A 49,000-nucleotide genomic window follows, 5' to 3' on the forward strand; every position below is an offset into this window, starting at 1 on the left:
ACGACGAAGGCAAGCCAAGCTGCATTTCGCGCTTGACGGTGGCCGTCGTACCGCATGGCAAAGAGCCTCCAGTCAATTGAGTGTTTTCAGCTATTAAGGGCGCGTTCTCAGGTCCGGTTTGGCCGTTGTGAGAGGGTCTCTTTTCTCTTAGTGTCTGAATGTTCCCTGGAGGGAACATTCATTCTCAGGAGGATTGATGATGACTGAAGAAAAGCCAGCCTCACCCGGGGAGAGCCCTGCGCCTGAACACACGGTTGCGTCTGAAACGCCTGCTCTGCCGGACAGTCCACCGTCCTTTGTCGGGGTGCTTACCGGTCAACCGATATCTGCTGCAACTCCGCCTGCAGCGAAGGCTCCACCGCAACACGGTGAATTGAATCTGGAAAAGCGCTTGAAGGCGGTCTATGCGGATAATCTGATGACCTCGGCCGAATTCATGGCCTTGCGTGATGATGCCGACATGCTGTTCGACAAGTTGAAGGTCCAGTTTCCCGACAATGGCGCCCTCGCGCTATTCCAGCCGTTGTCGGATGTCGCGGTACAAGCCATGCAGTTAGCCATCCTGGATTTCAGAAAAGCCAAGCCCTCTGCTGAGGCCAAGGCCCTTGCCAAACAGTCTTTTGGTTTTCAGGTCGCCTACATAAAGGCTTGCCTGGACCGGTTCACCCAGGCTTTATAAGCCTTCACGCCGCTCCGACTGCCGTATCGGGTAATCCTGATGGCCGGAGTGACACCTGCGATGGCGGTTCCAGTCATTGCCGATCCGCGGAGCAACTTGGCACAATCGTGACTCGCCCGCCCATGGAAGTATTGGCATGTCGCAACCCGTGTTCTTTGCTCACGCCAATGGCTTCCCTTCGGCGACGTACAGCAAGCTGTTTTGCGCATTGGCACCGGAATTTTCGGTGGCCCATCTTGAGCAACACGCCCATGATCCGCGTTTTCCGGTGGATGACAATTGGCTGAATCTGGTGGATGAGTTGCTTCACCATCTGCGTGAGCAGCCGGGCCCGGTGTGGGGGGTAGGGCACTCGCTCGGTGGCGTGTTGCATCTGCATGCCGCATTGCGCTGCCCGGAACTCTACCGGGGCGTGGTGATGCTCGACTCACCGGTGCTGGGGCTGGCTGACCAGTTGTTCATACGCGCCGCCAAGCGTCTGGGCTTTATCGACCGCATCACGCCAGCGGGTCGCACCCTGGGCCGTCGTGAGGCGTTTGACGATCTGCCGTCGGCACGCGCCTATTTCTCGGGCAAGACCCTGTTCAGCCGCTTCGATCCCGACTGCCTGACCGCATACCTGCAACATGGTCTGCGTGAGGACGGCGGGCAGTGGCGGCTGCGTTTCGACCCGGCCATCGAGATCAGCATATACCGCAGCATCCCGCACACCAGCCCCGTGCCGTCCCGGCAACTCAAGGTGCCTCTGGCCATGGTGCGCGGCAAACACAGCCGGGTGATCATGCCTCATCATGGCTATCTGGCCCGACGCGTGCGCGAAGGCGAATACCTGTCCATGCCCGGAGGGCACATGTTTCCCCTTGAACGACCGGATGAAACCGCATTGCTGCTCAAGACGCTGCTGGCTCGCTGGGACGCGCGCAGCGCCTCAAGGGCGACGGCGTGACGTTTGCTGTGGAGGAGGTCCGTTTCGATCTGGGGCATATCGAACTGGCGGCTCATCTTTACGGCCCCGAAGACGGCCGGCCGATGATTGCCGTGCATGGCTGGCTCGACAACGCCAACAGCTTTGCCCGCCTGGCACCGCGACTGGAGGGCCTGCGCATCGTAGCGCTCGATCTGGCCGGGCATGGTCATTCAGAGCATCGGCCTGCCGGGGCGTGCTATGCGCTGGCCGACTACGTGTTCGACGTGCTGCAGGTCGCCGAGCAATTGGGCTGGCAGCGCTTCGCACTGATGGGCCATTCGCTGGGCGCGATCATTTCGGTATTGCTGGCCGGGTCATTGCCGGAGCGGGTCACGCGGCTGGCCCTGATCGATGGTTTGATTCCCTTGACCTGCGACCCTGAATCCGCCGCCGAGCGGATGGGCTCCGCCCTGCAGGCGCAGCTCAGGCTGTCGGGCAAGAAAAAGCCGGTTTACGAGGATCAGCAACGTGCTGTCAAGGCGCGTATGAAGGGCGTCGGGCCTGTCAGTCGCGAGGCTGCCGAATTACTCGCCCAGCGCGGCCTGATGCCGGTACCCGGTGGCTATACCTGGCGCAGCGACAGCCGCCTGACATTGCCGTCTGCGATTCGTCTTACACATCAGCAGGCGATGTCTTTCGTAAACGCTATCCGTTGCCCGACGCAACTGCTGGTCGCTACAGGCGGCATGCTGGCGAAAAACCAGCTCGTGCTGTCCGGGCTGCCTTTCGACGTCGTGCAGCTTGAAGGCGGTCATCATCTGCACCTGGACGACGAGCAGGGTGCGAGCGCTGTTGCACACTGTATCAATCGCTTCTTCGCTGCTTCTTGACTTGAGCCCTGCAACTGCCGACGCTGGACGGGTTGAAACAGGAGTCAACCGTGATGGATCAATCCGCAGCCTCTGGTGACCGCCTCGCTGGCGATCTTTTATATTTTCGTTCCCCGCTTGCCTGCCAATGAGAGCACTCATGCGTTTATCAAGTGTTCCCGTTGTCGCCTTGTGCCTGTCGATGTTCAGCGCTGTGCTCTGCGCCGCCGACGTAACAGGCAGCAGCGATCTGCAGATTCTGCCGCGTCTGGCCGACACGGAAATCGTCGATTATCGTCCGGCTGCCGAGCTCGAGCGGGTCTACCCCATGGGCTCGATCCGCAAGATCAGCGGCCAGTTGCGTTTCGACGGCCAGGTCAGTGCGCGTGGCAATCTGACGTCGGTCACCTATCAATTACCTGCCGAGCGGACTTCCGACGACGCTTTCACCGCGGCTCGCGAGGCCTTGCAGCAGCAGGGCGCCGAGCTGCTGTTCTGGTGCCAGGCGCGCGACTGCGGAGAAAGCAGCCTGTGGGCCAACGAAGTGTTCGGCAACGCCAAGCTGTATGGCGCGGATGACCGCCAGGCTTACCTGCTGCTGCGTCTGGCAGAACCGCGCAGTGACACCCTGGTAGCGCTTTACAGCATCACCCGTGGCAACCGTCGGGCCTACCTGCACGTCGAGCAGTTTGAATCTTCCGCGCCACTGGGCGAACTGCTGCCGACCTCGGCCACCTTGCTGCGCCAACTGCGCAGCACCGGCAAGCTGGAATTGCCCCGCCTGAGCGGCGACCCACAGGATGCCTGGGTCACCCTTGTTTCTCGCGCCCTGAACCTGGACAGCAGCCTGCGCGCCACGGTGTCCGGACCCAGTGCCGGCGCCTGGCTTGACGCCCTGATCGCCAAAGGCGTTCGCGCGGCCCGGCTAGAGGCGGGCGTCACTGAAGGCAAGGGGCTCAAGATCGAGGTTATCCGCTAGAACAGCGATGGCGGACAGGCAGGTTCGCCATTATGCTCGCTCCCTCCGATCCTTTTTAGTGGATAGCGCATGTTCAACAATGACCGTCTGTTGGTGCAGATTCTGCTGCTGGCGCTGTTTGGTGCCTGTCTCTGGGTGATGGCGCCGTTCTGGTCGGCGCTGGTCTGGGGCGCGGTACTGGCCTTTGCCAGCTGGCCGCTGATGCGTTTGCTGACCCGCTGGTTCAAGGGCCGTGAGTCGCTGGCTGCGCTGGTGATGTGCCTGTGCTGGATGCTGCTGGTCGCGGCGCCGTTGGTGTGGCTGGGCTTCAATCTTGCCGACCATGTGCGTGACGCTACGGGTTTGATCAAGGACATTCAGGTCGACGGCTTGCCCGACCCACCGCAATGGCTGGCGGGTATTCCGCTGGTGGGCGAACGACTGGTAGCGCTGTGGACCACCATCGATCAGCAAGGCGCGGCTTTCATGGCGACGCTGAAACCGCATCTGGGGCAAGTGGGTAACTGGATTCTGGCACGCAGTGCGCAGATCGGCAGCGGAATTCTGGAACTGACCCTGAGCATCGTCTTCGCCTTCTTCTTCTACAGGGACGGTCCGCGCCTGGCCGCCTTCGTGCTCAGCCTGCTGGAGCGCCTGATCGGGGAGCGGGCCCAGTATTATCTGGATCTGGTCGCCGGCACTGTGCAACGCGTGGTCAACGGGGTCATCGGTACGGCAGCGGCCCAGGCGGTACTGGCGCTGATCGGCTTCCTGATCGCGGGCATTCCCGGCGCGTTGGTGCTGGGTATTCTGACTTTTCTGTTCAGTCTGATCCCGATGGGCCCGCCCTTGGTCTGGCTGCCTGCCACTGCCTGGCTGGTCTGGCAGGGCGAGTACGGCATGGCGATATTTCTGGGCATCTGGGGGATGTTCGTCATCAGTGGCGTGGACAACGTGCTCAAGCCATACCTGATCAGCAGGGGCGGCAATCTGCCGCTGGTGATTGTCTTGTTGGGCGTGTTCGGCGGATTGCTGGCGTTCGGTTTTATCGGCCTGTTCATCGGCCCGACGCTGCTGGCAGTCGCTTACAGCCTGTTGACCGACTGGGTCGGCAGCGAGCGTGCCCGCAGTCGTTGACGGCGAAAGTTTCCGCCGCGCCATGACGGGCGGCGGAGCCTCGCGTTACGCCGCGGTGTCCAGGTACTTGCCGACTGGCTTGCTGCTCTGGGTGTCATATTTTTCGCTGAGTGCGGCGATCATCTTGTTCAAGGCCTGAGTGGCGATCTGATTGGTATTGCCCTGATCGATGGTGGTGTCACTCTGCTTCAATGCGGCAGACAACTCGGAAGCGCTGATACTGTCGTCGCTGTCGCTGTCCAGTGTACTGAACAGGCTGGCGCTGTCAGTGCTGCCGGAGGTGCTCACCTGCGCAGGCGACATACCGGCAGGAGGCTGTTGCGGTTGCATGCCGGCGACCAGCTCTTCAAGGCTGACTGTGCCGTCTTCGTCAGTATCCAGTGCATCGAACACCTGGTTGCTGTTCGCCGTGCTGCCCGCATTGCTCAGACCGGTGGTCAGCTCGTCGCTGCTGATCGCGCCGTCGCCATCGCTGTCCAGCGAGCCGAGCAGGTCTTCTGCCTGCTCATCGACCGACTGCATGGGCGGCGGCGGAGGTGGTGTCATCGCGGCCAGCTCGTCGGCATCCAGGCTGTCATCGTCGTTGCTGTCCAGATCGCTGAATGCCTTGCTCAGGCTCACAGTGATGCCATCCTTGCTGTTCGACGACAGGGCCGAGCTCAGCTCGTTCTTGCCGATGCTGCCGTCGCCATCGCTATCCAGTTTGGCCAACAGCTCTTCCTGAAACTTCTTGTTGCTGGTGCTGGAGGTTGCACTGCTCGAACTGGTGTAGCTGGAGAAACTGCTGTTTATCCCACTGATCATTGGTCTCACTCCCCTGAGATGAATGTGCCCGGTAACGGTGTACCGGCTTTTGCAGCCTCGGGGCGTCAGTTGTCGAGGGGATGTAGGCTTTGTACGCGGTGTGTTACAGATTGCGTCAGAGACGTGGCAGGTCAAGTATCGCCGTCAGGCCGCCGCCAGGCGTTTGCGTGAGCGACAGCTCGCCGCCGATGCGTCGCGCCGCTTCCCGCGCAATGCTCATGCCCATGCCGATACCGCCGGAGTTGCGGTTGCGAGAACCTTCCAGGCGATAGAACGGCTCGAACACGGCTTCGTGAAATTCAGGTGCAATGCCGGGCCCGTGATCGACCACAGAGATGCGCACACGCTCGCTGCTGTCCTCGATCACGATATGTACGCTGCCGGCATAACGCAGAGCGTTGTCGACCAGATTCTGCAGGCACGAGCGCAGTGCCATCGGCTGCGTCTTGAGCGGTTTGCACTGGCCTTCGTACTGTACGTCGTCGCCATTGTCCTGAGCATTCTCGGCCTGCGACTCGATCAGTGCCTGCAGATCGAACTGCTGCAGGCCTTCGCTGCGTCGGTGCTCATTGAGGTAGGCGAGCGTGGCGTCGAGCATGCTGATCATGTCATTGAGGTCCTGAGTCATCTGGCCATGCAGCCTGGGCTCTTCGATCTGTTCGACGCGCAGCTTGAGCCGCGAAAGGGGGGTGCGCAGGTCGTGGGATACCGCAGCCAGCATGCGCCCGCGCTGCTGCATCTGTTCGCGCACTTTGCTTTGCATCAGGTTGAACGTCTGTGCGGCCTGTCGGGCTTCCTGCGGGCCGCTGATTTCCAAGGGCGGGCTGTCGAGGTCTTCACTCAGGCGCTCGGCTGCTTCACTGAGTCGCTGTATCGGACGGCTGAGTGCCTTGGCGCCATACCATGCAGCGATGATCATGGTGATGAACTGGAAGAGCAGCACTATCGCCGGCCCCCCCAGGATCGGCGGTCTGTGCATGGGCCGTTGATCGAACTGCCCATGCTCGGCGTTGAACTCGTTGGGCGGCGGCGGGCGCATGCCGTACTGGGTGAACCAGATGAAGGCCAGCAGGTGCGCCAGCAGAATAGCCAACAGGGCGCCACCAAACAGTCGCGCAAACAGCGTGTCGAATCTGCGGATCAACCCAGCTCCCTGGCATCGAACAGATAGCCTTCACCGCGCACGGTCTTGATCAGTTGTGGATTTTTCGGATCATCGCCGAGCTTTTGGCGCAGACGCGAGACCAGCAAATCGATACTGCGGTCGAACGCCTCGATCGAACGCCCGCGCGCAGCATCGAGCAACTGCTCGCGACTCAGCACCCGGTGCGGCCGTTCGAGGAACACACGTAACAGACGAAACTCGGCGTTGGACAGCGGCACCACCAGGCCATCGGCGGCGGTCAACTGACGCAGGACGCTGTTCAGGCGCCAGGCGTCAAAGCGAATGGTGGTGCGCTGATCGCTGCGCTCGTCGCGGACCCGGCGCAGAATGGTCTGGATGCGCGCGACCAGTTCGCGCGGCTCGAACGGCTTGGCCATGTAATCGTCGGCACCCAGTTCCAGGCCGATGATCCGGTCAGTCGGTTCGCAGCGTGCGGTCAGCATCAGAATCGGGATGTCCGACGTGCTGCGCAGCCAGCGGCACAGTGACAGCCCGTCTTCACCGGGCAGCATCAGGTCAAGCACCACCACGTCGAAGGTTTCCTCGGTCAGCGCCTGACGCATTTGCGTGCCGTCGGTGACGCCACGGGCGTTGATATTGAAGCGCGTCAGGTAATCGCAGAGCAGTTCGCGAATGGCCACATCGTCATCGACGATCAGCGCGCGAACGCTCCAGCGCTGATCGGTCGATGTGGCATCCAGGGAGGTGTCGGGAAGTGCTTGCATAATGCGTCTGTCGCCTGCTTGTGCCGCCATGGACTGGCTGCTGTTGAAGATCAACGCTGCCCCTCATGCTACTTCGCCGGGAGGCTCGGCGGTAGGGTGGCGTGATCGAATGTCGTGCGCATGTCATAAATGTATCGAGATTGATACGAGCGCCTGTCGAGCGTGCCCTGCGAAGCTCACCCTGATAGTTATGACAGTATCCAGTGTCGCGCAACTGCCGTTTAATCGAACGGGCTACCGGCCTGGATGGCCGGTTCTGGCAGACAAACTTTTGTCGAGAAGTCCAGGGTCTGTTGCCGTTTCATCGCGGCTTGGGATGAAAGGGCAGCAGCCCCTGGGCGCATTATCAATCCGCCCGCCTGTTTTCTACATAGACAGGGGCGCCAATCGGATAGCAAGGGAGTGCTGATGATGGCCGATTCAAAAACAACAGCAACGTTGGATGACAAAAAAAAAGCGCGTATCGCCTACCGGCTGGCGCGCACTCAACGCGGTTCACGGACCGACGCATCGCTTGCCCCGGCAGAGGTGGCGGGCATTGTGGACCCGGCCGATGGAACGCTGAACAAGGATGTCCTGCTCGGCGAATTTCTTGAGGTCACCCTGTCTAAGTGGGCAGGACTGGTCACTGATCCGGGCGACTCCGATACGTTTCTCATCGATTGGGCCATCGGCGCGGCGGCGGATAACGACGCGTTCAAACAGGTGTTTAGCGGTACGGTTACCGCACCGGTGGACCCTGACACCTTTCCCAAGAAGATCGAGATTCCGCTGAGCAGCTTAATGACAGGCCTGGACAAGCCTGCAGACGGTACTTACAGTTTGCGCTACCGGATTGTACAACCGAATGAACAAGAGACCACCAGCCCGTCGATCAACCTGATCGTCGATACCACGCCGCCGGGCGAGCAGCTTGAGCCTGAGCAGATGAGTCTGGAAACAGATCAGTTGACCCAGGCGTTTCTGGACGCACATCCCGACGGTCTGGTCGGTACGCTGCCAGACTATGACGACTGGAAGCCCGGCGACAAGGTAGCCTTCTATTGGGTTGGCACGCCATTGCCAGAAAGTGCTGAAGACCTGCCGGCTCCGGTCGCTTTCGTTGACGTGGCCAACCCGACGAATAATACGGTGACCTTCCCCGTTTCGGCCATTGACACGTCCAGGGACGAGCCCTACTACGCCGTTTACATTCTGGTCGACAAAGCCACCAATCGCACTTCGCTTTCCAGCCCCAAACGCATCGACGTGGCGCTGGGGCAGTTGGCCGACAACCTGAAAGACCCCGTCGTGCCATTGGCAGAGCCTCCAGAAAAGTTGATCAACCTGCCTGATGCGAGACTCGGGGTCGAAGTGTTGATCGAGTCGTTCGATAACTGGAAGCCGGCCGACCGCATCGAAGTCACTTGGGGCACTGAGGTGCTTCGATCTGAGGAAGTCGGCAGCTCTCCAGATTTTCCGACTTCGATCAGAGTCTCTGATCTGGTTCTGCAGGGGCAATACAATCAAGCGAGCGGCGGCGAGCAGCCCACCGATGTGAGTTATCGAATCCTGCGTGGCGTCGTTCCGTCCGAAGTGAAAAGCATCAGCGTCAATGTCAATTTCGCCACTATCGGCCCTGACCCTATAACCGATCCCGGGTGGCCGGATCCGGTCAACGACGCATTACTGCCGGTCGAGGTCTATGGCCAGACGTCCAATGAGTTGAACGTCCTGAAAGAAGCGGACTATAACCAGCCTGCCAAGGTCAGTTTCAAGCTGTATGACAAACTTCAAGCGGGTGAAATTATAGATTTCTACTGGGGCACAAGCCATGTAGCAGAGGCTCAATACACCGTGGCTGCTGGCGACCTGGCAGGCGCTGGGCGTGAGGTTGAAATACCCTGGAGTTACATCGATTATGAAGGCAATCGCGCTGACTTGCCGGTTCATTACCGCATTCATGGGCCCGATTCAGAAAACACGCAACACTCGCCGAACACTCTGGTCAAGGTAGACGCCATTGTCATCATGCCGGAAGCCCCGGTCTTCGAGGGGACCAGTCCCAATGGCTGGCTGAATTGCAATTCACTCTACGCCAGCCCAAGTGGCCCTCCTGGCCCGGGTGAACCGGGTATACGGGTCCGCGTTCCGGATCTTTCGAAATATCTGTCGGACGGTGAAACCGTGACGTTGCACTGGTATGGCTCCGAGGGAAATACCGGCGACGCGCCTATTCCCGGCACCGAAAAAGAAGAGGTTATCCTGCTGGGAGCCAGCCATCCTGTCACCGGTTTCACCTGGCTGGTCACCCCCTACAATACACACATCCTGCCCATCTACGATCCTTCCAGCGGCAGCCAATACGGGAGCGCAAGGATCAAGTACTCCTTCAGCATGGAAAGCGCCACTATTAACCCGCCGGAAACCACTGGCGAAACCATTAACTCGCCGGAAACCACCAGCGAAACCATTAACCCGCCGGAAACCACCAGGAAAACCATTAACTCGCTGGAAACCACCGCCCGAGTAGGGATGTACGACGCAGCCGGGCCTTGTCCTCTTCGTCCAGTAGAACCGAAGAAAAAGTAACAAGGGTTGCCGATAGAGGGGGTCTGCGGCCAGTCGCAGGCACCCTGTCGGGTATAAGCCGGCTCAGGTTGCTCCCAAACGGTTTAGGGAGGCCGACGCGTACCGGGTCATGTCACCTACGCTTATCGGTATTCCCCTCGACGACCCTCTACTGTCGGAACCTCCCTACGATTACCTAGGAAACGTCCTACAGAGCATTCAGTTGGATCCCGCTAGTCTTGCGGCCTCCCTCCCTAGGCCGCTTTCGGGCAGTCGTCACGGGGTTCAACCTGGTTTACCTCAAGGTAATGCATCCTCATGAATGCTCCATTCGTGCTGCGTCCGCTTTCATGGACATTGAAGACCGTTATTTTCCTCTCTCCCTTGCTGACCGGCAGTCATGCGCTTGCGCAAATCCTTGTCGATACGCCGCAGACGATCGATGCGACAGCCCCGCTGGACAGCTATCGGATTGTCAGCACCGGAAATCTGACCGCCAACGGCGCGACAACCCTGCAAATATCCACGATCACCGGGGCGAAGCTGACGCTCACTGGCAGTCAGGTCAGTGCGGGCACCAACTCTTCAGCTGTATCGTTGACCGGGGCAGATGCGTTGATCGTCGGTAGCGTCCTGACAGGTGCCGCGGATGGCCTTGGGATGGGTAATGAAAGTGCGCGACTGGTCGGCTCCACGGCCACCGTCATCGGCAGCACGATCACGGCCACGAATCGCGGGATAAATGCCGGTTCGCTCAGCAACCTGACCCTGGAAGGGACTTCGGTGACGGCCACCGGCACCAATGGCAGAGGCATGGAGATGTTTGACTCCACGGTGAAGGCGTCCGCCAGTACCATCACCGGGCAGCAATATGGCGTGCGCTTGCGCGCTGATCCGGGCGTACCCTCAAGCAATCTGCTGGTTCTGGAGGGAACCCGGGTCGAAGGTATCACCGGGTCGGCGCTGATCGTCGGAACGCCCACCGGCGCGCCCGCGACTGCCGATATCCAGGTCAACAATGGATCTACGTTGACCGGCGGCAATGGCAAGATACTGGAGTTGATCAACGGTTCAACGGCGCACATGACCGTGGACAACAGCCATCTGCTGGGCGATGTATCGGCGGGTGAGGGCAGTACCGCCAGCCTGTCACTGCAAAACAACGCGACCCTGACCGGGCGCCTGGAGAACGTATCCAGCCTGTCGCTCGGTAGCCAGGGCCAGTGGGTGATGGTCGAGAATGGTCAGGTGAATGAACTGTCCATGAACGGCGGCTCGGTCAGGTTTGGCGACGCGGCCTCGTTTTACACCTTGTCACTCGCAAGCCTGTCAGGGAGCGGCACATTCATGATGGACGTGGATTTCGGTGGCCAGGCCACTGACTTTCTTGACATCACGGGCAGCGCGACCGGCAGTCATACCGTGCTTATCGGCAGCACGGGTGTCGATCCGCTCAGCGATACCAGCCTGCACGTCGTGCATGCGGCAGCCGGCGATGCGAGCTTTTCGCTCGCAGGCGGCGCAGTGGATCTGGGCGCCTGGTCCTATGACCTGATCAAGCAGGGCGACAACGACTGGTATCTGGACACCGCCACCCGCACCATCAGCCCTGGCGCACAGACTGTCATGGCGTTGTTCAACACCGCGCCGACTGTCTGGTACGGGGAATTGACGACGCTACGTTCGCGCATGGGCGAGTTGCGTATGGACCAGGCCCGTTCCGGTGGCTGGATACGGACCTACGGCAACAAATTCAATGTCGCCGACGCCTCAGGCTTTGGATATCAGCAGGTTCAGAGCGGTGTCGCGCTCGGCGCAGATGGCAAGCTGCCTGTGGGGTCGGGGCAATGGCTGGCAGGTGTGATGATCGGGCAGAGTACGTCCGACCTCAGTCTGGATCACGGTGCCAGTGGCAAGGTCGACAGCTACTCGCTGGGCGCTTACAGCACCTGGCTGGACAGCGAAAGCGGCTACTACGTCGATGGCGTGATCAAGCTCAATCAGTTCAAGAACAAGGCCAGAGTCAATCTCAGCGATGGTTCCCGCACGCGCGGCAACTACGACAATCTGGGGGTGGGCGTATCGCTGGAGCTGGGTCGGCACATCAAACTGGACAACGGCTATTTTCTCGAACCCTATACCCAGCTGGCGGGCCTGGTCGTTCAGGGCAAGGACTACGCACTGGATAACGGTATGCGTGCCGAAGGTGACCGCAGCCGGTCGCTGCTCGGCAAGGTCGGTACGACAGCGGGGCGCAGTTTCGACCTGGGCAAGGGACGTACGCTGCAACCTTACGTGCGGGTGGCCGTGGCTCACGAGTTCGTCAACAGGAACGAGGTCAAGGTCAATGACAACGTGTTCAACAACGACCTCTCCGGTTCCCGTGGCGAGTTGGGGGCGGGTGTGTCGGTGGCGCTGTCTGACAACCTGCAGTTGAACGCTGATTTCGATTACAGCAACGGCGATGCCATCGAGCAGCCGTGGGGCGCCAGTGCGGGCTTGCGTTACAGCTGGTAGTGATAGCCAGGCGCGGAGGCTCACGCCTGATCGCTGGTGCTGATGCGCCAACGGTCCTATCACTTGTGCCAGTATCGGCATAAAAAAACAGGGTGTTAACTGATGGGCATGGCGGTCGGCAAACGGGTCGGCCACCGCTTCATTGTGCTGGAGGCCCGGCTCATGCCTGTGATTTCAAAGTGGATCGAACAGATCAGAAACCTGTTCTGGCCAGCTTCAAGGCGCAAGAGTGCGCTGCTTGCGCCGCCCATGATCGCCGAACTTCTTCCTGACGTACCCGGTGGTGAACCCAACTTGCTGCCCAGCAGCGCCTGGCTCGTGCCGTTGCGGGTCGATTTTCCCATGTGGCAAAACTCCGGACCCACCCCGGGCGATCCCGAGTATCTGCGCGTGTACTGGAATGACATGCTGCTGGAGGAGAAGATCTGGACCGAACCCGTACAGCCTGCCGATCTGTTCAGCATGATCGAGCAGCAATACCTTATCGAAGGCCTGCATCGACTCCGCTATAGCGTCGAGACCGCCAACCAGGTGCAGACCGAATCCGAAACACTGACCTTTGTCATTGATAAGACGGCACCGGTATTCGCCGACGAAGGAGCGCTGATTTTTCCCGGCGAAATCATCAGTGACGGCCTCACGGCGGCCTGGCTGGACACTCATGGCGATACCCTGCTGGCCGAGGTGCCTGCGTATTTTTCGCCGAGCCCCGGGGACCTCATTACCTGGTACTGGAGCAGCACGCTGACGGGGTCGGAGCACACCGGAACCCTGACGCTTGAAGCGTCCGATATCGGTAGTGCGATCCATATTGCCTTCGACAGGCAACTGATTCTCGAGAGCGGCGATGGCATTCGTTATGCGTCCTACAGGCTGAAGGATCGTTCGGGCAATGCCGGGCCTCGAGCGCTGGCTGTTTCGCTGCTGGTCTCCGCTCAGCCAGTTCCACGTGTGTTGCCTCCTCCGCGGGTTCAGAAGGCCGCAGGCTCGGCAAGCGCCAGCTTGCTTGATCCGGTAGATGCCTTTCATGGCGCAGTGGTATTGATCCCTGAGAATGCGGTGATTCTTCCCGGTGATACGGTCCGCGTCCAATGGGCCGAGCCAGGCAGTGTGGGCTCCTTTCTTACGGAAATCGCAGACTCGAGACTGTTCCGCGTTCCCCCCACGCAAATTGCCCAGCATTTCGGCAAGTCGATCCCGGTGTACTACGAGGTGTTCGAAAAAAACGCCGACTCACCGCATCTTTCGGACCGGCATACGCTGAGTATCCTGGGAATGACAGGCTTTCCCGTCGTGCAGTGTGACAAGGTATCCGGGGGGCGTCTGAGACTGAATGACATTGCCGAGGGAGGTTACGCACGGTTCACCCTGGACAGTTGGTCATTCATGGGCACTGATCAGTTTGTCAGCGTCGAGGTGCATGGCGTCAGCAGTGCTGATAATGAGTTGTTGATCGTCAGCGTGCTGGACGAGTACCCGGTGCCGCTGGTGGGCGATAAAATCGACGCCGGTCAGATCAGCAAAACGGATTTGAACAGATTTCTGATCGGCACTCAGCTGGATGTCCGGGTGCGGGTGAGTTTCGACCAGACGCTCTCCTGGCAGCCTTTTCCTTCACTGAGACCGACGTTGTACGCCTGAGAAGGTCATGGACCGCCGGGTCGGCGGTCCATGGCGCATTGCTACTTGTAGGTCATCGTGAAGCTGAGTGCCCCTTTGGCCTTGCCCGGCCGGATCGCGCTGCTGGCCTGCGTCTGATAGAAGCGGGCGTAGAAGTTCAGCACCACGTTGCCGGGTGTGATCGCGATCAGTGGCACTTCGGTCTGCAATTCCATGGGCGTGACGCCATCACCTTTGAGGACCTGAATCCCCATGCCCTTGGCATCCGAATCGCTGGTCAGGCTGAAAACCCCGCTGTTGGCAGGGCCTTCGGGGACCGAGCCTTCGACACCATCGAGCTGGATATGCGCCGTTGCCACGAAGCCTGAGCCCGTATCGGTCTCGCAGTTACTCAACGCAATGCTGAAGGGCACCGCCGGTGTGGTGAAGCCGGGACCGGTGAAGTCAGCGCTGTCCCACTCACCCAACTGCACCGGGTCGGCACTGACCGGGTCTGCACCGACGCTGCACTGTGCCTGAAGTACCGTGCCGGTTAGCCCGAACCTCATGATCCTGCCAAGCGTCGTCACGCTTCCGGAGAACAGCTCACTGCCATTGAGCACATTCGGTCCGGAAGGAATCGGCCCGGTCTTGACCAGCGTGAGGTAGTTGTTCATATGCAGTAAGCGAATGCTCGTGAGCATATCCCGGTGGTCGTTGAGGCCAATGAACGGAACGGTGGCGCTGCCTCCTGCCGGCATGAAGCAATTGGGGCAGTTGCTGTCATACGGGTGCCCCAGTCTGATCCGCACCCCGACGCCAGGAATATTGGTTTGCAGGATCTTGCCGGTGAGGTCTTCGCCATTTATAGGGTCCACGTTGCCGGGAAAGATCGGAGCCGTTGCCGTTGCGTTGAATTCGAGAAGGGCCGTGCCGTCATTTCTGCAGGCCGCCTCCAGGCCCGCGTGGTCTGGTGTGCCTTCAAGCACATCGATGCTGCCGATAACGGTGCCCACTCTGGCGTCTCTCGGGACGTAGAGGGTGCCGATGTCACGCCGGTAATCCTTTAGTCCCGGAGGGGAAACCCAGTAGCAGTCGTTGCTGGGGGTGTCGTCCGGTACGTCGGAATAAGCCGCAGCGCTATAGCTGGCCCCCAACAGGATCAGACTCGGGAGCAGGGCATTCAATGCAGTGTTCATGGGGTGATTCCTGAAATAACAATGTCGCGGATGGCTCAGACCTGATGTCACTGGGCGCACGTCATGTCTTGCATTCGGTAGCCCTTGGTCAGAGGCATGCCGGCGGGGTCGATGTGCAGGCGGCACTGCGGGTCGCTTTTCTCTCCCCAGTGGACATCGAGGGTTTGCGCCTGCATGCCGGTGGACAGCAACAGCTGCCCTCCCTGGCCTGCGATGCCGAGGATGTTGTCCTGCGCGTCGCTGACCTGGGCGCCGAATGGCAGCGGCTTGCCACTTTGAGTGGTCGCATTGATGACCAGGCGTGTCACCGTGCGCGCAGCGAAGGTGGTCTTGATCACCGCACCCCTGGCAGGCACCACTTGAGTACTGGCGTTATCGATTTCCACCTCGGGACCCAGTCGGTCGGTTTGCAAGGCGATCGGGTTATAACGGTAGGGGCGCAGATAGGGCATCAAGGCGTAGCCGCGGCTATTGGTCCTGACACCGGTCGCGTTCTGTATGCCAACACCTGGTGTATCCGGCACTTCGACCAGCGCGATGGTGTCGCCCAGGCTCGGGCCGAACTCGATGCCGTCCGCATGCAGCAACAAGGCGCCACTGACGTTGACCGACGCACTTCGATAATCGTTGCCTTGACTCACACCGGCGCCGAGGCTGGCGAAGGGGGCCTGATAGCCCGCCGCAAGGCTGGCACTTTGCTGCTCGCCATCATCGTTGCTCAGGCTGGCGTGATAATTGACACGGTTTTCGTAGAGGCTGCCGCTCAGGCTGCCTCGCTGGCTGTGGCGATTGGCGCTGCTCTGCAGGTCGAGTGTGGCGTTGCTCGAATGACCGGTGCCGAGGGGCATCGAGATGCTCAGGCCGAACTGCCGGTCGTTGCCACGGCTACTGGCTGTGCTCAGTGACTGGGAGGCGTAGAAGTTATAGGTGATCCCGGCATGATGGGTGTTGAAGTTGAATTGAAATTGACGCTGCTCGATATCGCTGCCCCAGTAATCCTGTTGCGACAGCGTCAGGCCCACGCTGCTGCGTGCGCCGATTCTCTGATGAACCGAAGCCTCCAGGCGGCTTCTGCGGCTGCCTGTGAACGTATCGTCGTTGCTGCGCTGACTGACGGCTTCGTCGAAGTCCCGATAGCCTTCGGTGGAGTAGCGATAACCGGCGAAGCGCAGATTGGTATGGGTCGTGAACGCCTTGCCGTACTTGATGGCGTAACTCATGCCCTGCACGCTGGACTGGCCGGCTTGATCGATGCTCGCGCGTGACCGGGTCACGTCGAACGCCATCGCTCCCAGCGTGCCCATGTCCCGTGAAACGCCCAGCGCAGCGGCATGGTAGAAGTCGCCGGTCATCAGTCCGCCATAAAGGGTCGAGTTCCAGCCTGTTCCAACGGCCAGCGTTCCCTGCCACAGCCAGGGATGTTCTGTGGCAGAGGCACCGTTAAAGCGGCCCAGGGCTGCGCTGTATTTCCAGACGCCTTCGCGCAGCAGGTTGCTGAGGGTCGAGTAGGGTTGGGTAAAACGCCGTACCTGGCCATCGGCCTCGGTCAGCACGATCTCCAGTTCGCCGCTGCCCGCCGTGTTCAGGTCATCTATTTCATAGGGGCCGGCACTGACATACGTGGAGTAGATCGGGTAGCCGTTCTGCAGCACTTCCAGTTTGGCCCTGCTTTGCGCAACGCCACGAATCACCGGTGCGTAACCCTGCAGGGAATCGGGGAGCATCTCCTGATCGGTTTTGATCAACCCGCCCTTGATCGGCACGCTGCGGAAGACATCGCCGCCGGTGTAGGTTTCACCGAGGGTCAGGTTAGCGTGCGTGCCGGGCAGGTCGCGCTGTGCATAAGCGTAGGCTCTGGTCCACTCGCGACGTCCCTGTGCATCCTGACGCACGCTTTGATTGCTGCGCAATCGCCATGCCCCGAGGTTGATACCGGTATTGAGGTACAGGTCTGCGCTGCTGCTGGTGCCTGTCTCCTTGTGCGCCGTCTGTTGCGCCGAGGTCTGGTAATTGATGAAGGCGGCGTTGATGCCGTAATCCCAAAGCGCCGGGTCCACCCGGCCGGTGGCATCGCGGCGCATGGCGATCTGCGGTATCGAGATCGACAGTTGCAGTCTGCCGCCGTCCAGTACGACTTTGGAGTCCGGAATCAATTGCCCCAGAGCGACACAGGCAACCTGCAACAAAGCCGGGTCGGCCAGACTGTCGAGGCGTACGCCGATCTGCTCCAGCAATTCTCGCGACAGGCAGGGCAGCAGGCCGTTGCCTTGCGGGTCGGCATCGAAACGGATCTGCCGTTGGCCGAAATAGCGCATGTTGACGTAGATTTCTACCCAATGGTCGCCTGGTCCGAGGCTGTCGGCGACTGCCAGCTGGTTCAGCACGCTGGCTGCGGCCTCACTGTCATAGTCCTGGCCCTGACGCAGGAAACCGGACTGGAAATTGGCGGGGGTTGCCGCTCTGGTGAGTTCCAGCGGCACGGCAACGCTGCCGCACACAATCAGCATCTGCATAAAGCGCAGGCGCACTGGTATGAGCCCGGAATCGGGTAATAGGGTCATGTTCAATGTCCTGGGGATGAAGCGGGCCAGCGCTGGTTCAGTCAGTCAGCGTGGCCGTGGCTGTCAGCGGCGTGCTGTAGCCGCCGTAATCGTTGATCGCGGAAAACACCACCTGCAGGCCCGGACCGGCTTTCGTTTCATTGAGCTCGTATTGGCGAGAGCTGAACGGGCCAAGCATGGCGACCTCCTTGAGCTTTTCAGTCCTGCCACCGCCGGAGACTTCGAGGCGAATGAACGACACGTGAAAGGGCGTCGGATTCATCGCGGTCAGCTCTGCCTTGCCCGCCATCTGCCTGACCGACCATTGCAGGTCCTTGAGGCGGGCAATAGGGTTGTCAGTCAGCAGAGCCGGGCGATAAAACAGTTTGATACGGGTGCGCAGGGCAATATTCAGTACATTGCCTTGCGACTGGCTGGCCTGAGGTATTTCCTGCACGTTGAAGTAGAACAATGATTCACGATCGGAGGGCAGGTCGTGGGGCAGGCCATTGATCTGTACCTGTTGTTCCTTGCCCGGATTAAGGCGGAAAAGTGGCGGCGAAGGTGCGAATGGAACGACGGTGAACGTGTCGTCTGCCTCCGTATTTACCCAGGTCTGCACCGCGAACGGGCGATCACTGGGATTGGATATGACCACCGACGTACTGCGCTTGTCGCCGTCGAACACGATGCGAGTTGCGTTGACAGTCAAGGCTGCCTGGCTGGCGGGTATATAAGCTGCGCACATGAGTAACAGCATGCACGCCGCAATAGCAGGTGGTTTAAACGCCTGTTGGCAAATCATGGAAAGTTACCTTGTACGTTCAGGCCCGAAGCGGACCTGAACGTATTGAAGATGCTTCACGTGAAAGAACGGTTGGTTTTTACACGGTGAGCGAATGAGTCGATGTATCAGTTAATCGCGACAACAAACTGTACATCCGCCGAAGCGGCACCGGGTTGAACGGTAGCCAGTGTCGAACGGTAGTAGGCGTTGAACACCATGTCGGTGACACCCCCCTCGAACAGTGGATAAGCCGCCGAGGCGGCGCCTGGTTTGATAGAGGTCCCGGTCTGGTCCTTGATCACGATCGCAACGCCCTTTGCCCCGTCGACAGTAGGGGTGACGCCGAAGTAGTCGCCGCTGCTGTCAGGGGCGCCGATGAAGGTGACTTTGGCAGTATTCGCGGCGGGGCTAGCCGTAAGGCCGCAACTGCCGTCGTCATTGACGCGCAGGGCAAAGCTCTTGCCAGACACTTCGTCACCGATGCCGGTGAAACGGCTGGCTTCGATAGAGCCCATGTTCACCACGTTGCCGATAGAGCCATCGCCCGGATTGACCACTTCGATAGGGCAGGTGGTGGCGGTGATCTTGCCTTCGAAACGGATGGTGCCGGGGCCGGGGTTTGCGGATACGACAGTGGCGGTCAGTGTAGTCGCCAGAGCAAGGCCCAGTACGGATAGCATTTTGTTCACGATAAAAACCTTATAAGTATTAACGTTACAGGAGTAAAAATGTAACTATTTATGGTGTCTTGAGAGACAGTTTGTGTTGCGTGTCATGACGGGGCGGGAGTTTACAGCAGGCGCGTTAGTTGCAAAGTCTCTGGAAGGCTTTGTTTAATGGCGGGAGGTGTAGGATATTTACTAAACTAGTGTCGTACATTTTAAATCTTGGCTTTTAATGCTATTCCGGGTTTTTCGCTGGCCGTTGCGTTATTTGTTCGGGCAGGGAAATAGAAAGGGCGAATGTAACGGCTGGAGAAGTAAAAAACGTTGACTGAAATACCGCCGACAGTAACAAATTTTTTGTCGGCGGCTGGGAATCGAGCTTTATCCGTTGCGAATTCTGTAGGGTGTAAACTCGGATGCGTATTTGCCGTATTTGCGAATAGGTTTTAAAAAACCGGTAGCTCGCCATTGGCTGGCTCTAGATGGTGCTTGTGCAGCAGCATCAGCAGCATTAGCAGCAGTAGCCTGTGCCGATGTCGAGCTGACCCGGGCGTTAGGGCCTGTGCTCGGCCGCGGGTTCGGTACTGGCCTGACCCTCGCGCTTGGAATCAATCTATTCCCTACAAAGTCATCTGCGCCCAAAGTCGCTGGACCAGACGCACCCTTAGACTTTCGCGTCCAACGGGTAAAAAAACTGAATAGTCCGCCCGTCGCTGCCGCTTTAGCTGCATCTTCTCCAGCGTTGAGCGCAGTATAGACTGCGCTTTTAAGCGCACTTCTCAATATCCCCCCACCAAGCTCTATACCGACCCCGATATAGGTGAGGTATTGCCCTGCCTGAATGGCTTTGGTGTCTCCCGTCGCCAGACCATAAGTACTGACAGCCGTTGATGCAGCAGTGATTATGGTCCCTGTCGCCAACACTGCTGCTGTAATGGCGGCAGCCGAGTATGCGGTCATCGATATACCCAGAAATGTGATAGGGACCGTGACGGGTGTGGCTACTCCGAAGGTGGCAACTGTCGCGTAGAAACCGAGTAGTGTGAACACCACGCCAAGCCCGAGCGTGAGCCAGGTCCCCATCCCCAGGTCCCCTGGCTTCTCTGCCGGTATCGCATCCTCATCGGGCCGTCGCAGCCTGCCGCTCTGGGAGCTGGCGTCATGCCCCGTGGGGTCGCGCCAGGCAATGGGATTACCCAGGCAATAGGCATAGGGGTTGAGCCCGCCTGCGCCAAAGGGGCTCAAGGAATCGGGGCTGTGAAAACGCATCATGCCGGGGTTGTAGGCTCTGTAGCCATTGCCCAGCAGGTACCAGCCCGTGTCTTTTTCGCATACCTCGCCGTTGAACGCTGTGACGCTGAGCAGCGCGTCATCGCTGTGGCGTTCTCCGTAGGCGCTGTATACAGCTGTTCGCAAGGTGTTCTGCTGAAACTCAGCGAGAACGCTCTGGTTCGCATCTGTCAGCAACAGCAGGGTGTCTGCAGGTTCTCCGACGGTCTGCTGGCCGACGGGTTGCTCGCCGATGTGCAGGAACTGAGTGCGTCGGCTGTCCTGCGCGGTGCTGCTCAACTGCTGATCCTGATAAAAACGCAGTATTTCGCTGTCATTGCCATTGCGGGTGGTGAGCAGATGATCATGGCCGTCGTACGTGTAGGTGTTGATCGCCCCACCCGCCGGTTTCTTCACCTGTAACAGGCGGCTCTGGCTGTCGTAGTCCAACTGGTTGCCATGCTCGTCATTGGTTTGATTGCCGTTGGCGTCATAGCTGAACGTCGGGTCGGGTGTGGCCCGCGCAGGCCTGTAGGTGATGCCGAGTAACTGGCATCTGTCCCCGGATTCGGGGTCACCCTCTTTGCCATAGCGGAAAGTGGCTGTCTCCTTGGTGCCGTTGGCAAATTCGGTAAAGTTCTGGGTCATGTTGTCCAGTTCGTCGAAGCTGAACGACTGCCTGAGTATCGCCCTGCCGGATGCGTGCACTGGCATTTTGCTGCCTGAATAGCTGACGAGGATCAGACGGCTTCGTGCGTCATAGCTGAACTTTTCCAGCAGCAGGCTGTTGCCCGCCTTCTGCAAGTGACGGCTTTGCAAGAGCCCGTCGGGTCTCCATTGCTGTTCCAGCGTACGTACCGGGTGATCGCCTGCACTCTGCGTCCTGAGAATTTCCTGCCCCTGGTCGTCATACTCCATGCGGTTTACCAGGCGGGTCCCGGCGGCCAGGTCGTGGGTCGTGATCTCGCGGGTCTGACCCAATGTGTCATACGCGACAGTCACCTTCACGTTGTCCTGGACGATGCTTTCGAGCTGGCCGAACTCGTCGTACCGGTAACTCGTTTCCACACCTTTGACGCGGTGTTTTACGCCGCCTTTGAGCCGGCCTTTGACGACGCTTTTGACCGGGTTTTTGACTTCTTTTTGTTCGACGTCGGTGCGGTACATCGCACGGCCCTGCAAGGATGTCTGATGCAGGGTTTTCCAGGTCCGCTCTTGTAGATCCGTCCAGGTCTCTTCGGTCAACTGGTTGTGCGCGTCATAAGCGTAAGCGCGCTTACCTTGCTGATTGGTCGCAGAGGTCAGGCGGGCACTCACGTTGTTATAGCCAAACTCGGCGGTCTCATCCGGTGCAGTACTGGAGACGATCTGGTCGGTGAGTGCCAGGTTGTAGGTGTAGCTGATGCCGTCACCTTTGGCCGTTTTGCGGGTTTTGACCTGCGTGTGACCGTCCTCATACTGGTAATGCTCGATACGTTGCCCGGCCTGGGCCAGTGTCATCCGCCCCAGCCCGTCGAACGCCTGTTTACCCGCCGGAGTTTTGGTAGTGCCGTCCGGATGAGTCATTTCCAGGCCGATCGGCAGCTCGGCGTTGCTGTGCGATGCATAATTGCGACGCGCCACGCTTCTATCCGGCAAGCGGGTGCTGACCATGCGCGACCAGGCGTCATAGCTGAACTGCGTTTTGCGGTCGGACTCATCGGTCTGCTCCGTGCAGCGTCCCAGTCCGTCGTAGAGAAAGCTTTGTGAACTCAGGTCTTTTCCAGCTGCGTTCTGGCTCTTGATCTTGACGGGCTTGCCGAACATGTTCAGCCAGGTCTCGCTGCGACCACTGATCAGAGGTTCGGCTTCACCGCTTTGTACCCAGGCGCTCTGGATAGGACCGTTATGTTCTTCATTGCCGATGGGGTCGTAGTACTGGTGCGTCTGCACGCCGTGATCAGTGGTAACGACAGACTGGACGTTCCAGTCGTCGTAGGCGTAGGTGCTGCGCGTGGTGAACAGTTGCTGGTTGTCGAACCAGTCGTAATCCGTTTCGTATTGCACGTTGTTCCAGGCGTTGTAGTGCGCGGAATGGATCATGTGCATCACTGCAGGATTACTGCTGTCGATGTGGTCCCGTTCCTCGAGTATTGCCCGGCCCAGGCCGTCCATGACGGAGCGGGTCTTGACCCCGCGGGCATCGATCAGCACTTGTTCTGCCTGCTGCTGCGGAGCGGAACACAGGGTGTACAGGTACTCGCGACTGGCTTCATAACCGGTGGAACCCGAATTCGGTGCGATCGTTTCTTTGGTCAGCCGGTTGAGCGCGTCATAGACATAGAGGATCTCCACGCCTTCTTGCTGGGTCAGTAGCACCTGGCCGGTCAACAACGACTGCTGTTGCTGCTTGCTTATGCGGGTTTTGTCGAAGCCGATCGTGGTGATTTCTATGAGTTGTACCGGGACCTCCAGCTGCCTGCTCTTGCCCTCGCTGTTGCTGTTGCTGTACTCGTAGACGGTAACGGTGTTGTTTCCATTCATGGACTCGATATTTTTCCCGGTTCGACCATGCTGGAAAGGCGTATCCGGCTGGTTGATGTACTCCAGCAGGGTCTTTTGCAATTCCACAGAGGTGCCATCGCTTTCAAGCTGCAGCAGCGTTTCCGTTTCCGGCACGATCCAGTCGGGTAAGCCGCTACTGGTCAGTGCGGGCAATGTGCGGTAGCGATAACGCGTGGACAGGGTAGGGGCCTTGGGCTGCGACGACAGGGCGGGTCTGACCACTTTTTCTTTCACCCGGGAGACAAACCCTTCCGCATCGGCCGGGCAACCGTCGCCACCGCTGGCCGGGTACCAACTGCTGACTTCTTCGATTCCGTTGGCTCGCGTATGCACCAGCAGATTGCCGTAAATGTCATAGGTATCGGTGACGGTCTCTGTGCGGGTCCGCTCAGGCTCGTCCAGCCGTTGCCAGCGGGTGGTGACTTTGCTGGGTAGCTGACAATCGGCGGGCTGCTTTGAGTAATGCACGCCCTCCAGGATGTTGTAGTCGGTCGTGACCGTTTGCTGGTTGTTGTTCTGGGTGGTGACTTCAATGGTCTGCAAGTGGAAGCGGTTGAAGGTCCGCTCTATGCTGCGCACGGCCTTGCTGTCGACCCACAGGCTTTCGGTGCAGACATAGTTGTACTCCTGCACATGTTTAAAGAGGTTGTCCAGGCCGTTGTCCTCCCAGAAGATGGGCAATCCTGCACCGAGAAAATTTCGTGAGCGTTGCTGGCGGTCCTTGTAGGTATAGCGCACATCGAACTTTTCCAGACGCAGACCGGGATTGATGACGTGCCGTGTCACTCTGGGTATGGGCAGGCGACCGGCGCTGGAAGGAAACGCATGGCCCTCGTCCTGGTAGTAAATGTCTTCGCTGCTTCCTGTCGGTGTCTCTACATGCTTGACGCATAACTGATTGCCATTCTCCGGGCCATATTCGAAGCGCCACGACGCGTTGTTCTCGGTGGGCAGGGTGATGCGCGATACGTGTTTGGCGGTACCGACGAGGGTCATCACGAAGCGCGCCAGCGGAGTGCCGCCAGCGCCCGCGTACGGATGCAGATCCAGCTCGACGGAGGTGGTGCTGCGGGCAATTTTCAGCAGCGTCTGACCCAGGTCATCAGTGATCGAATCAAGCCTGTAGGTGCTGCTGTTGAACACCGTGTGCTTGAGCGCAATGCTGTGCCCCGACGGCGCAGTGATTTTCACCGCCCAGGCCATTTTTTTATTGCCGCTGCTGTGCAGCTTGAGGATTTCCTCCAGACCTGACTTGTGCACCACCCGGTAACGCTCATCGTCCAGCTTGTAGAAGTGGAAGGTGTCGAGTTTCTTCTCCGTCATCGTCAGTCGACCGCCGCTGCTGGTGCCGTCGACCCGGAAGGTCTCGCCCGTGCTGAGGGACAGGATCTGAGTGGCAGGATCGTACTGCGACACTTGCAGGTTCCAGCCCAGGCCATAGCCGCTGTCCAGCGTATTGAGCTGGCTGTAGGACATGTCGAGTCGAAACTCTGGCCCGCGCAGGTCATTGCTTTGCAGATCGGGCAAGCTGATCGATATGTTGTACAGCCCGGTGCGTGGGTCAACGCCGCTTTTCAGACAACTCATGAAATTGAGCGCGTTGGAGTGCACGGAAGTAGAAGCAGCCATGGAGCGGACCTCGCTGATTGATGCGTGACAAGCGCAGCGGTGCCTGACGATTGTGCAGTCCTTGCGCTCTGGTCATTGACGACCCCAAGCCTGAATTCCCGGAGGCGTCCGTGTGGCTGGAGGTCTTGCCTAACCCTAACAGTCCGTGCCCGGGCAACAACCTAGCAGTAGTGCTAGTGGGCAACCGAGGTGCATCGGCGTAAAAAAATCCTATCCGCATTCTCAGGGGCAACCTTGCGATCTACCCATTTCAGGCGGAAACGAGAAAGGAGTCTCACTCATGGCGCTGGATCTTCCCGCCCCCAAGGTGCCCGGCCTGCAGCAGCCCGGGAACTACCTCGATCTGGATCAGTTGGGCAGTGTCGACCTGACCACCTGGATCGACTACCCAGGCATCAAGATCGGCGATCGGTTCATGCCCAACTGGCGAGGTTGCGGCGCCCTGGGCGCAGTGGAGGACTATGTCGGCGATGTGATCGAGGTCGTGGGATTGCAGCCTGAAGGCATGCCCCTGTTGATCAATAATCCGTTGCTGGTGAGGCTTGATAAGGGGTGGGTGTTTTACTCGTACGTCGTCGTTGGTCGCCCCGGTGAATCCCTGCGCCTGTTCTTCTATGTCGGTAAACCACCGTCAACGGCCGCCGGGCTGGGGGTGCCGCAATGCAAAGAGTCTCACGATCTGAAGCTTGACCCTGAGCTGCTCTGGCAAGGCGAGGACTTGCTGATCGTGACGCCGCCGTATCTGGCCATGCGCGAGGGCGACAGGGTGACCCTCACGCTGGATCTTTATTACGCTGAAAACGATTACTCGCACTCTCTGTCCTCTTCCCAGGTATTGACCCTGAAAGAGGTGGGCCAGCCCTTGCAGTGGCCGATAGGGCCCAACGAATTTGTATCCATTGAAAATGGCTTCGTTCTGATGAGCTACTGCATCGAGTATGCCGACTCCACATCGACAACGGCTTCGGTCACCCAGTCGCTGGCCATCGTCGCACCCTCAGCGGCGTTATTGCCCGCCTTGACCATCAAGGATTTCAACGGCGGCTCACTGGACCCGGAGGCCTTTCCTGACGGCATCACCCTGTTGATCGACCCTTTCGGCATTCAAGTCGATGACGATGTCGTGGTTTACGTCTCCAGCGGCAATCGACTGGTGCAGACCCTCAGGGCTGACATAACCAATCTCGACAGTGGCGTACTGCAGTTCTCGCTGGCTCAGGCCTGGCTTTCCGCCAATAACGGCAAGGAAATCGAGCTGGTGTACCAGTACGCGCGACCCGGCCGTGCAGCCAGCTCGTTGCCGCGCAAGGTCATTCTGAGTCGGCCACTCGATCTACCGGTGCCCGTTATCGAAGACGCGATCATTGAGAATCCCGTTGAAGGGGGTGTGAAGGGCTATATCTTTGCCTCGCAGATAGAGACCGGGGTGACGATTCGCATACCGAAAGAAGCGGTCATCGGCGAAGACTCCACGGTACAGATGTACTGGGACGGTTACGGAAGCACGGGCAGCTTTATCGCTGATCCTTCGCCAGACGATCCGCGCCTGTTCTTCATCCCGCCCACAGCGGTCCCGGCCAACATGGGCAAGCGTCTGGCCGTGTATTACAAGGTCGTTTCAGCAACGCAATCGGGCACCTCGAAAGTATTCGATCTGGAAGTCAGAGCCGAGGGCTTCGGTTGGCCGTACATCCAGATCATACGCCCACGCGCCACCGACGGCCGGCTTTCACTGGCCGAGGTACCACCCGAAGGTGCTGGTCTTGACCTGGCGTCCTGGGTCTACATGGCGCCCGGACAACGGGTACGAATCAAGGCCACTGGCTTGTTGAAATCGGGCTCGGAGCAGACGGTCGGACTACGTACCGGCGCCGCCGAACCGCTCAGTGAGGCGGAATACGATGCCAAGGAGGTGTCGGTGATTATCCCGAGGGATTTCCTGGAAAGTCTGCAAAGAGACAGTCAGACCAACACGGTGACAGTTGAAGTCAGCTTTGATGAAGGGGCGCATTACACGCAGTTTCCGGCCATCGGTTTCACGGTGCTGGAGGATCTTTTTTTACAGGGCGGCGGGCTGGCGCAGGACGCGACAGGCACCGGCATGACCCCACACTTACATGGACGTGATCGTATGGCCAATAACTCGCTGAACAGCTTGACCGAGTGGATGAAAGACCCTGGCAACAATGTGATGTGGGGCTGGGATTCCATCGCTGCAATGGCTCGGGGCAAGGTGAATAACCTGTTGCTTCAGGAGTACATCGCGCGTTTTTCATCGAACGCCTACTTGAAGCCCGTCAGCGGAGAAGTGGCACTGACCGACAAGGTCAAGGAACGTATTCACAACTTCATTCTGGATGCGCCCAGGCTGGCGTTCTCGAACGATAACCTGGGTCAGTCTCATGCAACATTGACCTGTTCGATTCTGGGCGGAACGCAATTGACGATGAGAAATAACATCGACAATTGGGAAGCCTACAGAGTGATTCATATCGATGCGCTGCAAGGTCCGAAACTGACACTGGATCTCGCCCTGGAGAAGGTCCCGGGCATTGTCCAGAGCGATGGCCGGGTGCGGCTCGATCTCAAGGACAGTGACAATTTCATTCTGACCTTCGCGGTTAACAGCGCTGAGCGGGCACTTGGCGGGGCTTTTTTCAAAGCCCTGTTCGATGCGTTGCCGGACGAGGAGCGCATATGGACGCTGGGCGTGATCAAGCGTGGCAGCAATAATCTGATGCACCCCCAGTCGTTCAAACTGCGCACCCAGACCAATCCTGCTGCTCCTCTCGACCCGCAGGCTGCCAACTACGGCGACGGGGCGGTGCTGGTGTTCATTCGCCTGGAAGGCAGTCAGGAAGGCGGCGACATCCCGGTAGAGTACCAATACCTGATACCGGATGATGCCGGGAAAGATTACTCCGCCACGGTGTTGTTCAGTGCGCAGCGGACGTTCAAGGCGGCAGTGTTCATTGGCGAAGTCATGGCGGCAGCTTCTTCTATTTTCAACGGCCTGATTTTCCAGAGCTTCCATGACGGTTCCGGCCGACTGATCAAGGCAACCGCCACCTCAGGAACCTACATCACTTCTCAATCAAGCTGTACAACCCATCCAGTCAAGGTCGGTGGCGTGACGGTGATCGCCGAACTCTGGAGTGCCGGAACTCAACTTGATGCAGCGGGCAAGAAACCCTTGTCAGTAGAGATCCATGACGATGGACGCGCAGTACTGACCTGGACCGCAGAGGCACAGGAATTCATCCTTCTGACCGTGCCAGGCTATGACGCCCCGGCACTCACGGCGAGCAAGGTGGTCACTGTCGATGTGACGTGTACTTACACCTTTGCGGAGTATGCCAACGACCTTGTCCTCAGGCCCGACCTGGCGGTAAGCACGACTGCCAGTGAAGTGACTTCTACGACCAATCCGGGAACCAGCTTTGGAGTAGGCGTACTGATCGTCGTGGTGCAGAACAACTTTGCGACACTGAATGCGCAGCGTTTCGAGTCCGCCATCAAGGACAGCCTCACGAGCGATCTTGAAGCCACTGTGCCGGTCAGTTCGTTCATCCGGGACAGCATCGATCTCAACTTCAACGAAGCCATTGTGCCTGACGTACTTCGTGCGCCCAGAGACATAGCTGCCTTCGGCCGCATCGACAGTTCCGGGGCAGACTTTGTCGTCAGCCCGGCGGAGCATCTGATGGTCGTCGACAGTTCCACCACGTTCACCATTCAACCGTCGGGCGCGAATGTGACCTGGAGTGTCGAGCGCCTGCAAGGCGATGCACAGAACTTCGGTGCCATCAATGGCACTGGCAGGTATTACGCACCTGAAGCCTCTTCAACCGAGCTGCCATTCACGCGTGTTCGGGTCACGGCCACCGATATGGACTCGAACTATCGAAGTTCAGCCCTGGTCACGATCGTGACCAACCTGATCACCCTCAATCCGTTGATCGAGGTGTGCGACGCCGGGGCGAAGGTGGAACTGCAGGCGGGTTCACTCGGCACGGAAGAACTGCACTGGTCGATCAAGGATCCGGTGGCTGGCGAAAGCGGTGTTCTGGAGCCCAGCGAACTGGCGGATGGTGATCACCGTTACGTCCCTGCATCAAAGGTGACCGGCAAAACCTATGTACTGGATCAGGTAGTCGTGACCAGCGGGCAGGCGAGTGTTTCGTCGTGGGTACTGGTAAAGCATCAAACCCCAAGGATAGTCGTGAAAGTCGTAAAAACCGTGAAGGTTTCGGAGGTGCTGGAAGTGATAAAAACGTTGAAAGTCGTACGCGTTGTGAAAGGCATGAAAGTCGTAAAAGTCGTGAAAACCTGGAAGCGCGTGAACCTTGCGATTCGTGCCGATCAGGTTCAACTGGAAGCGATTGCCAATGCCATGACGCCGCCGGGCGTGAAATGGAGAGTGGGCGTCGGGGGTGGGAGTATCAGTGACGGCCTGTACACCCCGGATGTGCTGTCGACGGACCGGTTCGTGCTTATTTTTGCCGAGGCGCCCAGTACAACGTATGGAGTCATAGAAGGACACATCGTATTGCCGCTACCGCTGGACCGGTTTGCCGGGGACGTGGAATTGATGAAGGACAAAAAAGTACAGGCGTCATAACCGAACGCCCATCGGTCTTATGTATATCTACATCACAGGAGGTGATGTCATGGCTGGTTATTCAGCGGAAAGTCTGCTGGCATGGATGAAAAATACCACGCGTCTGAGAGGTTGGGACGCGATCATTGCTCTGGATGGCGACAAGGTCAACGAGCTGCTCGATCACGTTTATCAGCAGGGGGCGGCTCAGGGGCTGTCGCGTCCGGTACCGGACGGAAGTATCACGATTCCCGATACGTACGACTCTCACTTTTTCTCGGGCTGTGTGCTCGGAGCACCAGCCTTGTCGTTCAGGCACAGTGGCCTGGAGCATTCCCTGCTGGCCTGGCGCATTCCGGTTATCGCCGGTGTGCATACCGTGGTAGAAAACACGAATGGGCAGCACAATGCTTACAGAATCACTGCCTACGATCCGCTGAACGCGCCGGGCCTGGATTTCGATCTGCAGCTGACTAGTCAAGGCCCGGATCTGGTAGTGGATCTTGGTCTGGCTCAAAACCTTTCGCTGGATTTTCCCGGCGCGATTATAGAACGAAGCACGATCGGCGAGTTTTTTCAGGCCTGGTTGAGCAACCCGGGAAATCAGGAGCAACTGTTCAGGCTGGGCATTTTCAACGAGCAGAGCAACGAGTTGCTCAACGTACGCAGAATTGATGTGCGCTCGCAGCTTGAAAGCCCCGATGCTGCATCGGTCCATAAAAAAGGCGCTTTGCTGCTGTTCACGACCATGCAGTATGGCGTCACGGGCGGGATTCCGAGTGACGAGTCCGACTTCCGTTACCTGATTCCCAACGATGCTCAGCTTTCGTATTCGGCGACCGCCGTATTTTCCTCCCACGCCTTGCACCGTGCAGCCTTTGGCCATGCGGTGATGCAAATGCTGCAGACGCCCGACTTCAGCTTCATCGTTTCGGACGATAAACCGTTGCAGCGGATGATTGCTCAGGCCGGCACGTTTGCAGTTCCGGCTGGAGGCTATCGGAGCGCGGAATTCGTCTTCGAATCCGACCCCTTCAGTGTCCAGGCCTTCAATGCCCAGCATCCCCTGACCATTGATTTCGAGTACGCCCAGACCACGCAGACCTGGGAATTCCCCTGCACGCTGGGCTTTCGCTACAGGGCGCTGGACAGCGATCAATGGCAATCGCACAACGCTACGTTCAACATCAGCCTCAAGCATGAGTTTCATCTGATTGAAAGTGAGTCAGATGATCAGGCAATGGAAGGGCAACTTTATGCGCCATATCTGTTCGATCATGAAGTCAGCGCCGTTCCGGGAACCCTGGACAACCTGAGTACCGGGGAACTGGAGCAGATCAACGGTTTCGTCGCCTACACCGTCAAACACGCGTTGCTGCAAGGGTTGAGCAAAACCCTGGATGCAACCGGTGCCGAGCGTTTTCTGGGCGGCTGGTTATTGCCTGACGAGCAAGTGCTGCAACCTGTACTCAAACGTCTGCCTTATGACCTGGCAGTGTTCGGTCGTATCGATCCCGGTGCGTCCACGTTCAGTATCGTCGAGCAGCAGGCACTGATCGGCATGGGAGAAACACTGCAATTTACCACCCAGCCTGCGCGCAAGGGCATCGTCTGGTCTCTTGCCAACCCATCGGGGGGCAGTGTTGACGGTCTGGGGCACATTGATACGCATGGCGTGTATACGGCGCCCGCGGTGCTGCCCGTGAGGCAGGGTCTTCAACGCGTACTGATCAAGGCGATGGACCCGGGCTCGGGGCATGGCAGTACGGCATTGTTGACGGTGATGGCCAGCAGCGTCAGCGTCAGCCCGTTGATTCAGGTGTGCAATTACGGTGAGCGGATAGCGCTTTCAGCACGCAGCTCGCGCGCAACTCCCCTGAAATGGACCCTGGTCGATCCGGTGTCCGGACAAAGCGGGACGCTCGAGGATGGCGTCGATGCGCCGCATGAGCAGTTTTACGTCGCCGGTCCAGGTGGGGCAGGGAACACCTATGTCCTTGACACAATAACGGTCAGCGACGATCAGCACACCCAGTCAATTCAGGTTCTGGTTCTGCGCCACGCACCGATGCTGCCCATCACGCTTGTCGGCGTCAGTAATGAGCTTGCCGAGCTGAAAGTCACCATCAATGGGCGCGACCTCGCGGTCACATGGAGTCTGAGCGGCCCAGGCTCCATAGATGCTTCGGGTATTTACTTCAGCGATCCCCAGGCACCCGAACGCTTCGTTGTCGTGTTTGCAGAACTTCTCGACGAGGGACTTGGCATGCTGGCCGGGCACCTGATTCTGCCGCTGCCCTTGAGTGGCTCCTCCGACGTATTGCAGGCATTGACCGGACAGCCGGCCTGGGGCTCGGTGGGTCATGCAATGCCCCGTTCACTGAGCGGTATTGTGCAGCAAGCGGGTGCAGGTACCTTGACCCAGGGCTGGGGAGCCGTCGCGGCGGTCAGTCGCAGCGATCTCAACCGGCATATAGAACAGCAATACATTGAGCGCTATCAGGAACTGGCCTTCTTGCCGTTGTTCACCGGCGACATCGTGATGGATGAGCGACAAGGCGACACTGTTCGTCTCAAGCAGGTCGGGCTGGGTGTGCCGGTCCTGTCGTTTCTGACCGACTCGCCGGGCTACAGCAGTGTGCTGGTCACGATGAACATCGTGTCTGGCCGCTACAGCGGCTTGCATCAGCCGAAGGGCAGCGCCACCACAGTGTCCGGCAGCTTCATCATCAGCGAACCCATGGGCTTCAGGCTGGCGATGACGGTCGACCTCTTCGTGGGCGAGGAGGGGCATGTGCTGCTCGATCTGGCTGGCGGAGCCGGCGTTGCCTGTAACCTGGGGGGCGTCGATGAGGCGATCAATCAGCAACTGGCGGATTTCTTCGCTCAGGAGTTCAAGCAGATTGCGCTTCATCGCCGGGTTTTCTCAGTGCTGCAGGCACAGCTCAATCGCTACCACGTTCAGACGCCAGGCAGCTTGCGGCTTCTTGCCCGCGCCGCGCCGCGTTCAAGCGATGCGCACATGGAAAGTGCGGGGGATGGCGCGCTTATGCTGTTCATGCACGCACAGGATGGCGAAGGCGAAGGCTTGTTTCCGCCAACAGACGATTTCGTTTATCCGATCCCTGATGATCGCGGGGCAGACGATCAGCCAGCATACGGCACGGTGTTGATGTTCTCGCAAAAGACCCTGACGATGATCGAACGTGAACGCTTGCAGGTGCTGGACAGCCTGAAGTTCACCGGTGGATGCGTATTTGAACCGCTTGAGCAATACCGCCGGCATGACCTGCTGATGTTTGGCAGCCTTCGTGCAACACAGGCCAGCCTTACACCACTGTTCTCGACCATAACGGCCGGGCAGACCCAGCGCTTTGTCCTGCGTAACGCGCAAGGCGAAGAAATACCGGCCACCAGCTGGACTGCGTTAAGCATTAAAAGCCACGTGGCTGCCGGAAGCGGCAGCATCTCTGCCAGCGGCGTTTACACGGCGGCGAGTCTTGAGGCGATCGGCCATGACGCGCTGTGCGTGGTGATCACCGCCGCTTATCAAGAGTCAGGCGCTGTCGTCAAGGTCTCGGCGCTGGTCAGTGTGGTATCGCGGAGCATGGAGTTGGCGCCACGTGTAACGGTAGTACCAGGGGGGGCTGCGCTGCAAACGGTCTCGCTGGCGGCTTCGACGCTCGACGGCAGCCCGGTGAGCTGGGCGCTGCTGGGCGCGGAGCTTGGCAGGTTGACTGAGGCCGGCAAGGGCGCGGTCTTCAGTCCGGATGCCAGGTCCGGAAAAAGAGCGCTGGCCGTGCAACAGATAGAGGCGCAGGGCAATGACCTTGGCATCGCTACCGTGCTTGTCGCCAACGGGCAGCAAATGCTGCGCATCGAGCCGGCTTTTGTGCCCAGAGCACGGCCAAAGGTCGCGGTGCAGTTGCAGGATGACCAGGCACTGCTGCCCGGGCTTGAGCGACGCTGGAAGGTGGTGGGCGGAGCAGGCTCTGTCGATCGGCAGGGGCTTTTCATGCCGCCCGACCAGGCGCTCGTCGCCAGTAGCGTGGTGAGCTGTGAAGTGGTGAACAACGGGGTGGTTCTGGCGTGCGGCTACAGCGTCATCGAATTGTCCGAAGTGATCGACGAAGTGCGTTGGGAAGAAATGTCGATGTTTACCATCACGGTCCCCGGCACGACGCCGGGTGACCACCGGACCGGGACTCTGTACCCCAACGGTTATCAGCAGCTCAGGCTGCAGGTCAAGACCCAGGTGATGCCGGTCGACGAAGTCGAGTCCGAACTGAGCCCCACAGAGAGGGCCTCGATGCGCCTGGCAGACGATAACACCGCGCAGAACCTCGAGTCAGTGCTCCCGCTTCTCGAGGGCATGCCCGAAGGTGATGACCAGGCGTGGCGCGTACGTAATCAACATAACCGCTTCGAGCTGTCCGGCGCCGGCGTTTTCGCTGCGGAGCCGGGCCTGGGTGCCATACGGCCATTCCCGCAGGACTTCTACCTGCACAGTCGGGCGCAACCGGGTTTGATCAGTGTTTTCTACGCGACCTTTCAGGATGACAACGGCAATTGGTGGACCTCAGTGAAGTACGAAGACGTGAACAGCAAGGTCGAAATCAACCCGCGACGCGTACCCACGTTCGATACCCGCAATTACACCTTCGTTCCGAAACGTCTGGATAACAATGGCACAGATCCTTCGGTTGATCCGCCTCCAGAAGGCTCTCCAGATGATCCCTTCGATTTGCACTTCAATACCACCGATTACTGGAAGCTGAATGTCACTAACCCCGATACCCAGCAAGAGGTAAAGTTCGAGACGCTGAAGTTTCTGCCCTACAGGCCCGACAGTGACGTGATCAATACCTCGATCATTCTCTGGGAGAGCGAGCAGGCAGCAGAAAAAATGTTCAGTTGGACGGGGTTTATCTTCGACGACCCGGCGGTCAAAGGCGATGTGAGCAAGGTGCGCTTTGACGAAGCGCTCAAGGATGTGATTGGGAACGTTCACACGTTGGACATTAACGTCGATATGTCCGTATTCGAGACCGGCAAACTGATTATCAGCCTGCATCGCCTCCGGGGCCTTTACTACATTCCGGAAGGTGATCCCGCCCGCGACAAGTTGATGGGCGTATTGGTAGTCCTGTTGATCGATAAGCAGGGCAATGCCCATAAACGGCGAATCAGTTTTCTGCCCAGCGGCTCCGGCAGGCGCAACCGCCTCATGCATACCTTGTATTCGGAAACCCGGCCCCAATGAGGCATTGACGCAACAAGTTGACAGGGAGTCATCACCATGAATGCGTTGAATAAAACCCTTGCGTACCTGGCTCTTGCTGGGTTGGCAGGCTGTACGTTAGTCCCGTCCCACAGGCCCGTACCCAAGCCCCCGGCAGAGCCGGTTCGAATGATCATGCTCGCAGAAACTTCCGATGGCGGCGGCAAGAACTGCAGGTTTGTCGCCAAGGACGACGTGGTTCGTCTCCACGAAGGTGATCATGAATGCACAAACGATCAGATGAGTTTTATCAAGCTGGATAACGTGCGCTCGGCCATGAAGATACTCCTGGAGTCCAGAAATTGTGATGATCCGGGAGGCTGGGTATTTGGACTCGAAACCTATATCGACCCCGTTACAACAGTCTGGATCTCCATCGACCAGCTCAGAGGTCAACCGGTCGACAGCATTATCACTCGCGGCGTTGTTTTGACCAAGGCGTATAGCGGGGGTGAAAACATAAAAGGCAAGTTGTCCTGCGTGCGTGTCGATGTATCGGATTAGCCCTCAGCACAACCGGACCTGTCAGGCCAACGTGTTAATCGTCACCCGCATAAGGGTGACGGTTATCCCACTCTATAAAGTTCGAGGTTCATGAATCATGACAGCATCGACTTCCGTCCACTCCAACGCGTTCAACTTCCTGAGTTATGTACAGAGCGGCGTTGACCCCCGTACCGGGCAATACACGGTGGCGATCACTTTGCCCGACGTCAAGACCAACGGATTGCGTGGCCCGGGCATGCCACTGGCACTTAACTATAACCCTCTCAACCGCCTGGACAGCGGCTTCGGGATGGGCTGGAACCTGCAGTTGTCGCAGTACGATCCGAGTAATCAGATCGTGTCGCTGAGCAGCGGCGAGACATTCAAGGTCAATGGCACCAGCAACGGCCAGATGCTGATGCCGGAAAAGAAAATCGACAGCTTTCACTTGTACAAGGAGGGCGAAACCCACTACCGGGTGATGCACAAGTCCGGTCTGGTGGAGCTGCTCGAACTGCGCGGCAGCGGGGCCAACAGGATCGCACTGCCGGTACGCGTATTCGCCCCGGAAGGTCACAGTGTCACGCTGGGTTACACCTCGTTCGGCGGGCATCAGATGCTGAGCGAAGTCACGGATGACTCGGGGCAGATCCTGCTCGGCATCAGCCGCGAAGCCACGCGGGTGACGCTGCGTATGACCACTGGCGAAGGCCCGGATGCGACATTCGTGATGGTGCTGGGCGGGTCGGATCACCATGTAAGCCGTATCGAACTACCGACCGACAACGCGGCCTCCTGGCGTTTTGTATACAGTCTGAACCGTGACCATTTATGCATGACGTCGGTGGAAACACCCGTGGGCGGTCGGGAGGAGATCTTTTACACTGACAGCGGCCATCAGTTTCCCGCCAAGGCGGGACGTGACCCGCTGCCCAGAGTCACGCGCCATCGCACGACGCCCGGATTCGGTCAGGCGCAAATGGACGTCCATTACACCTACCAGGACAGCGCCGGGCGCCAGCGCAACTTTCTGGGCGCGGGGCTGGATATCGTCTGGGAAGACAACGGTCTGGACAATCTGTACCGATACCTCGGGGCGGAGCCGTACGAGTATTCGTCGACCGAGACATTGCGTGTCCAGGTCCCGGGCCAGCCTGATGCCGAGCGCAGCATCGAGCGGACCTTCAACCAGTTTCACCTGCTCATCCGGGAAACCACGCGCAAGAACCTTAGCGTCATGCAGGTGGACACTCGCTACTACATCGATCCGGGCGAGCCCTTTTTCACTCAGCCTCCCTATTGTCAGTTGCCCAAAGAGGTCCAGACCACCTGGCGGCTCTCGTCAGACGGCAGTGTGCCGCGCAGTGAGATCGTCAGCAGCACCTATGACCCGCACGGTAATCTGCTCACTCAGACTCAGGCCAACGGTGTGGTCGAAGTCAGTGAGTGGTATCCGGCGGCCGGCGAGGACGGATGCCCGCCAGACCCTGAAGGCTTCGTGCGCTGGATGAAAAGCAGCCAGGTCATTCCGACGGCGTCCGGCTACGGCGAGGCCCCGGTCCTGATCACCCGCTATCGCTACCTGGCGTTGCCTGCGGTGGATGGCGGTCAGCTACAGGAATGGCTTGCACCGCAAGGCGAGACGTTACTGATGCAGGCCCCTGACGGTGAGCAGGAGCAGCGCCTCACCACCTACGAATACTTCAATGAGCCGCACAACGCACTCCTGCACGGTCGGCTAAAAATGCAAAAAGTGATCATGGGCGGGAAGGTGACCAGCACAGGGTATCTTTACAGCATCCACACGAAATCCACCAATGCCCCTTCTAAGAGCTCCGCTGACAGCCCTCCTGAGGGCTCCTCCAAGAACGCTCCTGATCGCCCCCGTGAGAGCAATCGTTACGCCGGCACTGTGCTACGAACTGTACAGACCGTGACCGGCTTCGACGACGCGACGAAGGTGATTACGCTGGAGGATTCCCTGCTCAATGGCGAACCCTTGCTCAATCGCGACGACAACAACGTGGAAATCCGTTATGTCTACGACAGTCTGCGGCGTGTCTTGAGCGAAACGGTGGCGCCAGATGATGATATCTATAAGGCGACCAGAAGTTATGAGTATCACCTGTGTGCCAAGGCCACTGATCAGGCCATGCAGACGCTCATCGATGTCAAGAATGTAAAAACCACCAGTCACTTCGATGGCCTCAATCGAGTTATCTACGAAGAGCGGGACGACGCAGATAATCCTGCGCGCTTCAAAATACCTCGAAAGACCTACGCTGCCGTTTACGACGCATGGGGGCTGATGACCCGTGAGACCGAGTTCGACTGGCTGGATGAGCAGGAACTGGCGCTGGAGAGCGTCTTCGAATACGACGATTGGGGCGAACAGCGTTCCGTCACCGGGCCGGATAAAGTCAAGACGGTCGAAGAGACCGACCCCATTGGTACGTCGCAATCGCAGGGGCCGATTCAGCGCAGCTGGATCGAGGGCGCCGGCGGCGTCGGCAAGAGCGAGTTCACCGAGACCTGGATGAACCTGTTCGAACAGCCGACGCGCAGCGAGCGACTGGATCAGGCGGGCAACTCGGTCAGCCTGAGCCAGTACCATTACGACGGCCTTGGCCGCCGTGTCGAGGAAGTTATCGGGGTGGCAAACGGCGGGCGGCGCACGATCTATGTTTACGACGTCTTCGATCGGGTGATCCATTCCACATTGCCAAGCCGGGCCATCGTGCGTCGCAGTTATGCAAGCCACAGCAGCGAAGACTTGCCGGTCAGTATCGGCATCGAGCACAACGGCACAAGCATTGTGCTGGGAGAGCAGACGTTCGACGGGCTGGATCGCCTGGTCACGTCTGTCACCGGGGGGCGTAAACGTGAACTCGTTTACGACATCGGTCTGCTGCAACCCAGAACGGTAACCCTGCCCAGCGGGCGGAAAATCGATTACGAATACAAACCCCAGGTAAGCGACGAGCCGTGGCGCAGGGTGCAGTCCGAGGCAGTGCCCAAACCTGGAACCGCCGAGTCCGGGAACACGCTGGCGCCGGGTGTGACTGCCGATTACAGTTACGATAAGCAGAATGCTCGTCTGATTCATTCCTCGGAGCAGGGCGAGATACTGGATCGCGCGTATTACAGTACCGGCTCGCTGAAAAGCGAGACGCGCACCTCTGAAAACAAACCCTACGACATGTTCTACAGCTACAGCCGACAGGGTCTGCTGCTGTCTTACACCGACGTACTGGGACAGGAGCAGGTCAATCGCTATGACAACGTCGGTCGTCTAGAGCAAACCTGGCTGGGTGAGGTCTATTCGACGTTCTACTATGACGCTGTCTTTGGTCGCCTCGCAAAAATCACCACCACCGACAAAACCGACATCAGCCGCGAAAGAACCGTCGCAATCAGCCTTGAATATGATGACCTGGGGCGAGAAGTCAGACGTGTGTTCGACCTCGATGGTGTCGAGCAACAGATGGTTCAGGTCTATGACGATGTGGATAACATGGTCCAGCGCACCCTGAGCGAGGGCGCGGAAATACTCCGTGATGAAACCTACCGCTACGATGCGTCCGGTCGCCTGATTCAATACCAATGCACGGGAACTCAGCGGCCGGTGGACCCCTATGGCAGGACCCTCCTCGCGCAGAACTTCACTTTCGATGGCGCGAACAACCTGACGGTCGTCACGACCCGCTTCGATGGCGGCACCAACAACGCCCGGTATTTTTACGAAGATGACGACCCCGTACAGTTGAGCCGGGTAACGAACAGTAACGGCGAATACTACCCGCTTGAAATCAAACTCCACTATGACCCGGACGGTAATCTGGATATCGACGAAGCCGGGCGCACGCTTAAATACGATCCCCTCGGCCGCCTGATCGAAGTAGGCACGCCCTCAGCCGGCATTCACTATCAGTATGACCCCCAGGACCAACTGACAGGGGAGACCCGCGCAGAGGACAGGGGTCTGCGCTTCTATCGTGACGGGGAGCTGGCCAATCAACTCGGCAGCCATATCCAGAGCACCTTCATGCGTGGCGACGACTACCTGCTGGCCGAACAGCAGATCGATCGGACGGTGCTGCTTGCCACCAACGACAGTGACAGCGTGCTCGGTGAAGTCGATGCCAACGGGATCAACCGGAGGTGGTATACGGCATACGGCCACGCTAGCGGCGAAGATCCACCGCACGGCAGACTGGGGTTCAACGGCGAACTGGCCGAGGCGGATACCGGCTGGCAAATGCTGGGCAATGGCTATCGTGCCTACAGCCCGGTGTTGATGCGCTTCAACAGTCCCGATAGCTGGAGTCCGTTTAGCGAGGGCGGGGTGAATGGGTATGCGTATGTCGAGGGGGATCCGGTGAACAGCGTGGATCCGTCGGGGCACTTTAGTTTACTTACCCCATTCAAGCTGTTCTACCGAGCCAAAATAAAAACGGCTGTTACTGTGACCACAAAATCTCCAGGCGTCGAAAAAATTCCTGCGCTACTTACCAGTCGTGGGCGTAAAGAGGTAACAGCAGTATTACCAATCAGGAAGAAAGATGTGAATAGATTGTATGAAACTGCTAAAAGTTATACCGCTCGTATTGACGACGCCATAAGGGATAACAAAACTACACTAGGAAACTCTCTTGCTGCCAAAGAAGCTGAGGCTGTCGGAGCATTAGGCTATATGCTTCCTAATATCAATACTCCCGGAATTACTGCTCATGCGCGCCGTGCGATTAAAAAAGAATTATCACTTGCCAGAAAAGAGCTGAAAAGAATTCCTCCCGTGAAAAATATAAGGAATCCGTCTCCAGCACCTGCTCGATCAAAAGCGCACTGGCTTAATGGCTCCCAACAAAGGGATCGATTTAAATTTAATCCAGAGTACTAAAATGTAAGTGTTAATCCGTAATCCAGGTGCACAACGCAGGGGGAGTATCTCCTGTGGGGTGCACCGCTTTTAAATACTTCACTCCACCAAAATAACCCCCTGCCTGATCGCCATCACCAGCGCGGCCTTCAATGACGTCACCCCGAACTTGCGGCGGATATTGCTGGTATGAAAGTGCACGGTCGCTTCCGAGCAGCCTTGTATCCGGGATATCTCCCAGGCGGATTTGCCGAGCGCCACCCATTCCAGGACTTGTCGTTCCTTGACAGTCAACTGGACGATGGCGGGTGTGACTTGGGAAGGCGGCGTGGTGCCGGGTGGTTTTCCATTGTCGCGAAGCATGGTGAAGTCCTTTCCCTGAAGATCGCCGCACCACGATACCCCTGCAACCCCTAACGCGAACCTGACATAAATGACAGCGCCGCAGGACCGTGAAGGCCTTGCGCCGTCAAGGCTGTAGCGCTTTTTTACAGCTTCTTTACGCCCCGGCCAGCCTGTCGATCTCGCGCCTTTACACCCTGCCTGCGGACAATCACCCCACGCGGCCTTCGCCGTACCGGTGTTGCCTGATGGGGGAAATTTCAATGAGCGTTATGGATGGTATCTCTCTGTTGATGGGAGTCGGGCTGTTCATCTATCTGCTGGTGGCGCTGTTGCGCGCCGACCAGAGTCAGGAGTGATCATGCACAGTTACGATTATCTGTTGATCCTGGCCTTTCTGGTCCTGCTGCTGGCCCCCGCGCCGTGGCTGGGACGTTTCTATTACCGGGTCATGGAAGGCGAGCGCACCTGGCTCAGCCCGGTGCTGGGGCCGGTCGAGCGCGCCTGCTACCGGATTTCCGGCGTCAACCCGAAAACCGAACAGTCCTGGAAGCAATACGCCTGGGCGTTGATGGCGTTCAACCTGGCGGGTTTTGTCGTGTTGTTCGCCATCCTCATGCTGCAAGGCATGCTGCCGCTCAACCCGCAGCAATTGCCGGGCATGGAGTGGTCGCTGGCCTTCAACACGGCGATGAGCTTTGTCACCAACACCAACTGGCAGGCCTACAGCGGCGAAGCGTCGCTCAGCTACCTGAGCCAGATGGTCGGCCTGACCGTGCAGAACTTCGTCAGCGCGGCGACCGGCCTGGCAGTGCTGGTCGCGCTGTGTCGCGGCATCAGTCGTCGCTCATCGCAGAGCCTGGGTAACTTCTGGGCCGACATGACCCGCGCCACGCTCTACGGCCTGTTGCCGATCAGTATCGTGCTGGCGGTGTTTCTGGTCTGGCAGGGCGTGCCACAGAACTTTGGCCACTACATCGACGCACTGACCCTGCAAGGCGCTGACCAGAGCCTGCCCATGGGCCCTGCGGCCAGTCAGATCGCCATCAAGCAACTGGGCACCAATGGCGGCGGCTTCTTCGGCGTCAACTCGGCGCATCCGTTCGAGAACCCCACGGCCTGGAGCAACCTGTTCGAGCTGGTCTCGATCCTGCTGATCCCGGCTGCGCTGGTGTTCACTTTCGGCCACTACGTCAAGGACATGCGCCAGAGCCGCGCGATTCTCGGCTGCATGCTGGCGCTGCTGTTGATCGGCGGCGCGGTCTCGCTGTGGGCCGAGTACCAGCCCAACCCGGCGCTGAACATCGCCGGTGTCGAGCAGACCGCACCGCTGGAAGGCAAGGAAACCCGCTTCGGCACCACCGGCACGGTGCTGTGGTCAGTCGCCACCACTGCGGCTTCCAACGGCTCGGTCAACGGCATGCATGACAGCCTCAACCCGCTGACCGGCATGGTCGCGCTGGTCAACATGATGGTCGGCGAAGTGATCTTCGGCGGCGTCGGTGTCGGCCTCAACGGCATGTTGCTCAACGTGCTGATCGCCGTGTTCCTTGCGGGCCTGATGATCGGCCGCACCCCGGAATACCTGGGCAAGAAGCTGCAAGCGCAGGAAGTCCGGCTGCTGGTCGCCACCCTGCTGGTGATGCCGGTCGGCGTGCTGGTGCTGGGCGCGATTGCCGCGAGCCTGCCCGGCCCGGCAGGTGCGATCAGCAACCCTGGCCCGCACGGCTTCAGTCAGTTGCTGTACGCCTACACCTCGGCGACGGCCAACAACGGCTCGGCGTTCGGCGGTTTCAGTGCCAACACGGTGTTCCACAACCTGATGCTCAGCCTGGCGATTTTCATCGGCCGCTTCGGTTACATCCTGCCGGTGCTGGCCCTGGCCGGTAGCCTGGCCATGAAGAAGGCCGCGCCGCAGGGCCAGAACAGCTTCCCGACCCACGGCCTGCTGTTCGTCACCCTGCTGACCGTCACGATTCTGCTGGTGGGTGGTTTGACCTTCCTGCCGACCCTGGCACTGGGGCCGATTGCCGAACACCTGAGCCTGGGTTTCTGAGGAACCGATCATGAACTTACCTATTAATCCTGCAAAAAATGCTGCTGCGAAACCTACTGAATCGCAGGCCACTGAATCGGCAAAAACCGGCATCGCCGCCCTGTGGCGTCCGGCGCTGGTGCAGGCGTTCGTCAAGCTCGACCCGCGTCAGCTCAAGCGTTCGCCGGTCATGCTGGTGGTGGAACTGACCGCCATCCTGACCACCGTGCTCTGCGTGATCCCCAACCCGCAGGTGCCGACCTCGGTCTGTGTGCAGATCGCCCTGTGGCTGTGGTTCACCGTGCTGTTCGCCAACTTCGCCGAAGCGCTGGCCGAGGGCCGTGGCAAGGCCCGCGCCGACAGTCTCAAGGCGGGCAGCGAAGGGCTCAAGGCACGTATCAGAGACGACAACGGCAGCCTGCGCATCATCAATGCCAGCGAGTTGCGCAAGGGTGATGTGGTGCGCGTCGAGATCGGCGAAATGATTCCCGGTGATGGCGAAGTCATCGAAGGCATCGCTGCGGTCAACGAGGCTGCGATTACCGGCGAATCCGCGCCAGTGATTCGCGAATCCGGTGGCGATCGCTCGGCCGTGACCGGCAACACCCGGCTGGTCTCCGACTGGCTGCTGATACGCATCAGCGCCAACCCCGGTGAATCGACACTGGACCGCATGATCGCGCTGGTCGAAGGCGCCAAACGGCAGAAGACCCCCAACGAAGTCGCGCTGGATATTCTGCTGATCGGCCTGACCCTGATCTTCCTGCTGGTGGTCATCACCTTGCAGCCGTTCGCCCACTTCGCCGGTGGCAGCCTGCCGCTGGTGTTTCTGGTAGCGTTGCTGGTCACGCTGATCCCGACCACCATTGGCGGTCTGCTGTCGGCCATCGGCATTGCCGGTATGGACCGCCTGGTGCGCCTCAATGTGATTGCCAAGTCGGGTCGCGCCGTGGAAGCCGCGGGCGATGTGCATGTGCTGCTGCTGGATAAGACCGGTACCATCACCTTCGGCAACCGTCGCTGCGCCGCCGTCTACGCTGCACCGGGCGTGACCCCGAAGGAGCTGGGCGAGGGCGCTTTGCTGGCCTCGCTGGCCGACGACACGGCAGAAGGCAAATCCATCGTCGAGTTTCTGCGCAACCTGCACCCGATGAACGAGCCGACCCTGAGCTCGGTGACGGCTGTGCCGTTCAGCGCTGACACACGTCTGTCCGGCGTTGATTACCAGGGCCACGTGTACCGCAAGGGCGCAGTGGATTCGCTGCTGGCTTTCATCAACATGCAGCGCAGCGAGCTGCCGCCTGTACTGGCCCGTGAAGTCGACAAGATCGCCAAGACCGGCGGCACACCGCTGCTGGTCTGCGCCAACGGTCGGTTGTTGGGCGCGATCCATCTCAAGGACGTGGTCAAGCCAGGTATTCGCGAACGCTTCGAAGAGCTGCGCAAACTGGGTATCCGGACCGTGATGGTCACCGGCGACAACCCGCTGACTGCCGCAGCGATTGCCGCCGAGGCCGGTGTCGACGACGTGCTGGCTGAAGCCACGCCGGAGAAGAAGCTGGAGCGAATTCGCCAGGAGCAGGGCGAAGGGCGTCTGGTGGCGATGTGTGGCGACGGCGCCAACGATGCACCTGCACTGGCCCAGGCCGATGTCGGCATGGCGATGAACGACGGCACCCAGGCCGCACGCGAAGCGGCGAACATGGTCGACCTCGACAGCGACCCGACCAAGTTGCTGGACGTGGTGCAGATCGGCAAGGAGTTGCTGGTCACCCGCGGTGCGCTGACCACCTTTTCGATTGCCAACGACGTGGCCAAGTACTTCGCGGTACTGCCTGCGCTGTTTGCCTCGATCTACCCGCAACTGGGCGTGCTCAACGTCATGAAGCTGGCCAGCCCGCAGAGCGCGATTGTCTCGGCCATCGTCTTCAACGCGCTGATCATCGTCGTACTGATCCCGCTGGCCCTGCGTGGCGTGCGTGTGCAGGCGGCCAGCGCGGCTCACCTGCTACGTCGCAACCTGCTGATCTACGGTCTGGGCGGCATCGTTGTGCCGTTTATCGGCATCAAGCTGATCGACATGCTGCTGGTCGCACTCGGCCTTGTTTGAAGCCTGTGCTGCACGCCGGTCGGCGTGCAGCCTCACCTGATTGAGGATGTGCAGATGTCCAATGTATTGCGTCCGGCCTTGAGCCTGATCGTGTTGATGAGCCTGATCACCGGCGTGGCCTATCCACTGGTGGTCACCGGGGTTGCGCAAGTGGCGTTTCCGCAGCAGGCCAATGGCAGCCTGGTGTATGACGCGTCGGGCAAGGTGCGTGGCTCGGCGCTGATCGCCCAGTCGTTCACCGGCGATGAGTGGTTCCAGTCGCGTCCTTCGGCTGGCGCATTCGCGACCGTGGCCAGCGGCGCGAGTAACTTCGCGCCGAGCAACCCGGCGCTGGCGACCCGCGTGAAAGAGGACGCCGCGAAACTGGCCAACGCCTCGCAGGAACCGATACCAATGGCCTTGCTGACCACCTCCGGCAGCGGACTTGACCCGCACCTCTCGCCTGAAGCGGTTGCCTGGCAGGCCGGTCGCGTTGCCGCGGCGCGCCAGTTGCCGCTGGACAAAGTGCAGGCGCTGATCGACGCCAATACCCAGCGTCCGTTGATCGGCCCACCCGTGGTTAACGTATTGGCCTTGAATATGAGCCTGAATCAGTTACCGTCTGCACCGCGCAACGCGCAGCTGTAACAAAGTGCGCCATGTACGCAGCAGATTCACTAAGCTGTAGCTGATCAGAAAGAGGGTGGAAACCAACGTGAGTGATTCCGGTCGAGCTGACGCACTGCTGGCCCAGCTGCCCCGCGAGGGGCGCGGGCGGCTGAAGGTTTTTCTCGGGGCTGCGCCAGGCGTCGGCAAGACCTACGCCATGCTTCAGGCGGCTCACGCGCAGTTGCGTCAGGGCGTGAAGGTGCTGGCGGGCGTGGTCGAAACCCACGGCCGCGCAGAAACCGAGGCGCTGCTCAACGGCCTGCCGCAACAGCCCTTGCTGCGCACTGATTATCGCGGCATGACCCTCGAAGAAATGGACCTCGACGCGCTGCTCAAGGCTGCGCCGAGCCTGGTACTGGTCGACGAACTGGCGCACACCAACGCGCCCGGCAGTCGCCACGCCAAACGCTGGCAGGATATTCAGGAACTGCTGGCGGCCGGCATCGATGTGTATACCACCGTCAACGTCCAGCATCTGGAAAGCCTGAATGACCAGGTGCGCGGCATCACCGGCGTGCAGGTGCGTGAAACGCTGCCGGACTGGGTGTTGCAGGAAGCCTTTGATCTGGTGCTGATCGACCTGCCGCCCCGTGAACTGCTGGAGCGCCTGCGCGATGGCAAGGTCTACGTGCCGGAGCAGGCCCGCGCGGCCATCGACGCCTTTTTCACCCAGACCAACCTCACCGCGCTGCGCGAAATGGCCATGCAGACGGCGGCGGCGCAGGTCGATAACGATCTGGCGCAGGGCTACCGGCAGTTGGGCCAGTCGGCCCCGGCGGTTCGCGGGCGGATGTTGGTGGGCATCGACGGTGATATCCATGCCGAGCGTCTGGTGCGTCACGCCAGTCGGGTTGCCCAGCGTCGCCATCTGCCGTGGAGCGCCGTGCATGTGGACGACGGGCAAACCCTCGACGAGCAGTCCCGCGCGCGTCTGCAAAGCGCTCAACAACTGGCCGAGCGGCTCGGCGGTGAAGCGGTTTCGCTGCGCGCCGGTGAGGTTGCCCGAACGCTGGTGCAGCATGCCATCGAACGACGTGCCAGCGTGGTGCTGGTCGGTCAGTCGCGTCGGCACTGGCGGCGTAAGATCTTCGGCGGCGGCGTTGCGGCGCGCTTGTTGCGCGAAGGGCACGGGCTGGAAATCTCGGTACTCGACGACAGCGAGGAACTGCCCGATCAGCCGCCGCGTGCGCGCCCGGCTCGCGAAGTGGTGTGGTTCGATTACGGCCTGGCTTTCGTCGCCACGTTGATCGCCAGTGTGGTCGCCTGGGGGGTTGCAGGCGTGCTGGCGCTGCCGAACATTTCTTTGATCTTTCTCGCTGCGGTATTGCTGGTCGCCGTGCGCAGCAGCATGGGCCCGGCGCTGGCCTGCGCCGGGTTATCGTTCCTGGCGTATGACTTTCTGTTCATTCCGCCGAGCTTTTCCCTGAACATCCAGCGCGAAGAAGACGTGCTGACGCTGCTGTTCTTCCTGTTGATGTCGGCTCTGACCGGCAAGCTCGCGGCACGCCAGCGCAGGCAGTTGCAGGCGTTGCGCGATACCCAGGAACAGACCAGCGAACTGCTCGACCTGTCGCGCAAGATGACCGCCGCCACTGACGGTAAAGCGGTGTTCAGCGCCGCCGAACAGCATTTTTCCGGCTGGAAGGAACTGCACCTTTGTCTGGTCGACCGCGACGGAGAGGGCGGCTGGGTGGTCGAAACCGGCGGGCCGCTGACCTTCTCGGAAGCCGAGCGCGCTGCCGCCGACTGGGCCTGGAAGCACGATCAACCTGCTGGCAGTGGCACTGGCACCTTGCCGTCCGGACGCTGGTGGTGGTGGCCGATCACCGCAGAAGAAGGGCCGTTGGCTCTACTTGGGGTCTGCGCGCGGGAAGGCCAGTCGTTCACCGCGCAGCATCGACGTCTGCTGGCCGCGCTCACCCAGCCACTGGCGCAGGCGCTGGCCCGTGCGCAATTGGCCCAGGAGCTTGAAGCCGCGCGTCTGCACGGCGAAACCGAGCAATTGCGCAGCGCCTTGCTGGCTTCGGTGTCCCACGACCTGCGTACCCCGCTGACCTCGATGCGCGGCAGCATCGACAGCCTGCTGGCCCTGGGTGAAGCCATTCCACTGGAGGATCGCCGCGAGCTGCTGGAAGGCACCCGCGATGAAGCCGAGCGCCTGGACCGCTATATCCAGAACCTGCTGGACATGACGCGTCTGGGGCATGGCGCGCTGAAGCTGGCCCGCGACTGGGTGTCGCCTGCCGATATCGTCGGCAGCGCGCTCAACCGGCTGCGTGCCGTACTGGCGCCCTTGCAGGTCAGCACCCAGGTGACTGGCGAGCTGCCGCTGCTGTACGTGCACGCGGCGCTGATCGAGCAGGCGCTGGTCAATGTCCTTGAGAACGCTGCGCGCTTTTCACCCGTCGATGGACGCTTGCAGGTAGCGGCCGGTGTGGTCGACAGTGAACTGTTTTTCTCGGTCAGTGACGAAGGCCCCGGCATTCCCGAGGACGAGCGAGCGAAGATTTTCGACATGTTCTACACCGCTGCCCGTGGCGATCGCGGCGGGCAGGGCACGGGGCTGGGGCTGGCGATCTGTCAGGGCATGATCGGCGCGCACGGTGGGCGGCTCACGGTCGAGGAGGGCATCGACGGGCTGGGTACACGCATCACGCTGTTTCTGCCGCTGCAGGCGCAGCCGGATGTGGAACTGGAGGAGTCCGCTTGAGCCAGTCGACCACCATTCTGGTCATCGACGACGAGCCGCAGATTCGCAAGTTCCTGCGCATCAGTCTGGTATCGCAGGGCTACAAGGTGCTGGAAGCCGCCACTGGCGCCGAGGGTCTGACTCAGGCTGCCTTGAACAAACCGGATTTGCTGGTGCTTGACCTTGGGCTGCCGGACATGGACGGTCAGCAGGTGTTGAGCGAGTTTCGCGAGTGGTCGGCCGTGCCGGTGCTGGTGCTTTCGGTGCGCGCCAGCGAGGCACAGAAAGTTCAGGCGCTGGACGCCGGCGCCAACGACTACGTGACCAAACCGTTTGGCATTCAGGAGTTTCTGGCCCGCATCAGGGCGCTGCTCAGGCAGGCGTCGGGCAGCGAAAAGCCCGAGTCTGCGCTTGAGTTCGGGCCGCTCACCGTGGACCTGGCCTATCGGCGTGTGTTGCTCGATGGTCAGGAAGTGGCGCTGACCCGCAAGGAATACGCGGTGCTGGCGCAGTTGGCGCGGCATCCCGGGCGGGTCATTACCCAGCAGCAATTGCTCAAGGATATCTGGGGGCCTACGCACACCGAAGACAGTCACTATCTGCGTATCGTGGTGGGGCATTTGCGGCAGAAGCTGGCAGATGATCCGACCGCTCCGCGGTTCATCCTCACCGAGCCTGGAATAGGGTATCGTCTGCTGGCTGATTACTAGATGAAAAAAGCGAGCATAGCCCCGTGCTGCGGCACTTTTACTGCCGCGCACCGTCAAATCCGCACACTCCCTGTTCACTCTTGAGGTAACACCCGAATGAAAGCCCTTATCTGTCTGCCATTGCTTGTTTTGGTTCTTGCAGGTTGTGCTGGCAAGACCGGATATCGCGACAGCTGTGCCACTCAGCTAGACGCTGCCTGGCATGAGCTGGATCTGGCCAAGGCTGAAGGTTTTGCCGGAACGGTCAGTTACTCCAAGGCCTTGTCACTGTTGACGGGTGCCAAGACTCAGCAGCAGTTCGAAGCGTTTGAAGGCTGCACCGAGAAGTCCGAGAAAGCCCGTTTCTACATCCGCGAGTCCCGCGCTGGCCGTTGATACCTGACGATACGCAGGTCTGCTCTTGATTCTGGCCGAAGGCCGTGGGAGCCAACTTGCTCGCGAAAGAGTTTGCACAAGCGCCGAAAATGCATCGACTGAAACACCGTCTTCGCGAGCAAGCTCGCTCCCACAAGGTCATCAGTGCCGCATGGCATTCGCATAGCTCGAAACACAGCCGACCTGTGTGAGTAATCCACATGGCTTGAAAACACCCTGGACCTGTGTGAGTGTTTCACATAGCTCGAAAAAAAACCGGCCCTGTGTGAGTGTTTCACATGGCCCGAAAACACCCCGTACCT

The 49,000-nt window shown here is 59.5% G+C and carries 29 protein-coding genes (1 of these 29 only partly in view); 20 read left to right on the forward strand and 9 right to left on the reverse strand.

Going from position 1 to position 49,000, the window contains the following annotated elements; genetic code table 11:
- The 6 genes from LIX91_RS17370 to LIX91_RS17395 form a co-directional block, all read left to right on the forward strand.
- Window positions 1-80, forward strand: partial view of a hotdog fold thioesterase gene (locus LIX91_RS17370; protein ID WP_004410366.1) — the 3' end only. Its footprint begins 364 nt before the window's first position; the window shows 80 of its 444 coding nt (coding positions 365-444); its start codon lies beyond the left edge, outside the window; it ends in the stop codon at window positions 78-80.
- Between the two features lie 116 nt (window positions 81-196).
- Entirely contained in the window at window positions 197-679 is a 483-nt protein-coding gene (locus LIX91_RS17375; protein ID WP_100072594.1) for a hypothetical protein, read from the forward strand.
- Window positions 680-815: 136 nt separating this feature from the next.
- Window positions 816-1,625 carry an alpha/beta fold hydrolase gene (locus LIX91_RS17380; RefSeq protein ID WP_226488854.1) on the forward strand — a complete coding sequence of 270 codons (810 nt, stop codon included), beginning with the start codon at window positions 816-818 and terminating at the stop codon, window positions 1,623-1,625.
- Entirely contained in the window at window positions 1,622-2,476 is an 855-nt protein-coding gene (locus tag LIX91_RS17385) for an alpha/beta fold hydrolase (protein ID WP_226488855.1), read from the forward strand. Before LIX91_RS17380 ends, LIX91_RS17385 begins: the two co-directional genes overlap by 4 nt.
- A 139-nt stretch (window positions 2,477-2,615) precedes the next feature.
- Window positions 2,616-3,434 (forward strand): DUF4892 domain-containing protein, encoded by an 819-nt coding sequence (locus tag LIX91_RS17390; protein WP_181017031.1) that lies wholly within the window; start codon window positions 2,616-2,618, stop codon window positions 3,432-3,434.
- Window positions 3,435-3,503: 69 nt separating this feature from the next.
- Window positions 3,504-4,550, forward strand: coding sequence for an AI-2E family transporter (locus tag LIX91_RS17395; protein ID WP_003419937.1), 1,047 nt, complete (start codon window positions 3,504-3,506; stop codon window positions 4,548-4,550).
- A gap of 45 nt (window positions 4,551-4,595) precedes the next feature.
- Here the strand turns inward: LIX91_RS17395 and xopAW are convergent, their stop codons facing one another.
- The 3 genes from xopAW to LIX91_RS17410 all read right to left on the reverse strand — a co-directional run bounded on the left by xopAW (window position 4,596) and on the right by LIX91_RS17410 (window position 7,244).
- The gene (gene xopAW, locus LIX91_RS17400; protein ID WP_003419938.1) at window positions 4,596-5,354 is read right to left on the reverse strand and encodes an EF-hand domain-containing protein; all 759 of its coding nucleotides are present in this window, start codon (window positions 5,352-5,354) and stop codon (window positions 4,596-4,598) included.
- A 115-nt stretch (window positions 5,355-5,469) separates the two neighbouring features.
- The gene (locus LIX91_RS17405) at window positions 5,470-6,498 is read right to left on the reverse strand and encodes a sensor histidine kinase (protein WP_004410380.1); all 1,029 of its coding nucleotides are present in this window, start codon (window positions 6,496-6,498) and stop codon (window positions 5,470-5,472) included.
- On the reverse strand, window positions 6,495-7,244 hold the full coding sequence (locus tag LIX91_RS17410; protein ID WP_024665634.1) for a response regulator: 750 nt from the start codon (window positions 7,242-7,244) through the stop codon (window positions 6,495-6,497). Before LIX91_RS17410 ends, LIX91_RS17405 begins: the two co-directional genes overlap by 4 nt.
- Before the next feature lie 408 nt (window positions 7,245-7,652).
- On the opposite strand from LIX91_RS17410, the gene LIX91_RS17415 reads away from it, so the two are divergent.
- From LIX91_RS17415 to LIX91_RS17425, 3 genes are all read left to right on the forward strand, one after another.
- The gene (locus tag LIX91_RS17415; RefSeq protein WP_103695351.1) at window positions 7,653-9,815 is read left to right on the forward strand and encodes a hypothetical protein; all 2,163 of its coding nucleotides are present in this window, start codon (window positions 7,653-7,655) and stop codon (window positions 9,813-9,815) included.
- A 297-nt stretch (window positions 9,816-10,112) separates the two neighbouring features.
- Entirely contained in the window at window positions 10,113-12,311 is a 2,199-nt protein-coding gene (locus LIX91_RS17420; RefSeq protein ID WP_003419946.1) for an autotransporter outer membrane beta-barrel domain-containing protein, read from the forward strand.
- A gap of 102 nt (window positions 12,312-12,413) precedes the next feature.
- Entirely contained in the window at window positions 12,414-13,952 is a 1,539-nt protein-coding gene (locus LIX91_RS17425) for a hypothetical protein (RefSeq protein WP_226488856.1), read from the forward strand.
- Window positions 13,953-13,993: 41 nt separating this feature from the next.
- Here LIX91_RS17425 and LIX91_RS17430 read toward each other — a convergent pair whose 3' ends face one another.
- From LIX91_RS17430 to LIX91_RS17450, 5 genes are all read right to left on the reverse strand, one after another.
- Entirely contained in the window at window positions 13,994-15,109 is a 1,116-nt protein-coding gene (locus LIX91_RS17430) for a fimbrial protein (RefSeq protein ID WP_003419949.1), read from the reverse strand.
- A 47-nt stretch (window positions 15,110-15,156) separates the two neighbouring features.
- The gene (locus tag LIX91_RS17435; RefSeq protein ID WP_226488857.1) at window positions 15,157-17,670 is read right to left on the reverse strand and encodes a fimbria/pilus outer membrane usher protein; all 2,514 of its coding nucleotides are present in this window, start codon (window positions 17,668-17,670) and stop codon (window positions 15,157-15,159) included.
- A gap of 37 nt (window positions 17,671-17,707) precedes the next feature.
- Window positions 17,708-18,454 (reverse strand): molecular chaperone, encoded by a 747-nt coding sequence (locus tag LIX91_RS17440; protein ID WP_226488858.1) that lies wholly within the window; start codon window positions 18,452-18,454, stop codon window positions 17,708-17,710.
- 107 nt (window positions 18,455-18,561) lie between these two features.
- On the reverse strand, window positions 18,562-19,125 hold the full coding sequence (locus LIX91_RS17445) for a fimbrial protein (RefSeq protein WP_032703391.1): 564 nt from the start codon (window positions 19,123-19,125) through the stop codon (window positions 18,562-18,564).
- Window positions 19,126-19,482: 357 nt separating this feature from the next.
- Complete coding sequence (locus LIX91_RS17450; RefSeq protein ID WP_226488859.1) at window positions 19,483-24,543, reverse strand: RHS repeat-associated core domain-containing protein; 5,061 nt, start codon at window positions 24,541-24,543, stop codon at window positions 19,483-19,485.
- A gap of 280 nt (window positions 24,544-24,823) precedes the next feature.
- Here LIX91_RS17450 and LIX91_RS17455 point away from each other — a divergent pair, with 280 nt between their 5' ends.
- The 4 genes from LIX91_RS17455 to LIX91_RS17470 all read left to right on the forward strand — a co-directional run bounded on the left by LIX91_RS17455 (window position 24,824) and on the right by LIX91_RS17470 (window position 39,810).
- Entirely contained in the window at window positions 24,824-29,164 is a 4,341-nt protein-coding gene (locus LIX91_RS17455; protein ID WP_226488860.1) for a hypothetical protein, read from the forward strand.
- A gap of 49 nt (window positions 29,165-29,213) precedes the next feature.
- A complete protein-coding gene (locus LIX91_RS17460; protein WP_226488861.1) occupies window positions 29,214-34,406 on the forward strand; it encodes an imidazole glycerol phosphate synthase in 5,193 nt (1,730 codons plus the stop codon).
- 36 nt (window positions 34,407-34,442) lie between these two features.
- The gene (locus LIX91_RS17465) at window positions 34,443-34,928 is read left to right on the forward strand and encodes a hypothetical protein (RefSeq protein ID WP_032703392.1); all 486 of its coding nucleotides are present in this window, start codon (window positions 34,443-34,445) and stop codon (window positions 34,926-34,928) included.
- A 97-nt stretch (window positions 34,929-35,025) separates the two neighbouring features.
- Window positions 35,026-39,810 (forward strand): RHS repeat domain-containing protein, encoded by a 4,785-nt coding sequence (locus tag LIX91_RS17470; RefSeq protein ID WP_226488862.1) that lies wholly within the window; start codon window positions 35,026-35,028, stop codon window positions 39,808-39,810.
- A gap of 78 nt (window positions 39,811-39,888) precedes the next feature.
- On the opposite strand, the gene LIX91_RS17475 is transcribed toward LIX91_RS17470, so the two are convergent.
- Window positions 39,889-40,152, reverse strand: a complete 264-nt coding sequence (locus LIX91_RS17475) for a helix-turn-helix domain-containing protein (RefSeq protein ID WP_011267398.1) — start codon at window positions 40,150-40,152, stop codon at window positions 39,889-39,891.
- A gap of 242 nt (window positions 40,153-40,394) precedes the next feature.
- On the opposite strand from LIX91_RS17475, the gene kdpF reads away from it, so the two are divergent.
- The 7 genes from kdpF to LIX91_RS17510 all read left to right on the forward strand — a co-directional run bounded on the left by kdpF (window position 40,395) and on the right by LIX91_RS17510 (window position 48,698).
- Entirely contained in the window at window positions 40,395-40,490 is a 96-nt protein-coding gene (kdpF, locus tag LIX91_RS17480; protein WP_003406089.1) for a K(+)-transporting ATPase subunit F, read from the forward strand.
- Between the two features lie 2 nt (window positions 40,491-40,492).
- Window positions 40,493-42,187 (forward strand): potassium-transporting ATPase subunit KdpA, encoded by a 1,695-nt coding sequence (gene kdpA / locus LIX91_RS17485; RefSeq protein ID WP_226488863.1) that lies wholly within the window; start codon window positions 40,493-40,495, stop codon window positions 42,185-42,187.
- 10 nt (window positions 42,188-42,197) lie between these two features.
- Complete coding sequence (gene kdpB, locus LIX91_RS17490) at window positions 42,198-44,276, forward strand: potassium-transporting ATPase subunit KdpB (protein WP_226488864.1); 2,079 nt, start codon at window positions 42,198-42,200, stop codon at window positions 44,274-44,276.
- Window positions 44,277-44,330: 54 nt separating this feature from the next.
- Window positions 44,331-44,903: a potassium-transporting ATPase subunit KdpC gene (gene kdpC, locus LIX91_RS17495; RefSeq protein WP_003419979.1), complete on the forward strand. Its 573-nt coding sequence runs from the start codon at window positions 44,331-44,333 to the stop codon at window positions 44,901-44,903.
- A gap of 67 nt (window positions 44,904-44,970) precedes the next feature.
- Window positions 44,971-47,634 carry a DUF4118 domain-containing protein gene (locus tag LIX91_RS17500; RefSeq protein WP_226488865.1) on the forward strand — a complete coding sequence of 888 codons (2,664 nt, stop codon included), beginning with the start codon at window positions 44,971-44,973 and terminating at the stop codon, window positions 47,632-47,634.
- Entirely contained in the window at window positions 47,631-48,323 is a 693-nt protein-coding gene (locus LIX91_RS17505; protein ID WP_003419981.1) for a response regulator, read from the forward strand. Before LIX91_RS17500 ends, LIX91_RS17505 begins: the two co-directional genes overlap by 4 nt.
- Window positions 48,324-48,419: 96 nt before the next feature.
- Window positions 48,420-48,698, forward strand: a complete 279-nt coding sequence (locus LIX91_RS17510; RefSeq protein ID WP_003316607.1) for a lipoprotein — start codon at window positions 48,420-48,422, stop codon at window positions 48,696-48,698.
- Window positions 48,699-49,000 lie beyond the last annotated feature (302 nt).

It is taken from the genome of Pseudomonas sp. B20, assembly GCF_020515755.1.
GTDB lineage: Bacteria > Pseudomonadota > Gammaproteobacteria > Pseudomonadales > Pseudomonadaceae > Aquipseudomonas > Aquipseudomonas syringae.

Coding starts and splice junctions, on each gene's coding strand:
- LIX91_RS17375 (WP_100072594.1), top strand. CDS start 197: ATGATGACTGAAGAAAAGCCAGCCTCACCCGGGGAGAGCCCTGCGCCT.
- LIX91_RS17455 (WP_226488860.1), top strand. CDS start 24,824: ATGGCGCTGGATCTTCCCGCCCCCAAGGTGCCCGGCCTGCAGCAGCCC.
- kdpF (WP_003406089.1), top strand. CDS start 40,395: ATGAGCGTTATGGATGGTATCTCTCTGTTGATGGGAGTCGGGCTGTTC.
- LIX91_RS17435 (WP_226488857.1), bottom strand. CDS start 17,670: ATGACCCTATTACCCGATTCCGGGCTCATACCAGTGCGCCTGCGCTTT.
- LIX91_RS17425 (WP_226488856.1), top strand. CDS start 12,414: ATGGGCATGGCGGTCGGCAAACGGGTCGGCCACCGCTTCATTGTGCTG.
- LIX91_RS17395 (WP_003419937.1), top strand. CDS start 3,504: ATGTTCAACAATGACCGTCTGTTGGTGCAGATTCTGCTGCTGGCGCTG.
- LIX91_RS17415 (WP_103695351.1), top strand. CDS start 7,653: ATGATGGCCGATTCAAAAACAACAGCAACGTTGGATGACAAAAAAAAA.
- kdpC (WP_003419979.1), top strand. CDS start 44,331: ATGTCCAATGTATTGCGTCCGGCCTTGAGCCTGATCGTGTTGATGAGC.
- LIX91_RS17430 (WP_003419949.1), bottom strand. CDS start 15,109: ATGAACACTGCATTGAATGCCCTGCTCCCGAGTCTGATCCTGTTGGGG.
- LIX91_RS17450 (WP_226488859.1), bottom strand. CDS start 24,543: ATGGCTGCTTCTACTTCCGTGCACTCCAACGCGCTCAATTTCATGAGT.
- LIX91_RS17465 (WP_032703392.1), top strand. CDS start 34,443: ATGAATGCGTTGAATAAAACCCTTGCGTACCTGGCTCTTGCTGGGTTG.
- LIX91_RS17380 (WP_226488854.1), top strand. CDS start 816: ATGTCGCAACCCGTGTTCTTTGCTCACGCCAATGGCTTCCCTTCGGCG.
- xopAW (WP_003419938.1), bottom strand. CDS start 5,354: ATGATCAGTGGGATAAACAGCAGTTTCTCCAGCTACACCAGTTCGAGC.
- LIX91_RS17440 (WP_226488858.1), bottom strand. CDS start 18,454: ATGATTTGCCAACAGGCGTTTAAACCACCTGCTATTGCGGCGTGCATG.
- kdpB (WP_226488864.1), top strand. CDS start 42,198: ATGAACTTACCTATTAATCCTGCAAAAAATGCTGCTGCGAAACCTACT.
- LIX91_RS17460 (WP_226488861.1), top strand. CDS start 29,214: ATGGCTGGTTATTCAGCGGAAAGTCTGCTGGCATGGATGAAAAATACC.
- LIX91_RS17475 (WP_011267398.1), bottom strand. CDS start 40,152: ATGCTTCGCGACAATGGAAAACCACCCGGCACCACGCCGCCTTCCCAA.
- LIX91_RS17470 (WP_226488862.1), top strand. CDS start 35,026: ATGACAGCATCGACTTCCGTCCACTCCAACGCGTTCAACTTCCTGAGT.
- LIX91_RS17410 (WP_024665634.1), bottom strand. CDS start 7,244: ATGCAAGCACTTCCCGACACCTCCCTGGATGCCACATCGACCGATCAG.
- LIX91_RS17390 (WP_181017031.1), top strand. CDS start 2,616: ATGCGTTTATCAAGTGTTCCCGTTGTCGCCTTGTGCCTGTCGATGTTC.
- LIX91_RS17510 (WP_003316607.1), top strand. CDS start 48,420: ATGAAAGCCCTTATCTGTCTGCCATTGCTTGTTTTGGTTCTTGCAGGT.
- LIX91_RS17420 (WP_003419946.1), top strand. CDS start 10,113: ATGAATGCTCCATTCGTGCTGCGTCCGCTTTCATGGACATTGAAGACC.
- kdpA (WP_226488863.1), top strand. CDS start 40,493: ATGCACAGTTACGATTATCTGTTGATCCTGGCCTTTCTGGTCCTGCTG.